This is a genomic window from Streptomyces sp. NPDC001828 (assembly GCF_042892175.1).
Lineage (GTDB): Bacteria > Actinomycetota > Actinomycetes > Streptomycetales > Streptomycetaceae > Streptomyces.
This window is the reverse complement of sequence record NZ_JBIATV010000016.1, coordinates 1-56,457: the sequence shown is the minus strand read 5'-3', so window position 1 is coordinate 56,457 and position 56,457 is coordinate 1. Positions and strand designations below refer to the sequence as shown.

Sequence of the window (56,457 nt, the reverse complement as noted above, 5' to 3'; positions counted from 1 at the left end):
TACAACACCCCCCAGGTGGTGGCGGGTGCCCTGCTCGTGGCGGCGCTCGCCCTGCTCGTGGAGGGCGCTCTGGTGACGGTCGACCGCCTCTTCAGCCCGCTGCGCAAGCGTCAGTGAGCCCGTGTCCGGCCCGTATCCGACCCTCCGCTTCCAGCCGCCCCGCCTCGGCGGCCCCGGCTGCCCCCACACCGTGACCCCGCAACTCCCTTGATTTCGTGACATCTCCTGGACGGTGAAACCCTCATGAGCAAGATCCTGCGCACGACCGGTGCGGTGCTCGGCACGCTGGCCCTGGCCGGCACGCTCGCCGCGTGCGGCGGCGACAGCCTGGAAAAGAGCAAGGACAAGAGCAGTTCGAGCGCTTCGGGCGGCTCCAGCAGTACGGGCGGCGGGAAGAAGGGCTCGCTGGTGATCGGCGCGGCCGGCTTCACCGAGTCCGCGGTGCTCGCGGAGCTGTACTCGCAGGTCCTGGCCGACGCCGGGTACTCGACCTCGGTCACCACCGTGAAGAACCGCGAACTGTACGAACCCGCCCTGGAGAAGGGCGAGATCGACGTCGTACCGGAATACGCGGCCACCCTCACCGAATTCCTCAATGCCAAGGTGAACGGCGCCAACGCGAAGCCCCTCGCCTCCAGCGATGTGACGGCCACCGTGGCCGAACTGTCCAAGCTCGCGGGCCCGCGCGGACTGAAGGTTCTGCCGGCCGGCGAGGCGGTGGACCAGAACGCGTTCGCGGTGACCAAGGAATTCGCCACCAAGAACAACCTCAAGACCCTTTCCGACCTGGGCACTTCGAAGGCCAAGGTGAAGATCGCCGCCGGTGACGAGTGCAAGGTCCGGCCATTCTGCGAGCCGGGTCTCACCTCCAAGTACGGCATCGACGTCACCGGCATCGACCCCAAGGGCGTCGGCACCCCGCAGGCGAAGCAGGCCGTCAAGGACGGGGTGGACCAGCTGGTGCTGACCACCACCACCGACGCGACGCTGGACACCTACGGCCTCGTCCTGCTCGAGGACGACAAGAAGCTGCAGAACGCGGACAACGTCCTGCCGGTCGTCAATGCGAAGGAAGCGGGCGGCCAGGAGATAGCCGATGCGCTCGGCAAGCTGACCAAGGCGCTCACGACCACCGATCTCGTGGATCTCAACCGCAAGGTCGACGCCGAGCGCGCGAAGCCGGCCGATGTCGCCAAGGCGTATCTCCAGTCCAAGGGACTGATCAAGAAGTAGCGGAATTTGGCGATCGGAGTAACTACAGGGGAACAGATTGACGGGTGGGGGTCCATGTGAGGGCTACACACGGTAAATTTCAGGCCATGCCACGTGGACGCCACCGTCATTCCCCTCCGCTGCACCGGCTCCTTCAGCCGTCGGCCGTCGCCGGCGTCTCCGTTCTGTGCGCCGGTGGCGCCTGGCTCTTCGACCAGCCAACGGCGCTGCGGGCGCTGGCCGCGGCCGCCGCGGCGGCCTGCGTCACCGGCTCGGTGCTCATGCGCGCCTGGGACCGGGCGGCGGGCCGCCGGGTCGCGGAGCTGACCCGCTCGCGCGCCGCCGACCAGTGGCGGACCGAGGAGCGGATCGCCGAGCTGGAGACGGAGTTGGAGGAGTCGCGCGAGCTGCGCGGCCGCCTCGACGCCAAGCTGCGCACCAAGCGCATGGAGCTGGCCGGGCTGCGCGGCGAGCACGCGGCCCTGCTGCGGCGCTACGCCAACGCCGAGACCGAGCGGGCCAGTGCCCTGGAGGGCCGGCGTCAGCTCGCGCTTGAGTCCGGCGGCCCCAAGGCGCTCACGGCGTCCGGCAGTACGCCGACGCCGGCCTCCTATCTCGCGGCCGCCCGCGCCCTGGAGTCCCTCTCGCTCAGTGCCGAACGCCAGGCGAAGGCGCGCGCCGAGGCCGAGGCGTCGCGCACGCGCGCGGCCCGGGAGGCGGAGGAGCCGCAGGGGAAGCCCGCGGCGGCCCTCGGCAGCGGGGAGCACACCCGCCCGTCGGCCGCCCTCACCGCCAAGCCCCGCCAGGCCGAACTGCCCGCGGCCCCCGCGCCGGTGGCCTCCGCCGTGGTCCCCTACCTCGCGCGCCGCGCGGTGCGTCCCGAGGGCAGCTTCGACTTCTTCGGCACGGGCGGCGCGGAGCCGGCCGAGCCCGGGGAGGACCACGGGGCGAACCACGGGGCGAACCACGAGACGGACCACAAGGCGGCCGCGATCGAGGCCGTCCAGGACGAGGACCTCGCGGACGTGGTGGGCGAGGAGGTCCTCGCGAACCGGGTGCAGCAGGGCCCCGACAAGGTCGTCGGCGAGGTCATCGACCTGACCGCCCACGACGAGACGGAACAGCTGGACCTGGCGGAGCTGCGGACCGCGATCTCGTAGAGCGCGGAAAATGGTCTGCGGCCGGTACCGAGGCCGCTGCATCGTGGCGAGTGTCGGTACCTGCCGCAGAATCCGGACGCACGGGACAGTCGGCGTCCGGCAGGCCGCTCCCCCCGAAGCGGCCACGGGACCATTGTGATCGCGGCCCCGAGGTCTTTCCAGGGGGCACAGGTGCAGATAATGGCCGTGCGGTCCGCTTCGCGCCCCACGGCCGCCCCCACCGACCGCCCCCGCCACGGAAGGCGCTCCCCTTGCATCCCGCCGCCGCCGACCGCGCCGCCCTGCGGACACTGCTGCGCGAACGGCGTGCCGCCGTCAGTCCCACCTCGGCGGGCTTCCCGCCCCGGCGCCCCGGCCCCGGGCGGCGCGCCGCCGGGCTCAGCCAGGAGCAGCTGGACGTACTCCTGGAGCGCACGCCGGGCACGTACAACAGATTCGAGAACGGTCAACTCCCGCATCCCTCGGCCGAGTTGCTGACGGCCGTGGCCACCCTTCTGCGGTTCGACGAGCAGGAGTGGGCGTTCTTGTGGCGGCTCACCCGGCGCGAGGCGCCGCCGAACCCGCTGCACCGCGACTCCGGCCTGACCGTGCCCGTCGAGTGGCAGCGGGCCGTCGACGGCATCAGTGGTGCGATCGCGTACATCAATGACGCCGAGTGGAACCTGCTGGCGCACAACAAGGAGTTCGCCGAGCTCTTCCCGCGCGGCGAGCCCCCGGCCAACCCGATGCGCTGGATGCTCCTGGACCCCGAGGCGCGCGAGGTGGTCCTCGCCGACTGGGCGGGATCCTGGGCGCCGGTGGTGATGCCGCAGCTGCGGCACGCCGTGGAACTGCGTCCGGGGAACGCGGCGCTGGCCCGCCTGGAGGCCGACGTGCGCCGGGACCCGGTGGCCGGGCCGCTGTACGAGGCGGCGGCCGCGGCGCCCATCGCCTACCCGGACGGCTCGGAGCGGCCCCTCAACCACGCGCTGTACGGCCCGGGTCGGGTGACCACGTCCGTCGCCGAGCCGGTGACGTCGCCGGGGGCGCGGGTGATGCTGCTGCTCTACACCCGGGGCGGCTCACCGGCGGGCCGCACGTCCAACCGGGCCTGAACGGAACCTACTTGTCGATGTCACCGACGACGAAGAACAGCGACCCCAGGATCGCCACCATGTCGGCGACCAGCGTCCCCGGCAGCAGGACGGCGAGCGCCTGGATGTTGTTGTACGAGGCCGAGCGCAGCTTCAGCCGGTACGGGGTCTTCTCGCCCTTGCTGACCAGGTAGTAGCCGTTGACGCCGAGCGGGTTCTCGGTCCAGGCGTACGTGTGGCCCTCGGGCGCCTTGAGGACCTTGGGCAGCCGCTGGTTGATCGGGCCGGGCGCGAGGTCCGCCATCCTGTCGAGGCAGGCGTCGGCGAGGTCGAGCGCGTTGTGGGTCTGCTCCAGGAGGCACTCGAAGCGGGCCAGGCAGTCGCCCTCGGCGCGGGTGACGACCTTCAGGGTGTCCTGGAGCTCGCCGTACGCGAGGTACGGCTCGTCGCGGCGCAGGTCGAAGTCGACGCCGGAGGCACGGGCGATGGGGCCGCTCACGCCGTAGGCGTGCACGGCCTCGGCGGACAGCACGCCGACGTTCCTGGTGCGGGCGCGGAAGATCTCGTTGCCGAGGACGAGGCGGTCGTACACGTCCATGCGCGAGCGCACCGAGGCGATGGCGTGCCGGACCCGGCCGAGCCAGCCGAGCGGCAGGTCCTCCTTGAGGCCGCCGACCCGGTTGAACATGTAGTGCATGCGGCCGCCGGAGACCTCCTCCATCACGGCCTGGAGTTCCTCGCGCTCGCGGAAGGCGTGGAAGACGGGGGTGATGCCGCCGAGCTCCAGCGGATACGAGCCGAGGAACATGAGGTGGTTCAGGACGCGGTTGAGCTCGGCGAGCAGGGTGCGGGTCCACACGGCGCGCTCGGGGACCTCCATGCCGAGCATCCGCTCCACGGCCATGACGACGCCGAGCTCGTTGGAGAACGCGGAGAGCCAGTCGTGGCGGTTGGCCAGCATCACGATCTGGCGGTAGTCGCGGGCCTCGAAGAGCTTCTCCGCGCCGCGGTGCATGTAGCCGATGACCGGCTCGGCCTGTTGAATGCGTTCGCCGTCGAGCACGAGCTTGAGGCGTAGCACTCCGTGGGTGGAGGGGTGCTGGGGGCCGATGTTGAGCACCATGTCGGTGCTCTCCGCCCCGCCCCCGATCCCGACCGTCGTCTCCGTCATGCGGGCCAGTATCCCCCGGGGGCCCCGACCCCCCTGCCACCCGGGCCCCGGCGGGGACGACGGGCGCGCAGATCCCCGTGCCCCTAAGGCGCTGGGGGTCGGGGCTGGAGGAGCCAGAGGAAGTCGCCGAGGGCGCCCCGGGCGGTGAGCTCGGCCGCCGCCCCCGCCGCCGCCAGCGCGCGTACGTACGCCGCCGGGTCCGAGGACGCCAGGGCCAAGGGGGGCCGGGCCCCGCAGACGCCGAGGCGGGACAGGGCCTCGCGCTGGGGGAGCAGCTCCGCGCCCGGCAGCGCGCACGCGTCGAGGGCGACATGCGCGGTGATGTCGCAGGAGCCGTCCGGCACCGGCACCACCTCGCGCCCGCCCCGGAATCCGGCCAGCGTTCCGAAGGGCGGCCGGGCCCCCCGCTCGTGCGCGTAGTCCACGGCCACCGCCAGCCCCGCCGAGAGCGAGGCGACCGCGGCCGCCCACGCCTCGTCGCGCGGCCACCCGATCTCGGCCCGAGTGCCCGGCTCGCTCAGCGGCCACCAGCGCGCGAGCCATCCCGCGTCCGCGCCCGCCACCGGCGCGCCCAGGGTCTCGGTGCCGTCGGGCCCGACGAGGACGAGCCGGGGGACCCCCGCCGCGTCGGCCTCGGCGACCTCCACCGGCACGTTGTCGAGCCACTCGTTCGCGAAGAGCAGCCCCCGGATCCCCCGCGGCACCGAATCCCGCCAGACGATCCGCTCGTCGAGCCCGGCGGGACGGGCCGCGCGCTCGACGGCGTACGGCCGGACCGGGAAGTCCGGGGGCAGCGCGGCGAGCACCCCGGTGAGCAGCTCCCCGCGCCCGGCGCCGACGTCCACGAGGTCGAAGGGCCCGGGGCCGAGCCCGGCCGCGACCTCTGTCAGGAGGCGGGCGACCGCCCCCGCGAAGAGCGGCGAGGCATGTACCGACGTGCGGAAATGGCCGGCGGGCCCCTCGGGCCGCAGATAGAACCCGCCGTCCCCGTACAGCGCGCGCTCGGTGGCCGCCCGCCACCCGACGGGCGCGCCCCGCTCGGCCGGATCCACCGGTTCCGGCCCGTTCTCGTCGCCGGAGTGCTGACACGTCTCATCCGTCACGCGTCCAAGTCTCCACCTTGCGGAGTACGCCGCCGGGATCAGGATCGCCCCGGCGGTTGACCCCTGCACCTGTCCGCTTTCCCTACGCTGGGTTACGTGCAGCGCCTCTACGACTTCATCCGCAGGAACCCGACCGGGGTCGACGCCTTCTGGGCCTTCGTCCTGTTCGGGTTCTCCTGCCTGCAGATCCTGTCGGCGGCGCACGACCCGAAGCAGCCGGCCTGGAGCCTCCAGGTCCTGGTCTCGCTCGGGATGGGCGTGGCCGTGGCGCTGCGCCGCCGGATGCCCGAGCGGATGCTGCTCCTCGTCATCGCCGTGGGCCTGGCGCAGCTGGCGCTGAACGTCCAGCCGCAGGTCCAGGACTTCGCGATGCTGGTCCTCGTCTACACCGTGGCCTCCGCGGGTGAGCGCTGGGCCTCGCGGGTCGCGTTGATCGGCGGGCTGTTCGCGGCTCCGCTCGCCCATGTGCGCTGGATGGCGACGGGGGTGGGGAGCAGCGGGCAGGAGAAGGTCTTCTTCGTCATCATCATGACGGTCCCGTTCGTGCTCGCCTGGGTGCTCGGCGACTCGATGCGCACCCGCAAGGCGTACTTCGCGCAGCTGGAGGAGCGGGCCTCGCGCCTGGAGCGGGAGCGCGAGGCGCAGGCCAAGGTGGCGGTCGCCGCCGAGCGGGCCCGGATCGCCCGTGAGCTGCACGACGTGGTGGCGCACAACGTGTCGGTGATGGTGGTGCAGGCCGACGGCGCCGCCTATGTGATGGACACCTCGCCGGACCAGGCGAAGACGGCCCTGGAGACCATCTCGATGACGGGCCGTCAGGCGCTCGCCGAGATGCGCCGGCTGCTCGGCGTGCTGCGCACCGGTGAGCACCAGGAGGCGGGGGAGTACGTCCCGCAGCCGGACGTCCAGCAGATCGAGGACCTGGTGGAGACGGTCCGGGGGGCCGGCCTCACCGTCGACTTCAAGATCGAGGGCACCCCGCGCCCGCTGCCCAGCGGCGTCGAGCTGACGGCGTACCGGATCGTGCAGGAGGCGCTCACCAACACCCGCAAGCACGGCGGTCCGGACGCGGGGGCCAGCGTGCGGCTCGTGTACTTCGACGACGGCCTCGGCCTGCTCGTGGAGGACGACGGCCGCGGCGCCGCCCACGAGATGTACGAGGACGGCGGCGCGGACGGGCAGGGCCACGGCCTGATCGGCATGCGCGAGCGGATCGGCATGGTCGGAGGCACCCTTGACGCGGGGCCGCGCCCCGGCGGCGGCTTCCGCATCAGTGCCCTGCTGCCGCTCAAGCCGGCCCACTGATTTCCTGTACGTGGTCATGTGACCGGACTTGTACGGCGTGATGGAGAGGGAACGATGACGATCCGCGTGATGCTCGTCGACGACCAGGTGCTGCTGCGCACCGGGTTCCGGATGGTGCTCGCCGCCCAGCCGGACATGGAGGTCGTCGCGGAGGCGGGCGACGGCGCGGAGGCGATCGACATCCTGCGTGCGACCGCCGTCGACGTCGTCCTGATGGATGTGCGCATGCCGAGGCTGGACGGGGTGGAGGCCACCCGGCGCATCTGCGAGGCGCCGAACCCGCCGAAGGTGCTGATCCTGACCACCTTCGACCTCGACGAGTACGCCTTCTCCGGGCTCAAGGCGGGGGCCAGCGGCTTCATGCTGAAGGACGTGCCGCCGGCCGAACTGCTCGCCGCGATCCGCTCGGTGCACAGCGGCGACGCGGTGGTCGCGCCCTCGACGACCCGGCGACTGCTCGACCGGTTCGCCCCGATGCTCCCCACCAGCGGCAAGGGGCCCGAGAACAAGCAGTTGGAGCGTCTGACCGAGCGCGAGCGCGAGGTCATGCTCCTGGTCGCGCAGGGGCTGTCCAACGGCGAGATCGCGGCCCGGCTCGTCCTGTCGGAGGCCACGGTCAAGACCCATGTGGGCCGCATCCTCACCAAGCTGGAACTCCGCGACCGCGTCCAGGTGGTGGTCCTCGCGTACGAGAGCGGCCTGGTGCGGGCGGGCGGCGCGGGCTGAGGCGGGGCAGGCCCGGCCGTACGCCCGGCCGGGCCGGGGCCGCGCGCCCGCGCGCTCAGCGCAGTACGCCCTCCAGGAAGTCGCTGCCGAGGCGGGCCACCACCGTCAGGTCCAGCTGGTGCAGCACGTACCGGCCGCGGCGCCGGGTGGTGATGAGCCCGGCCTTCTTCAGGACGGCCAGATGGCGCGAGACCTCCGGCGCGGTGATCCCGTGCGCGTCGGCGAGCTCGCTCGTCGTGTAGGGGGAGCGGGCCAGATTGCGGCACAGGCGCATCCGCATCGGGTGGGCCAGCGCCTCCATGCGCAGCTTGAGGGTCTCCACCGAGGCGGGCGAGGGCAGTTCGGGGCCGTGCACCGGGTAGTGGATCACCGGCCGCCAGCCCGGCGCGTGCAGCACCATCAGGTGCGGCCAGCCGAACGAGGTGGGCACGAAGGTGAGGCCGGCGCCGGGCTCCGGGTCGGTGGCGATCGTGCGGCCCTCGGCCAGCTTGTCGACGCTGATCCGGGTGCCGCCCTGGTCGAGGCTGAGCGCGGCCGAGACCGCCCCGATCGCCTCGTCGAGGCCCTTGCGGCGCAGCAGCTCCGCCTTGTGCCGGGCGTCGGCGGCCAGTTGGACCCGGACGCGCTGCCAGGTGTCCGCGAAGAAGGCCTGGTCGCAGTCCTCCAGAAGACGCCGCAGCCAGGCCCGTACGGACGCGGGATCGTCCAACAGGCGCTTGGTGAAGTCCACTTGGTGCGGGCCGCGCGTCGCCGCCATCTCCAGGGCGCGCATCCGCATCGCCGGATCGTGCAGCGCGGAGAGCGTCTTGACCCCGTACAGGCTGGAGCAGGTGAACTCCAGGGCGGCGGAGGTGAAGCGCTCGTCGGTGAGGCGGTCCAGCAGGTCGAGGTCCTCGGCCAGCGTGGCGCCGGTGCTGCCGTCGTGGCCCGGTATGCCCGCGAACGGCATGAACACGTCGGAGAAGGTGTTGCGCCACAGGAACTCGGCCTCGTGCAGCCGGTCCGCGAGGTCGGGCTTGAGGGCCGCCGCGGTCGCCGTCGCCCAGCCGTGCAGACCCGGGTGGTGACCCGGCTCGGAGAGCGCGTGCAGGGCCAGGCCCAGCTCGGCGAGCGGGGAGACCGCGAAGCCGATGCGCTCGGGCGGCAGGCCCGTGATGTCGATGGTCACGCTCATGCGCCCATGGTGCACCGGCGCACTGACAAAGAGGCCGCCGATTGACGGTCCCGGTCAATCGACGGCACTGGTCAGGGCGCCATTTGACGCGGCTCGTCAATCGGCGCGACGCGGCGCCCGCACGGGCTCACCGTGGAGACATGGACGCGATGCAGCAGCACATGATCGACAGCTACCGCGCGGCCCGCCTCGGCGAGCCCGCGCCTCCGGTACCCGGCACCCACGACGTGGCGACCGTGCGCGCGATACGGGACTACCGCCGCTTCGAGGCGGTCCTCGCGGGCCGCCTCGCCACCGGCCGGCTGCGGGCGGCCCTGGCCCACCTGATCGCCCCGCAGCACCACAGGCGCCCGCCCGCCTGCCCGTGAGGCCGGTGAGACCCGTGCGCCCGGTGGGACCCGTGTGCCCCGTGGGAGCGGGCGGGGGAGCGGGCTACGGGAGGAGCCGTACGAAGTCGGCCACCGCGGCCCGGACGTCCTCGGCGCTCCACTCCAGGCCCGGGGCGTTGACCGTGACCTCCGTGACGGCGATGCCGGCCGGGCCCGAGGGGTTCGCCAGCCAGCGTCGGAACAGACAGACCCCGGCCCCGGCCTGCTGGAGCGAGGCCGCGTTGAGCACCTCGGCCTCGTAGGGCAGCCACACCTGGAACTGGTGGGTGTGCGGCGGCTCGGGGTGCACCCGGAACCACGGCACGCCCGCGGCGGCGAGGCCCTCGTGGATCGCCCGGGCCACGACCTTGGCGTGGGCCACGTACGACGGCAGCTCGGGCAGCTCGCGGCGCAGGCCGAGCAGGCCGGAGAGGGCCGTCGGGAACTGCTGGAAGAGCTGGCCGCCATAGCGGTGGCGCCAGGTGCGGGCCTGCGCGACGAGCGACTCGGGGCCCGCCAGGACCGCGCCGGAAAGACCGCCCAGCGTCTTGTAGAAGGACACGTACACGCTGTCCGCGAGGCCCGCGACCTCCCGCAGCGGGCGGCCGAAGTGGGCGGTGGTCTCCCAGAGCCTGGCCCCGTCGAAGTGGACCACCGCGTCCCGCTCGCGGGCCGCGTCCACCACGGCCACCAGCTCGTCCCAGGTCGGCAGGACATAGCCCGCGTCGCGCAGCGGGAGCTCCAGCATCAGGGTGCCGAAGGGCTCCTCGAAGTCGCGCACCTCGTCGGCGGTGGGCAGCCGGGGCTCGGCGGTCGGGTGGACCGTGCGCAGGCCGCTGAGCTGCCCGAGGGCCTGGCGCTCGTGCACCTCGGGGTGGGCGAGCGGATGCAGGGCGACCGTCGGGTCGCCGGTGCGCGCGGCCCAGCAGCGCAGCGCGACCTGCTGGGCCATCGTGCCGGTGGGGAAGAAGACGGCGGCCGGGAAGCCGAGCTCCTCGGCGGTACGGCGCTCCAGCTCGGCCACCGGGCCGTCGCCGTAGAGGTCGGCGAACGCGTCCAGGTCGTAGACCTCGGCGCCGTCCGCCAGAAGGGCCGCCAGACGTTCCGCCATGGTGTGGTCGACCGACTGGTACGCCAGGGTCCGCTTGGCGCTCCTGAAGACGGCCAGGCGGTGCTGCTTGGCCTGTTCCGGGGTTTCGTCCCGCGTCGCTTCCGGGACCTGGGAGGGGGAATCGGGGAGGGAATTCGGCTCGGTATCGGGCATGGGGCGATGATCGCCCACACCCTGTGGACAACCCAAGGGGTTTCCGGGGCCTGGGCGTAGCATGAGCGGGCCGTTTGATTTTGGTTTGGCGTCCGGTACCCCTCGCGGACTGGAACGGAAGGCCCCACCGCGTGAACGCACCACCAGAGCACCGCCACGAACACAGCCCGGCGGACCGCCCCGCCCGCCTCACCGTGGGCGTCGTCGGCGCGGGCCGGGTCGGCCCCGCCCTCGCCGCCGCGCTCCAGCTGGCCGGACACCGCCCGGTCGCGGTCTCCGGCGTCTCCGACGCCTCGGTGCGCAGGGCCGCCGCCCTGCTGCCCGACGTGCCGCTCGTGCCGCCCGCCGAGGTCCTCGCGCGCGCCGAGCTCGTCCTCCTGACCGTCCCCGACGACGCCCTGCCGGGCCTGGTCGAGGGCCTCGCCGAGACGGGCGCGATCCGCCCCGGCCAGCTCCTGGCGCACACCTCCGGGCGGTACGGCACGGCCGTCCTCGACCCGGCCAGGCGGGCCGGCGCGCTGCCGCTCGCCCTGCACCCGGCGATGACGTTCACCGGCACCGCCGTGGACGTCCGGCGCCTGGCGGGCTGCTCGTTCGGCGTGACCGCCCCCGAGGAGCTGCGGCTCGCCGCCGAGGCCCTGGTCATCGAGATGGGCGGCGAGCCCGAGTGGATCGCCGAGGGCGACCGCCCGCTCTACCACGCGGCCCTCGCGCTGGGCGCGAATCACCTGGTCACGCTGGTCGCCCAGTCGATGGAGCTGCTCGGCAAGGCCGGTGTCGCCCACCCCGACCGGATGCTCGGCCCGCTGCTGGGCGCGGCCCTCGACAACGCCCTGCGCTCGGGCGACGCGGCCCTGACCGGGCCGGTCTCGCGCGGCGACGCGGGCACGGTCGCCGCCCACGTGGCCGAGCTGCGCAAGCACGCGCCGGGCACGGTCGCCGGATACCTCGCGATGGCCCGTACGACCGCGGACCGGGCGCTCGCGCACGGACTGCTCAAGCCGGAGCTCGCCCAGGACCTGCTCGGGGTGCTCGCCGAAGGAGACGAGCGATGACCGCTCTGGTGCGTACGGCCGCGGAGCTCGCGGCCCTCCGGCACACCGGCCGCCGTGCCGTCGTGATGACCATGGGCGCGCTGCACGAGGGCCACGCCACCTTGATCCGCACCGCGCGCGAGCTGGCAGGACCCGACGGGCAGGTCGTGGTCACCGTCTTCGTCAACCCGCTGCAGTTCGGTGCGGGCGAGGACCTGGACCGCTATCCCCGCACCCTGGACGCGGACCGCGCGATCGCCGAACGGGAGGGCGCCGACGCCGTGTTCGCGCCCTCCGTGGACGAGGTCTACCCCGGCGGCGAGCCCCAGGTGCGCGTCACCGCGGGCCCCATGGGCGAGCTCCTCGAAGGCGCGGCCCGGCCAGGACACTTCGACGGCATGCTGACCGTCGTCGCCAAGCTGCTCCACCTCAGCGCGCCCGACGTCGCCCTGTACGGGCAGAAGGACGCCCAGCAGCTGGCGCTGATCCGGCGCATGGTGCGCGATCTGAACTTCCCCGTCGAGATCGTCGGCGTACCGACCGTGCGCGAGGACGACGGGCTCGCCCTGTCCAGCCGCAACCGTTACCTCGCCCCGGCCGAACGGGCCGCGGCCCGCGCCCTGTCGCGCGCCCTGTTCGCGGCCCGCGACCGGCTGGCCGCCGAGCACGCCCTGTACGCGCGGGCCACCGCCGGGGGCGCCGTATCGGGCCGGGCCGACGCGCTCACCGCGATCGGCGAGGCCCGCGCCGCCGCCGACGCCCACGCGGTCGCCGCGGCCGCGCCGTCGCCCGCCGCCATCAAGGCCGTCGCCCAGGGCGTGCTCGACGCCGCCGCGAAGGTCGAACCTCCGGTCGTGGCGGACTACTTGGCGCTGGTGGACCCGGAGACGTTCCGGGAGGCGCCGGAGGGATTCGACGGCACGGCGATCCTCGCCGTCGCCGCCCGCGTCGGCACCACCCGCCTCATCGACAACATCCCGCTCACGTTCGGAGCACCGGAATGACCAGTACCGGAATACGGCTCGACGCCCCCGCAGCCGGCTGGGCCATCGACGCGGACGTCGTGGTCGTCGGCTCCGGCGTCGCGGGCCTGACCGCCGCGCTGCGCTGCACCGCGGCCGGCCTGGCCACGGTCGTCGTCACCAAGGCCCGCCTGGACGACGGTTCCACGCGCTGGGCGCAGGGCGGCATAGCGGCCGCCCTCGGCGAGGGCGACACCCCCGAGCAGCACCTGGACGACACCCTGGTGGCGGGCGCGGGCCTGTGCGACGAGGACGCGGTACGCCTCCTCGTCACCGAAGGCCCGGACGCCGTACGGCGGTTGATCGCCACCGGCGCCCACTTCGACACCGACGAGTCGGGCGCGATCTCGCTCACCCGCGAAGGCGGCCACCACCGCCGGCGCATCGCGCACGCGGGCGGCGACGCGACGGGCGCCGAGATTTCCCGCGCGCTCGTCGAGGCGGTCCGCACCCGGGCGGTGCGCACCATCGAGAACGCCCTGGTCCTCGACCTCCTCAAGGACGAGCATGGCCGCACCGCCGGCATCACCCTGCACGTCATGGGCGAGGGCCAGCACGACGGCGTCGGCGCGGTCCGCGCCCCCGCGGTGGTGCTCGCGACCGGCGGCATGGGCCAGGTGTTCTCGGCGACCACCAACCCGTCGGTGTCCACCGGCGACGGCGTGGCCCTCGCGCTGCGCGCGGGCGCCGAGATCTCCGACCTCGAATTCGTCCAGTTCCACCCCACGGTCCTCTTCCTCGGCGCCGACTCCGAGGGCCAGCAGCCGCTGGTCTCGGAGGCCGTGCGCGGCGAGGGCGCCCACCTGGTGGACGCGTCCGGCACCCGCTTCATGCTCGGGCAGCACGAGCTGGCCGAGCTCGCCCCGCGCGACATCGTCGCGAAGGCCATCACCCGTCAGATGCAGGCGCGGGGCGCCGAGCACATGTACCTGGACGGCCGGCACTTCGGCGCCGAGATGTGGGCGCACCGCTTCCCGACGATCCTGGCCGCCTGCCGCTCGCACGGCATCGACCCGGTGACCGAGCCGATCCCGGTCGCCCCGGCCGCGCACTACGCATCCGGCGGCATCCGCACCGACCTGCGCGGCCGCACCACCGTGCCGGGCCTGTACGCCTGCGGCGAGGTCGCCTGCACCGGAGTGCACGGCGCCAACCGGCTCGCCTCCAACTCCCTTCTGGAGGGCCTGGTCTTCGCCGAGAACATCGCGGCGGACATCACGAAGGATCAGGCCGGACCCACCACAACTCCCGTACCGGACAAGGCCGTTGAGGCCGACCGGCACGAGGGTGCGGCCGTTGGGGCCGACCGCCACGAGGCCGAGGCCGACCCGCACGACGGTCCCGTACCGCTGCTCGACCCGGCGGCCCGCATCCAGATCCAGCGGATCATGACCAACGGCGCCGGGGTGCTCCGCTCCGCCGAGAGCCTCGCCGGGGCCGCCGAGCGCCTGGAGGCGATCCGCGCCGACGAGCGCAAGGCCGCCGTGCCGGGCGTCGAGGCGTGGGAGACCACCAACCTGCTGCTCGTCGCCCGGGTCCTGGTCGCCGCGGCGGCCGCCCGCGAGGAGACCCGCGGCTGCCACTGGCGCGAGGACCGGCCGGACCGCGACGACGCGGCCTGGCGCCGCCACCTCGTCGTCCGCATCACCCCCGGGCGGTCCCTGGACATCCGCCCCACCACCAGCGCCACCTTCCCCCCGACCGTCGCAGCCACCCCCCTGGAGCCGTAACCGTGAGCACGCCCGAGGAACTCCGTCCCCAGCCGGTGGACGTCCCCCTGATCCAGATCGGTGCGCCCGTCCAGGGCGGCGGCTGCGGCGACGACTGCGGCTGCGGCGGCGGCGAGGAGGTGTACGAGTGCGGGCTCGACCCCGCGCTCGCCGCGCTGCTCGCCGAGTCCGGCCTGGACCCCGTCCAGGTCGAGGACATCGCCCACCTCGCCATCGAGGAGGACCTGGACGGCGGCATGGACGTCACCTCGGCGGCCACCGTCCCCCAGGACGCCGTCGCCACCGGCGACTTCACCGCCCGCGAGGCCGGCACGGTCGCGGGCCTGCGGGTCGCCGAGGCGATCCTGTCCATCGTGTGCACCGAGGAGTTCGAGGTCGAGCGGCACGTCGCCGACGGCGACCGGGTGGCCGCGGGCCAGAAGCTGCTCAGCGTCACGACCCGCACCCGCGACCTGCTGACCGGCGAGCGCAGCGCGCTCAACCTGCTGTGCCGCCTGTCCGGCATCGCCACCGCCACCCGCGCCTGGGCCGACGCCCTCGAGGGCACCGGCGCCAAGGTCCGCGACACCCGCAAGACCACCCCGGGCCTGCGCGCCCTGGAGAAGTACGCGGTGCGCTGCGGCGGCGGCGTCAACCACCGCATGTCCCTGTCGGACGCGGCGCTGGTCAAGGACAACCACGTGGTCGCGGCCGGCGGTGTGGCCGAGGCCTTCAAGGCCGTACGGGGCCGCTTCCCGGACCTGGCCATCGAGGTCGAGGTCGACACCCTGGCCCAGGTCACCGAAGTCCTGGACGCCGGGGCCGACTTGATCCTGCTCGACAACTTCACGCCGGCCGAGACGGCCGAGGCGGTCGCCCTGGTCGCGGGCCGCGCGATGCTCGAATCCTCGGGCCGCCTCACCCTGGCGACCGCCACCGAGTACGCGGCGACGGGCGTCGACTACCTGGCGGTGGGCGCCCTCACCCACTCCTCGCCCATCCTGGACATCGGCCTCGACCTGCGCGAGGCCGGCCGAGAGGGCTCGGCCTGATGCTGCTCACCATCGACGTCGGCAACACCCACACCGTCCTCGGCCTGTTCGACGGCGAGGAGGTCGTCGAGCACTGGCGGATCTCCACCGACGCCCGCCGCACCGCGGACGAGCTGGCCGTGCTGCTCAACGGCCTGATGGGCACCCACCCGCTGCTCGGCGCGGAGCTCGGCGACGGCATCGAGGGCATCGCGATCTGCGCGACCGTCCCCTCGGTCCTGCACGAGCTGCGCGAGGTGACCCGCCGCTACTACGGCGACGTCCCGGCGGTCCTGGTGGAGCCCGGCATCAAGACGGGCGTGCCGGTCCTGACCGACAACCCCAAGGAGGTCGGCGCCGACCGCATCGTCAACTCGGTCGCCGCCGTCGAGCTCTACGGCGGCCCCGCGATCGTCGTCGACTTCGGTACGGGCACGACGTTCGACGCGGTCAGCGCGCGCGGCGAGTACGTCGGCGGCGTCATCGCCCCCGGCATCGAGATCTCCGTCGACGCCCTCGGCATCCGGGGCGCCCAGCTCCGCAAGATCGAGGTGGCCAGGCCCCGCTCGGTGATCGGCAAGAACACCGTCGAGGCCATGCAGGCAGGCATCGTGTACGGGTTCGCGGGCCAGGTCGACGGCGTCGTCCGGCGCATGAAGCGCGAACTGGTCGGCCCCGAGGGCGACCCGGACGACGTGACGGTCATCGCCACCGGAGGCCTCGCCCCGATGGTGCTGGGCGAGGCCGAGGAGATCGACGAACACGAGCCGTGGCTGACCCTGATCGGTCTGCGCCTCGTGTACGAGCGCAACGTGGCACGTTCCTGAAGTCCCGCGCCTTCTGAGACGGCGGCCGGGCGCGCGGGGACCGGGATACCCCACAACGCGCCCGGCATCGGCCCGTTAAGCGGATTTTGTCCATTTACGACGTATCGTCACCGCATGCCCACGCCATACGGATCCCGTGGCGGCATGGCGTTCGGTGCGGACGAGCTGCGTGTGCTCCGACGCGCCCTCGCCGTCGCCCTCCACCCCAGCGCCGTCCAGGATGAGGACATCCGGGACTGCCTGCGCCTGGCCGACTCCGTGGACGAGGCCGTCCGCGAGGGGGAGCGGCTGCGCGCCTTCCTGCTCGCCGACCTCGCCCGCTACCGTGACGCGCTCCCCGGCTCGCTGCCCGGCTACACCGAGCTGCTCCAGGACGCCCTGGCGGCCGGCTACGACCCCGGGCCCGACGACCTGGCCGCGCTGCGCGCGCTGCGCTCGGACCCGGTGTGCGCGGCCCTCCTGGAGCGCTGCCGCCGGCTCGCCGAGCGCTCGGTACGGGCCCGCCTGGCCGGCCGCGCGGTCGCGGCGCCCGAGCGGCGCGGCAGGCTCCTGACCCTGGTCGGCGGAGGCGCCGCCGACCAGGACAAGTCCGCCGAGCCGCGGCCGGGCACCCCGGTCCGCCCGGCGCCGGCGCCCGAGCGCCCCGTGCCGAAGCCCTCCGAGGTCTTCCCGCCACGCCGCCGTCCCGAGCCCCCGGCCGAGGAACGCCGGGCGGGCTAGCTACTCTGTCGGTATGGACTACGTTTCCGCGCTTCTGCCCCCCGTGGTGATGGCCGTCTTCTTCATCGCGCTCGTCGTGACGATCGTGAAGAGCCAGGGCGGCCCCAACAAGGGCAAGGAGGACGCGGCCGTGGACAGCGCGCTCGCCCGCGCCGAGGCCGCACAGCAGAAGCCCGCCTCTCCCTGACCGCAGGGTCCGCAGGGGTACGCACAGCGGGGGGCGCACAGGGGTATTTCCCCGCGTGCGCCCTTTTTGCTGCGCGCTAACTGCAAATAACCAGCCATTCGCGACATCTCCCACTATGGTGCAGATGTGCCCCGTCAATTGGGAGAGCTGGAAGACGCCGTCATGACCCGGGTCTGGCAGTGGAACCGCCCGGTGACCGTCCGGGAAGTCCTCGAAGACCTTCAGCAGGAACGGTCCATCGCGTACACCACGGTCATGACCGTAATGGACAATCTCCATCAGAAGGGCTGGGTCCGCAGGGAAGTCGACGGGCGGGCCTATCGATATACGGCGGTCTCCACCCGGGCCGCGTACGCCGCGGCGCTGATGAACGAAGCCTGGTCCCAGAGCGACAACCGTGCGGCCGCACTGGTCGCCTTCTTCGGCATGATGTCCCCCGAGGAGCGCGAAGCGCTGCGCGATGCCGTGCGCATGGTGCAGGAGCCGGAACCCGAACGGGACCGCGAAGCCGAACAAGGATCCGAAGAGGGCGATGCGCCCGGAGCCGAAGCGGGGCGATAGCGTCCAGGCATGTCTTATCCCGCCGCGAATGCGGTCACCGTCCGCCGGGCCAGGACCGGCGATGTACCGGCCGTGCGAAGCCTTCTCGACGCGTACGTCGGAGGCGGGATCCTGCTCGACAAAGCGACGGTCACGCTTTACGAGTCCATCCAGGAGTTCTGGGTGGCGGAACGCGACTCGGACGCCCGCGTGGTCGGCTGCGGGGCGCTGCACGTGATGTGGGAAGACCTCGCCGAAGTGCGCACTCTCGCCGTGGACCCCGAGTTCCACGGCTCCGGCATCGGACATCTGGTGCTCACCAAGCTGCTCCAGACCGCCCGCTGGCTCGGAGTGCGGCGGGTTTTCTGCCTCACCTTCGAAGTCCCGTTCTTCGCGAAGCACGGGTTCACCGAGATCGGGGAGACTCCGGTCGATACGGTCGACACAGATGTCTACAGCGAGCTGCTGCGCTCCTATGACGAGGGCGTCGCCGAGTTCCTCGGTCTCGAACGAGTGAAGCCGAACACCTTGGGCAACACCCGGATGCTTCTGCACCTGTGATCGGGGAAGCGGCGGGAAGCTGTCGGAACCCTATGTCCGAATCGCGTACGTTTCCCGTGGAGCAAGGATCCTGAACCTCTCCAGGGGGTTTGTGTTTTCCAGTCAAAAGCGGTTTCCTTTCCGCGTACTGCATTTTCGATGAAAGGAAATCCGGTGGCACAGAAGGTTCAGGTCCTTCTTGTCGATGACCTCGACGGTGGCGAGGCTGACGAGACCGTGACGTTCGCTCTTGACGGGAAGAGCTTCGAGATCGACCTCACCACCGCCAACGCGGACAAGCTCCGCGGTCTCCTTGAGCCGTACCTCAAGAGCGGCCGGCGTACCGGTGGCCGCGCGGCGGGCGGTCGCGGCAAGGCCCGTGGCGCGCTGCTCGGCACCGGCAACCAGAACACGGCCGAGATCCGCAAGTGGGCCAAGGAGCAGGGCTACAACGTTAACGACCGCGGCCGTGTCCCGGCCGAAATCCGTGAGGCCTACGAGAAGCAGAACGGCTGAGTTTCCGTGTTCCCCGTACCACCTGGGGATTTCGCGTGGAACAACCGGGCCCGGTGGCATTCCGTCGCCGCCGCGGCCACCAGCCTCACGAGGCTGAGGCCCGCGGCGCGGCCGCCCCGCGCGGCGCGGGAGGCATCAGAACCGTCCCCGTCGCCGGCACCGCCGCACTGAGTGAATCCGGTGAACGAGGGCAACCGCGCCTCGATCTCGCACCCGGGCTCGGGGGGCCGCACCCACACGGCGGCCCCCCGCGAGCCGGCCCAGCCCGGCGGAACCGGGGCGGTCATGCGGCCTCCGGCGCCGATGGCGCGCAGATCCAGGGCGACCCCGCCCCACTCCAGCCAGTCGAGCAGCCCCGGCAGCTCGTCCGCGCTTCCGGCCGCCACGAGCAGCCGCATCCGGCGCCCCACCAGGGCGACGGGGCCGGTCCGCTCGTACCGTTCCAGGAGGGCGAAGCCGGCGCTCGCCGGGAGCTCGAGGACGTCGAAGCGCAGTCCGGTGAGCAGCTGGACCGGAGGCCCCTCGGAGACGGCCCAGCCGAGCCCGCGCTCGTACCACTGCGCGAGCGAGCCATCCAGGGGTGCGCGGGGCTGCGGGACGGTGAGGGCCATGCCCGGAGCAACTGAAGAAACGGCGCCGAGTTACGCTGGGTTTCCGGACGAACGCGCTCCGTGGGGAATTGTGGGGCGCTCGGGGGTGTGAGCGGGCGCAAGGTTGTTCGCCCGTAGCTTACGGAACCGGGGTCTTTCGCATGGAGTGTCAGTCCGGGCGGGTAAGACATTCCTAGTGGGGAGGGGCGACACGCTCGTCAGGCGGTCTCACGTTCGCCATCGGCGTACTGGAGACAGGGGTATCTGTCTGGCCTGCGGGAACATCGTCTCGCACCATCGGGTTGGAGCAGTTGTCGGCTGTTCGGGCCGGGAGGCATTGAACGGGTGTCGGCAGTTGGAATGAGCTGTCCCGCCCTGCGGGACTAGCATGCGGAAGGACAGGGAGGGGACCGCCCCCTTACTGCCCGACCGCTCTGAGGAGCGATTAACGATGTTCGAGAGGTTCACCGACCGCGCGCGGCGGGTTGTCGTCCTGGCTCAGGAAGAAGCCCGGATGCTCAACCACAACTACATCGGCACCGAGCACATCCTCCTGGGCCTGATCCACGAGGGTGAGGGTGTCGCCGCTAAGGCCCTGGAGAGCCTCGGGATTTCGCTCGAGGCGGTCCGCCAGCAGGTGGAGGAGATCATCGGTCAGGGCCAGCAGGCCCCGTCCGGCCACATCCCCTTCACGCCCCGTGCCAAGAAGGTCCTGGAGCTGTCGCTCCGCGAGGCCCTCCAGCTCGGCCACAACTACATCGGCACCGAGCACATCCTGCTCGGCCTGATCCGCGAGGGCGAGGGCGTCGCAGCCCAGGTCCTGGTGAAGCTGGGCGCCGATCTCAACCGGGTGCGGCAGCAGGTCATCCAGCTGCTCTCCGGCTACCAGGGCAAGGAAGCCGCCACGGCCGGCGGCCCTGCGGAGGGCACCCCCTCCACGTCCCTGGTGCTCGACCAGTTCGGCCGCAACCTGACGCAGGCCGCTCGCGAATCCAAGCTCGACCCGGTCATCGGGCGCGAGAAGGAGATCGAGCGCGTCATGCAGGTCCTGTCGCGCCGTACCAAGAACAACCCGGTCCTCATCGGCGAGCCCGGCGTCGGCAAGACCGCCGTCGTCGAGGGCCTGGCCCAGGCGATCGTCAAGGGCGAAGTGCCCGAGACGCTCAAGGACAAGCACCTCTACACGCTGGACCTCGGCGCCCTGGTCGCCGGATCCCGCTACCGCGGTGACTTCGAGGAGCGCCTGAAGAAGGTCCTCAAGGAGATCCGCACCCGCGGAGACATCATCCTGTTCATCGACGAGCTCCACACCCTGGTGGGTGCGGGTGCCGCCGAGGGCGCGATCGACGCGGCGAGCATCCTCAAGCCGATGCTGGCCCGCGGTGAGCTCCAGACCATCGGTGCCACCACGCTCGACGAGTACCGCAAGCACCTGGAGAAGGACGCCGCTCTCGAGCGACGCTTCCAGCCCATCCAGGTCGCCGAGCCGTCGCTGCCGCACACCATCGAGATCCTCAAGGGTCTGCGCGACCGCTACGAGGCCCACCACCGCGTCTCGATCACGGACGAAGCCCTCGTCCAGGCCGCGACGCTGGCCGACCGGTACATCTCGGACCGCTTCCTGCCGGACAAGGCGATCGACCTGATCGACGAGGCCGGTTCCCGGATGCGCATCCGCCGGATGACCGCGCCGCCGGACCTCCGCGAGTTCGACGAGAAGATCGCGGGCGTGCGCCGCGACAAGGAGTCGGCCATCGACTCCCAGGACTTCGAGAAGGCGGCCTCTCTCCGCGACAAGGAGAAGCAGCTGCTCGCCGCGAAGGCCAAGCGCGAGAAGGAGTGGAAGGCCGGCGACATGGACGTCGTCGCCGAGGTCGACGGCGAGCTGATCGCCGAGGTGCTGGCCACGGCCACGGGCATCCCGGTCTTCAAGCTCACCGAGGAGGAGTCCTCGCGGCTGCTCCGCATGGAGGACGAGCTGCACAAGCGCGTCATCGGCCAGAAGGACGCCATCAAGGCGCTCTCGCAGGCGATCCGACGCACGCGTGCCGGTCTGAAGGACCCGAAGCGTCCCGGTGGTTCGTTCATCTTCGCCGGTCCGTCCGGTGTCGGTAAGACCGAGCTGTCGAAGACGCTGGCGGAATTCCTCTTCGGCGACGAGGACGCGCTGATCTCCCTCGACATGTCGGAGTTCAGCGAGAAGCACACGGTTTCCCGCCTCTTCGGTTCGCCCCCCGGTTACGTGGGTTACGAAGAGGGCGGCCAGCTCACCGAGAAGGTGCGCCGCAAGCCGTTCTCCGTCGTCCTGTTCGACGAGGTCGAGAAGGCCCACCCCGATATCTTCAATTCCCTGCTCCAGATTCTGGAAGACGGTCGTCTGACCGACTCCCAGGGCCGGGTCGTGGACTTCAAGAACACGGTCATCATCATGACGACCAACCTCGGGACCCGGGACATCTCCAAGGGCTTCAACCTGGGCTTCGCCGCCCAGGGTGACGTCAAGACCGGCTACGACCGGATGAAGGCCAAGGTCAACGAGGAGCTGAAGCAGCACTTCCGCCCCGAGTTCCTCAACCGTGTCGACGACACGGTGGTCTTCCACCAGCTGACCGAGGAAGACATCATCCAGATCGTCGACCTCATGATCGACAAGGTGGACGAGCGCCTCAAGGACCGCGACATGGGCATCGAGCTCAATGCCGAGGCCAAGTCGCTGCTCGCCAAGAAGGGCTACGACCCGATCATGGGCGCCCGGCCGCTGCGCCGGACGATCCAGCGGGAGATCGAGGACATCCTCTCCGAGAAGATCCTCTTCGGTGAGCTGCGCCCCGGTCACATCGTGGTCATCGGCACCGAGGGCGAGGGTGAGGAGAAGAAGTTCACCTTCCGCGGCGAGGAGAAGTCGGCTCTGCCCGACGTCCCGCCGATCGAGGACGCGGCCGCCGGCGGCGGTCCGAACCTGAGCAAGGAGGCGTAGTCCTCTTCGGAGGCCTCGCCTGAAGGGGCTGCCCCGGCCCGTACGTCACGTACGGGCCGGGGCAGCCCCTTTTTCGTGCGCTCACGGGGCCAGCGGGCCGCCGTTGACGGTGACCGTCAGGCCGGGGCGGCGCAGCAGCGCGCCCGGGTTCCAGGAGCCGGCCTGGACGGTGCCGACCGCCAGGTCCACCGTCGTGAGGGCCGGGAACACCGCGAGGACCGCGCCCAGGTCGCCGTCGGAGTTGGCGAGCCACAGGTCGAGGTGGCGGACGCTGGGCAGCGGGGCCACCCCGGCGAGCGCGGCCACCGAGCTCAGCGCGACGCCGAGCCGGACGATGCCGGGCTGCCCGCGCACGTACGCCAGGAGCCGCCGGGTGGTCGCCGACGAGGAGGGGGCCAGCTCCAGGTAAGTGAGGGCGGGCCAGCGGTTCAGCGCGTCGAAGCCGGCCACCTGGTCGGCCTCCAGATGCAGGGTGGTGACGTGGTCCAGCACCGGGAGCTGGGCGAGGTGGAGATCCGTGCTGCTGCCGAACAGCAGGGTGCGCAGGGCCGGCACCTCGCCGAGCGGGGAGAGGTCGACCTCCTGCGCGGACACGTCGAGCAGCCCGAGCGAGGTGAGGACGGGCAGCCGGGCGAGCTGGGTGAGATCGCGCAGGCCCGAGCCCCGCAGCACCTCCAGGTCCGCGAGGCGCTCCGCGCTGTCCCGCAGGAAGGCGAGGTCGGCCAGGCGCTCGGTGCCGTTCAGGCGCAGGGCCGCCACCTCGCGGCCGCGCAGCGAGGCGTGCAGCTCGTCCGCGGTCAGGTCGGGCGGCACGGTGATCCACAGCCGGCGGGCGCCCGGCACGTGCGGGAGCTGGGCGAGCTGCCAGCGGGTCTCCACGTGCAGCAGGGCCTCCCGCAGGTCGAGGTGGGCGAGCACCTCGCGGGCGTAGCGCTCGGCTGGGTAGCGCGACCACTCGGTGGCGAACAGGTCGGCCGCGTGCGGGTGGGCGGCCGACCAGGCGCGGGCGTGCTCGATGGCCTCCGCGTTGCCGACCCGGTTGATGAGCCCGACGACGTGTCCGAGCGCCTCGGCCGAGGTGGTGCCCGGGTCCGGGAGATGGCCGAGGACGGACGGGCCCAGCCGGGCGAGCAGGGTGACGGTCTCCAGGTCGCGCGGCGGGAGCAGCGCCGCGATGTGTTCGCGGACCCGGCGGGCGGTCACCTCGTCGAGGTAGGCGGCGTGCTGGGCACAACGGGCCGCGAGCACATGGATCTTGGCCTTGTCCTGGTGGGCGCTGTGGCGGGTGCCCGCGTCGAGCAGCCCGTTGACGAGGACGGGCCGGTCGCGGCGGCCGCAGTGCCCGGCGGCGAGCAGGATCACGTCCTGCCACTGCTGTTCCTCCGAGGCGTGCCCGAGGAGTTCGCCCAGGTGCCCGTCCTCCACGAACTCCTTCGCGGCGAGGAAGTCCTGGAAGGTGCGGTGGGTGAACTGGAAGACGTCGTCGGCGCGTTCCTGGAGCAGCCCGCTGCGGTTGAGCAGGTGGCGAAGGACGTCCTCGGGGGTGCCCTGGCCGCGGACGTTCTCCATGCCGGACAGGGCCCGCTTGAGCTGGCGCAGCGCCTGGTCGCGGGAGAACTCCGACTGGCCCTCGCGCACCAGCCACACCGCGATCCGCTGGAGCAGCTCAGTGCACTCCTCGGCGCTGATCTCGATGCCCTCGGGCGCCTCGACCTTGCGCTGCTGGTCGCGGTTGCCGAGCAGCATCCGCAGGGCCGCCTCGTAGAGCTTCCAGCGGGTGTCGGGCAGGAAGCCCTGGCGCAGCCGGTGCAGGGCGCAGATGACGGCGCACAGCAGGGGAGTACGCGCGAGGCCCTTGAGGGTGCTGTTCTGCTTGAACTGCTCGGACAGATCGCGTTCCAGCTCGTCCAGGTCCTCGTGCGGGCCGCTGTCGAGCCGGGCCGCGCGGTGCCAGGCCGCGATGAAGGCGGTGATGTCCTCGTCGTTCATCGGAAGCAGCCGCAGCTCTTCGAAGCCCGCGTACTTCAGCCAGTCCGGCTCGACCGCCATCGGCCGTACCGTCACCACGCAGCGGGTGCGCGGATAGCGGTCCAGGAGGGCGGCGAGCCAGCGGTGGGCCTCCTCGCGGTCCTCCTGCGGCACCTCGTCGAGCCCGTCCACCAGGAGCAGCGCCTGCCCGGTCTTCAGGACCCGGCCGGCCCAGCCCTCCGGTGCCGCGTCCACCACGAGCCGTGCTGCGGTGGGGAGTTGGGCGGGCAGCGGGAAGGTGGCGCCCTGGGCGCGCAGGGTGCGCAGCGGCACCACGAACGGCACGAGCGCGTTGAGGTCGGCGAGGCCGGGTCCGAGCCGGCCGGCCGCCGCGTGCGCCGCGAGCCACCACACCAGGGTGGTCTTGCCGGCCCCCGCCTCGCCCCGGATCAGGACGCGCGGGCGGGAGGCGAGCAGGGCGTCGATGCGCTGCGGGGCGCTGTCCATCAGGGGGCGGCCCGCCTGCGGCGGCTCGGTGGCCTTGGGTCTCGCCTCCAGGCTGAGGTAGGCGGTGTCCAGGTCCCACTCGGAGTCCCGCTTGTTCAGCTCGTCCAGGCCGAAGATCTTCGTCTTGCGGTACGAGGCGCCGATGGCCTCCGCGTACTCGTGCTCGTAGCGCTGGTCCTCCGGGGGTACGCCGGTGACCAGTTCGAGCGGGGCGGGCGCGGCCAGAGTGGCGAACGCGGCGCGGAAGCCCTCGGAGGCGAAGATGCCCCGCAGCGGCACGCACACCACCCTGCGGTGGCCGCGCCCGCGCGGGATCTCCTTGACCAGGCCGAGCAGGGTGGCCGCCGCGAAGAGCGGGGCGCCCGAGAGGCCGGCCAGCGGCGAGCTGCCGTCCGCGCGTTCGGTGGCGGGCGGCCGGTGCAGCTCGCAGACCAGGTCGTCACGCAGGCTGCCCGCCACCGGCAGGACGGTGCCGACGAACTGGTCGTAGTCGAGGTGGTGGTCGGCGCCGTAGCGCTGGATGTCGGGGAAGCCGATGATCTCGCAGCCGGGCAGCGACTGCGCGGTGTCCACGGTGCCGAGGCGCAGCAGTCCGGGCAGCAGCTCCTCGTCGCTGTAGATGAGCGCCGCGTCCAACTCGGCGTCCTGCCACAGGACTTGGGAGGTCACCTCGCCGATGGAAGGGTGGGCGAGACGGACCGGCGGGGCGCCCACCAGGTTGTGCGCGCAGGTCAGCACCAGCCACGGCGAGACGATGACCCCGCTGCCCTGGTGCCCGTCGGAGAGCACGGCCACGACCCGGTCGGCGGTCGTGGGTAAGGAGGTGCTCATCGCGGCCCGGCCGCGAAGCCCCCACCGGGCCCGGCGTTGCCGACCCTCCAGGCGGCGCCGTCGGTGGCGGCGCGCGGCGTCAGGGTGAAGGCCACCTTGTGCGTGCGCCCCGTGTCGCGCCCGGCCTCGGCGCCCGCGTCCACCACCCAGGCCCGCACCTTGAGCCCGCCCTTGACCTCCTTGCGGAGTTCGAGCGTGAACTCCATCTGGATCTGGCCGAGTTCGAAGACCAGCGATTGTCCGGAGGCCCGCGCGGCGGCCTCGGTGAGTTGTTCGCGTACGGACTCGATGGCGTCGGCCAGCTCGATCCCGTCGAAAGCATGCCTGTCGTCGGTCATGACACAGTCCCCTCGCTCGCCCCAATTCTCGCGCTGGATAAGGCAGTTGGGACAGGGGTGGGAGGGTGGTGCCGGGTGCCGGGTGCCGGGTGCCGGGTGCCGGGTGCCGGTGGCGGGCGGCGGGTGCCAGGCGGCGGGTTCGCGCGCCACGGCCCTCGTCGGCCGGGCCGGGCCCGGGCCCCGTCGGCGGGGAGCCTCCACGTGAGGGGTGGACGGCGCCGGTCACGGGTGCGGGGCCCGGCCGCGCGGGAGCCGCTACGGGTCGCGGGTCGTCCGGCGAGGGCCGCTGGGCCTTGGTCCCGAAAGGGAAGGGCTTCGGTCCGGGACCCGGTGACAAGGCACACAGGGCCCCGGGGGTCTACTACGCGGCCTAGGGGGCGTTGGCCGCGCACCGGACGTATTCCCAGCCTGATCGTTACGGCTTTCGTTAGTAGATGGGCGTTTTGGGCGGAGATGGGGGCTTGGGTTACCAAGGTGAGGCCGACCCGGTGTGCCGCTGTGCGTGCCGGGTCCGCGCATGCCGCCGGAACTCACTCTGGGTCTCACTCGGCGGATCACCCTGTCGCCGTACGGAAGAGCTCCCGCATGCCCCAGCGCACCCTGTCCAAGACCGTCCGCCCGTCCGCGTTCCGCCTGCGCGCCGTGGCGATCGCCGCCGTCGCCGCCGGAACGGGCGCCGCGACGCTCCTCGGTGCGGGTGCCGCGGCCGCCGACTCCGCGTCGCTGGCCCCGACCTCCGTCACCACGTCCGCCGTGGCCGACCAGGCCAAGGCGCAGACCAAGGCCGCCGCCGCGGTCAAGCAGGCCGCCGCCGCCAAGGCCGCGTCCTGGGTGCACCCGGTCACGCACTACACGCTGAGCGCCAGCTTCGGCCTGGGCGGTTCGATGTGGTCGCACAAGCACTCCGGCCAGGACTTCGCGGTGCCCAACGGCACGCCCGTCTCGGCCGCGCACGCCGGCACCGTCGTCAAGGCCGGCCCGGTCGGCGCCGGTGACGGCCCCGCCTACGGCAACGCGATCGTGATCCGGCACGCCAACAACACGTACTCGCAGTACGCGCACCTGTCGCAGATCAACGTGCGCGTCGGCCAGACCGTGGGCACCGGCGACCGGATCGCGCTCTCCGGCAACACGGGCAACTCCAGTGGCCCGCACCTGCACTTCGAGATCCGTACGTCGCCGAACTACGGCTCGGCCGTCAACCCCGTCGCCTTCCTGCGGACGGTCGGCCTCACCGTCTGACCGTCGAAGTCGCCCGGACCGGGGCCCAACAGGCCTAGGCGCGGGGCGAGTTGTGGTGGGCCTGGGTGACCAGGTCGCTGGCGACCTCGAGGACGCTGACGCGCTTCTCCTCGGGGTCGCCCTCCATGTCCTTGAGGACGAACATCCCGGCGTGCATCGAGAACAGCGCCGTGAAGCACCGGATCCGGTCGGCCATCGAGGCGTCCGGATCCTTCAGCAGGTCGACCATCGCGTGCATCCGCTCCTTGAACATCTCGCCGATGCTCAGCTCGCGCATGGTCGCCTGGTTCTCCTGCATGAACCGGAACAGCGGCTCCGCCCCGAAGAGCGCCTCGCTGTAGCGGCGCAGGATCTCCAGTTTGACGTCGAGCGTGCCCGGCTGCGTCCGGCCCCACTCGATCACCTCGTCCATGGGCCTGGTGAGGTCCTGGAAGAGGCTGATGATGATGTCTTCCTTGGTCTTGAAGTGGTAGTAGAGCGCCGCCTTCGTCACATCCAGCCGCTCGGCGATCTCGCGCAGCGAGGTCTTTTCGTACCCCTGCTCGCCGAAGAGCTCCAGGGCAACGTCCTGGATCCGCTGGCGGGTGTTTCCTCTGGCCATGCCGCTCTCCCGAATGCGTACGGCCGCCGTGCCCCGGCGGCCGTGCCGTGAGTCATGTACTTACTTGACGCCCGGCTAGTTACGGTCTACCTTCCCCAGTGTAGTGGTAACTAGCCGGGCGGCAAGTAAGTGCCTCACCCGGTGGACGCGGTTTCAGGGAGTTGGGGACGATGGCGACGGGGATACCTAAAGAGAAGGCGGCGGAGTCGGGGGTGACCGACGGGCCGCAGCCGCGCAGCGTGCGGGTGGTGCTGCTCGCGCTCATGATCGCGATGCTGCTCGCCATGCTCGACAACATGATCGTGAACACGGCGATGCCGACGATCGTGGGCGAACTCGGGGGACTTGAGCACCTGTCGTGGGTGGTGACGGCCTACACGCTGGCCACTGCCGCGTCCACGCCGATCTGGGGCAAGCTCGGCGACATGTACGGGCGCAAGGGCGCCTTCCTCACCTCCATCGTGATCTTCCTGATCGGCTCCGCGCTCAGCGGCATGGCGCAGGACATGAGCCAGCTCATCGGCTTCCGCGCGATCCAGGGTCTGGGCGCGGGCGGTCTCATGGTCGGCGTCATGGCGATCATCGGTGACCTCATTCCGCCCCGCGAGCGCGGCAAGTACCAGGGCATGATGGCCGGCGTCATGGCGCTCGCCATGATCGGCGGCCCGCTGGTCGGCGGCGCCATCACCGACCACCTCGGCTGGCGCTGGACCTTCTACATCAACATCCCGCTCGGCGCGGTCGCGCTCGCCATGGTCACCGCCGTGCTCCACCTGCCCAAGAAGCGGGCCCGCGGCCGGATCGACTACCTCGGCACGATCCTGCTGACTGTCGGCATCACGTCGATCGTCCTGGTCACCACGTGGGGCGGCTCGCAGTACGCCTGGGGCTCCGCGATCATCATGGAGCTCATCGCGCTCGGCGTCGTCTCGATCGTCGGCTTCCTCTTCGTCGAGACGAAGGCCGCCGAGCCGATCCTGCCGCTGCACATCTTCCGCAACCGGAACTTCTCGCTGATGTCCGGCATCGGCTTCCTCACCGGCTTCGTGATGTTCGGCGCGATGCTGTTCCTGCCGCTGTACCAGCAGTCCGTGCAGGGCGCCTCCGCCACCAACTCCGGTCTGCTGCTGCTCCCGATGCTGCTCTCGATGATGGCCGTCTCGCTGATCGCGGGCCGGGTCACCACCAACAGCGGCAAGTACAAGATCTTCCCGATCGTGGGCGGCGCGCTCGTCGTGGTCGGCCTGTTCCTCCTGTCCACGATGGACACCACCACGACGCGGTTCATGTCCGGCGTCTACATGGCCGTGCTCGGCGCGGGCATGGGCTTCCTGATGCAGATCACGATGCTGGTCGCGCAGAACAGCGTCGAGATGAAGGACATGGGCGTCGCCTCGTCCTCCACGACCCTCTTCCGTACGCTCGGCTCGTCCTTCGGCGTCTCGATCATGGGCGCGATCTTCACGAACCGGGTCGGCGACGAGATGACCCACCGCCTCGGCTCCGGCGCCGGCAAGCTGGCCTCGGCCCAGCTGGACCACGCGAGCCTGCTGAAGCTGCCCGCGCCGGTGCGTGAGGCGTACCAGTACGCGGTGTCCTCCGGTACGCACGGGACGTTCCTGGTCGGCTCGATCATCGCGGTGGCCATGTTCGTGGCGGCCCTGTTCGTCAAGGAGGTCCCGCTGCGGGGTGCCGCGCCGGCGCCGGAGCAGGGCAAGGCCCCGGTGGATGCGGCTGCGCCGCTTTCGGAGCCGGTGCTGTAGTTCGGGCCTGTTGCGCTGTGCCGCCTCCCTGGTCCCCTCCGCGTGCGCGGGCGGGGGCGGGGAGGCGGTTTTTTTGCCCCGCCCCGCCCCGCCCCGCCCCGCCGCTTGGCCTCCGGGGGAGGGGATGCCGGCTGCGGACCGTGGGGCTGTTCGCGCAGTTCCCCGCGCCCCTGACCTCGTTTTCGTCCGTCCACCGTGGCTGGCTGGTCGCGCAGTTCCTCGCGCCCCTAAAAAACCGTTTTCGTCCGTCCACCGTGCGTGGCTGGTCGCGCAGTTCCCCGCGCCCCTGGCAGTACCGGTGCTGGGACGCCTACAGCCCGTCCGGCGTTTGAGGACGAGCGCCGTTCAGGCGCGAACGGGGTCCGGGGCGGAGCCCCGAAGGGGGTTCGAGGGGCGCAGCCCCTCAGGGGGTCTGGGGCGCAGCCCCAGTAGCCGAACCATCCAGCCCCCTGCACGGGCGGGAGGGCGGGCAAATCCCCCGGGGTCTGGGGCGGAGCCCCAGGGGGCCGAGGCCAGCCAGCCCCGAGTCGCGGGCGGGTGGGTGGGCAAGCCCCCCGGGGTCTGGGGCGGAGCCGCACGTGGGGACCGGCCAGGGTCAGGCCGGCTCGGCCAGGCGGCGGCGGTGACTGGGGGCCTCCGCCGCCACGGAGAGGGCCAGCAGCCCCGCCGCCGCGGCCAGCATCGCCCAGACCGGGGCGTGCCCCGCCGCGGGGACCAGGGCCGCGATCAGGAGCGCCGTCACCAGACGGAGGCGTACCACCGGATCCCCCACCCCCGTGAAGGCCCCCCGCACCGCCGCCGTGGACAGCAGGAACAGCGCGACCCCGCCCAGGACGCACAGCGCGAGCGCGGTCGTGAGCCGGCTGGCCGAGCCGAGGACCGCCGTGCCCACCGCGCCCCCCGCCACCGCGAGCCCGAGCTGCACGGGCAGATGGCCCAGGACGTAGGCGTGCAACAGCCTTGTGTTGTCGGCGAGTTGGGCATGCGCACCGGGCCGGGTGCCGCTCGCGCTGAAGTAGGACCACCACAGGCAGGCGCACAGCGCGAACGCCGCCGCCCCGGTCACCATCGCGGAGCCGGCCGTACGCGCCTGGACGAGCCCGTTGGTGAAGCCGAGCACCGACTCGCCGAGCACGATGATGGTGAACAGGCCGAAGCGTTCGCGCAGATGCTCGGCGTGGTGCGGGGCCAGCGCGATCCGCCGCCCCGAGAGCAGCGGAATCGCCAGGTCGACCGCCATCCCGCCGGCCCAGATCCCGTACCGCACGGCCCCCGCGGGGGCGAGCAGCGCGCCGCCCGCCCAGAAGACCGCGGACACCGCCGACCCCGTCGCGAAGGAACGCAGCAGCGGGACCAGCCGCCGATCCCGCCGGGCCTCCAGGGCGTACAGCATCGCGACGCCGAGCCGCGCGCCGAGGTAGGAGAGGGCGAAGCCGGTGTCCGCGCTGTCGGAGGTGCCCACGCTGCCCACGAACACCGCGAGCCCGCACACCGCCACGAGTCCCGCCATGGTCAGCAGCCGGTGCGAGGTGACGTCCCGGTCGGCCCGGTTGGCCCGGACCGCGTACAGCACCCAGGTCCACCACAGCGGTACGAACAGGGCGGCCGCCGCCGCGACCGAGCCGAGGGTGGGCTCGGCGCTGATGCGCCGGGTGATCTGGCCGACGGCGGCGACGAACACGAGGTCGCAGAACAGCTCGAACCAGGTCGCCCGCCGCTCGGCCTCCACCGGCTCCACGGCCTCCACCGGCTCCACGGGATCGGGCGGCTCGGTGGGCGGCGACAGCGAGAGCGGCGGCGATGGCGATACGGGATCGGACGGCGAAGTGCGTGGGCCCTCATGCATGGTCAACAGTGTTGCCACTGTTGCCCGTTGGCGCCTCCCACTTCGCCCACCCGTCGGCTACACCTGCCGTGCGCTCTTCGACGACGGCGGCTGCACCGGGAAGCTCCCCGTGTTGGTCGGCGCGTGTTCGGGCAGCCACAGGACGGCGATCGCCCCGCCGGTGCCCGCCGCGTTGGGCGTTCCCTCGGGCGCGGCGTTGCGGAAGGTGAGCCGGGCGCCGAGCACCTTGGCCTGGCCGGCCGCGATCGTCAGACCCAGCCCGTGCCCGTTGCCCGCCCGGTCGCTCGACCCCGTACGGAAGCGGCTCGGCCCCTCGCGGAGCAGCGCCTCGGGGAACCCGGACCCGTGGTCGCGGACCCGTACGACGCGGCCCTCGACGGTGACCTCGACCGGTCCCCGGCCGTGCTTCGCGGCGTTGCCGAGCAGATTGCCCAGGATGCGCTCCAGGCGGCGCGGGTCGGTGTTGACCCACGACTCGTGGACGACCCGCACCTTCACCTCGGGGTCGAACGCGGCGACCCGGCGGCTCACGAACTCGCCGAGCGCGACTTCCTGGAGCTCGGCCCGCTCGGACGCGCTGTCGAGCCGGGCCACCTCCAGGACGTCCTCGACCAGGGTGCGCATCGCCTGCGCCCGGTTGCGCACCAGCTCGGTGGGGCGGCCCGGCGGCAGGAGCTCGGCGGCGGTGAGCAGCCCGGTGACCGGGGTGCGCAGCTCGTGCGCGATGTCCGCGGTGACCCGCCGCTCGGCCTCGATGCGCTCCTGCAGCGCGTCGGTGAGCGCGTCGACGGCACGGGCGAGCTCGTCGGTCTCGTCGCGTACGACACCGCCGATGGCGTCCCGTACCCGGACGTCCGTGTTGCCCTCGGCGACCTTGCCCGCCGCGTCCGCCGCCTTGCGCAGCCGGCGCGAGATCTGGCCGCCGATGAGGATGCCGAGCGCGCAGCCGCCGAAGACGACGGCGACCGAGCCGATGACCAGGGCGCGGTCGAGGTCGGCCATCACGTTGGAGCTGCGGTCGGTGAAGGTGGAGTGCAGCGACAGGACGTCGCCGTTGCCCACCGGTACGGCGGCCCAGATGTCGGGCGGGCCGCTGTCGCGCTCCTGCACGGAGGAGACCTTGCGCCCTTGCAGGGCCTTGGACTTCAGCGCGGGCGGCAGCACGGGATCGTTCAGCTTGGTGCCGAAGCGGACCCGCTTGTTGCTGGTCTCGTAGTAGTTCTGCGCGAAGTTGAGCCGCTCCATCTGCACTTCACGGGCGTTGTCGAGCATCGAGACCCGGGCCGCGTTGTGCACGACGAGACTGAGCGCCATCACGGTGAGCGCGCCGACGGCCGTGATGGCGATGCTGATCTTCCACCGGACCCCGGTGCGCAGGGCGAAGCGCCTCATGCGACTCGTTCCTGTTCGGGACGCCTCACTTGGCCCTCACGCCTTCAACTTGTAGCCGAAGCCGCGGACGGTCTCGATCCGGTCCTGCCCGATCTTGGTGCGCAGCCGCTGGACGTGGACGTCCACCACCCGGGTGTCGCCGCCCCAGCCGTAGTCCCACACCCGCTCCAGGAGCTTGTCGCGGGACAGGACCGTGCCGGGCGCCGAGGAGAATTCGAGCAGCAGCCGCATCTCGGTCGGCGTCAGGGCGACGGTCTCGCCGCCCTTGCGGACCTCCATGCCCTCGGTGTCGATCTCGATGTCGCCGAAGGCCAGCACCCCGCGCTCGGGCGCCTCGTCGGACGTCTCGGTGGTGGCGCCGGGCCCGCCCGCGTGGCCGAAGCGGCGCAGCACGGCGCGGATCCGGGCGACCAGGACGGCGCCGTCGAACGGCTTGGTGACGTAGTCGTCCGCGCCGGCCTCCAGGCCGAGGACGACGTCGATGGAGTCGGCGCGCGCGGACAGCATGATGACCGGCACGGTCGACTCGTCGCGGATGCGGCGGCACAGGCTGACGCCGTCGAGGCCCGGCAGCATCACGTCGAGCAGGGCGATGTCCGGCCGGTCGGCGCGGAACGCCTCCAGGCCGGAGAGCCCGTCGGGCATGGCGGTCACGGTGAAGCCGTCCCGCTCAAGGGCGAGCTGGGTGGCTTCACGGATGACGTCGTCGTCCTCGACGAACAGAACATGGGTCTCGGCCATCGCGCTGCTCTCTCAGTTCTCCGGCGGTCTCTTCCGGCGCCCGCCGGTCGTACAGGTCGTGCGTGCTGCGGTCGCTGTCGAACGGCTCCGGGCGCAGTACCCAGTCTGCGGCATGCTCACGGCGCCGCTTGCCGACACGGGCGGGCGGGTCAGGGAGTGGCGGGGACGGGCGCGGGGGAGCTGCCGTCGACGGCCTTGCTGTAGTCGTTCTCCACCTGGTCCTGCTGGGCGAACTTGCCGTTCGCACCGCCCGACCAGCGATAGGTCGTGACGACCTCGCTGGACGCGAAGGCCGGCTTGTCGCCGGCCGCGTACATCTGCCGGGTCACCATCAGGTCGCCCCGGTCGATCTCGGCGTACACGGGCGTTTCCTCGGCGGTGAAGACGTTGTCGTACGAGGCGCCGGACGCGCGGTAGACGTAGGCGCCGAGGCCGACCGCGTCCGCGCAGTTCATGACGTTCACGACGACGTCCTGGCCGGTCGTGCCGGTCAGGTGCCCGTACGAGACGTCGATGGGGTACTCGTCCTTGGTGCACGGCTTGAGCTCGGCCTTCACCCGGGGACTCACCTTCGGGTCGCCCTTGAGCAGCCGCACCGGGTCGACCTTCGTGAACGGCGCCGGTGAGGACGCGCTCGGCGACGGGGTGGTGTGGGCGACCTTGTCGGACTGGGGGGCCACGCCCTCGTCCCGGGTGCCGGTGCCGCCGGTGGAACAACCGGCCACGAGCAGCCCGAGGGCGGAGAGCCCGGCCAGTGCCGTGGTCCCCGCCGTCAGAGCGCCCCCGCTCCGCCTGTTCAGGCCGCGCACCGCTCCCGCCCCTTTACCTCGCCGGTGTAGCCGTGCTCAAGGGCACGGAAGTCCAGCTCGCGGCTCTCCAGCTCCTGGCGGAGCCGGGCCAGCGCCCGGTGCAGCGTGCTCTTGACGGTGCCGGCCGACATGCCCAGGGCCGCGGCCGTCTCCTCGGTGCTCATCTGCTCCCAGTGTCGCAGCACCACGACGCTGCGCTGCTTCGGGGCGAGCACCTTCAGGACGTCCATCAGGAGGGCGCGGTCGGCGCGCTGCTCGGAGCCGTCCTCGACGCGGGCGTCGGGCAGCTGCTCGGTGGGAACCTCTTCGAGCTTGCGGGCGCGCCACCACTCGGTCCGGGTGTTGATCATGACCCGGCGCAGGTACGCGTCGGCCAGCGTCTTGTCGGCGATGCCGTCCCAGCGGCCGTAGGTGCGGGCCAGCGCGGTCTGCAGGAGGTCCTGCGCGTCCACCGGGTCCGGAACGAGCCGCCGGGCACTGCGCAGCAGCGCGTCCTGCCGGGTGCGTACGTACTCCTCGAACTCAAGCACCTCGCCCTGCGCCATACCCAACCGCCTCCGTCATCCCCGTGAGCTGGTCCCGCTCGCCCTGCTGGTCGCTTACGTGAATGAAGCTACGGAGGACTTGTCACGGGCCTGTGCGGAGCAGCCGTCGGCAGACGCACGGAGAGCCATCGGTTGTGTAACAGCCGAGGTTTACCGCCGTTTTCCAGGGGTAACGCCGTTCTTTCGGGCGTTACGGACACAGTCGGGCACCCCCGGCCGCCGGGCCGGAATCAGGACTGGGGCAGCCGGTAGAGGCCGCCTTCGAGCGGCTCGACGAGGCCGTCCGCGACCAGCCCGTCCAGCGCCCTGGCCCGCTGCACCGGCTCGTGCCACACCGCGTCGAGCGCCGACTGGGGTACGGAACCGGTGGCCTCGCGCAGCACCGCGAGCAGCCGGCCGCGCACCTGGCGGTCGGTGCCGGCGTACGTCTGGCCGCGCCGGGCCGGGCCCTGGTGTGCGGGTTTGCCGGCGAGCCGCCACGCGCACTGCGCGGCGATCGGGCACCGCACGCACGTCTCGTTCTTCGCCGTGCAGACCAGCGCGCCGAGTTCCATGGAGGCGGCCGCCCAACGGGCCGCCGTCACCTCGTCCTCGGGCAGCAGCGCGCGGGCGAGACGCCGCTCGGCGGCGGTGGTCGCGGTCGGCGGGTACTGCACCCCGGTGACGGCCCGGGCGAAGACCCGGCGGACGTTGGTGTCCAGGACGGCGTGGCGCTGCCCGTAGGCGAACGAGGCGACCGCGGCCGCCGTGTACTCGCCGATGCCGGGCAGCGCGAGCAGCTGCCCGTGGTCGGCCGGTACGTCGCCGCCGTGCCGTTCCGTTATGGCCAGGGCCGCGCCGTGCAGCCGCAGCGCCCGGCGCGGGTAGCCGAGCCGGCCCCAGGCGCGTACCGCCTCGCCGGGTGCCTCGGCGGCCAGGTCGGCCGGGCGCGGCCAGCGCGCCAGCCACTGCTCGTACACCGGCAGGACGCGGCTGACCGGCGTCTGCTGGAGCATGAACTCGCTGACCATCACGCCCCAGGCGCCCGCTTCGGGGCGGCGCCAGGGCAGGTCGCGGGCGTGTTCGCCGAACCATCCGATGACGGATTCGTGGAGTACGGCGGGCTCGGCGGCCGCCGGGTTGGTCTCGTTCATGGGCGTGGGCACGGTGGGCATCGTCGGCAGAATGTTCATCGCAGAGCCGATCCTGGCATGTTCGGGCCCCAAGGGGGGCGCGCACCGGCCCTCAGCGGCGTGCGTGCTGCCTGGCGTGCACACGTGCGCCGGGTCCGGTGAACCAGGCGACGGCCGCGATGTCGCTGCCGCGCATCGACTCGGCCAGCGCCCGCACCGGCCGGGTGCCGGCCTTCACCACGATCAGCGCGATCACGGTGCCGAGCACCAGGCCGACCGCCACGTCGTGCGGATAGTGCACCCCGACGAAGACCCGGGAGAAGGCCATCGCGAGCGCCATCGGCACGGTGAGCAGCCAGATCCGCGACCAGGCGAGAGCCAGGCCGACGGCGGCCGCGCCCGCGATGGTGGCGTGGTTCGAGGGGAACGACCAGTCGCCGTTGACCGGGCAGGCGATCAGTGAGGTCGCCGCGCCGGCCACCGCCCGGCAGGGCCGCTCCTCGTCGATCAGCGACTTGATCACCTCGCTGCACACGTAGGCGGCCGCGGTCGCGAGCGGCGCGAGCAGGGCGAGGGCGAACGCCGTGGTGTCCCGGCGGCGCGCCCGCCACCAGGCGCAGACGAACAGCACGCCGAACAGGAGCAGGCCGAGCTCCGTCCAGACCTCGACGAAGCTCTGCACCCAGGACGGCATGTCGTGGGCGAAGTCGGTGATGTTGCGGTAGAGCTCACTATCCATGGTGACCGACAGTATGAATCATGAATGGGGGGTGACCACGAGTCGGCCGTGAGGCGGCGCCCGGACCGCGGAGCGGGGCGCTCCGGGATGATGATCCGGAAAACTTGGCCGGAGTGGCGGCGGGTGGGGCGGGAGTTGGCCGCGATCTCTCGTAAGGTTCGGTGCGTGGGATCTCTGCGCAATCCGGTCGGGCCGCTTCCCTCCTCCATCTATTGGCGACGGAGGGCAGTCGCGCTGTCCTTGATCGCGCTGCTCGCCGTTCTCGTCCTATGGGTCGTCACCTCCGGTGGCGGCAGCGGGAACAAGGGCGGCGGCAACGACAAGGGCCCCAACCCCACGCAGTCCATCACCCCGGGTCCCTCCGGCTCGGGCCCCGCGATCAGCTCGGCACCGGGCGGACGCGACGAGTCGAGCGGTTCGGGCGGCTCGGGGGGTTCCGGTGGCTCGGGCGGCTCCGGTGGCGCCAACTCCGGTGACGGCGGTACGAGTACCGGATCGGGCGGTTCCGGCGGCGCCAACTCGGCTTCCAGCGGCGGGAGTTCGGGCGGTGGCGGCAGCGCGGGCAGCCAGGTGCCGGCCGACTCCAGCCTGCCGACCTGTGCGCCCGGGGCGCTGTCGCTGACCCTGCGCAGCACCAAGACGTCGTACGAGCCGGGGGAGAAGCCGCGCATCGAGGTCGTCCTCAAGAACAACGCGGCGTCGGCGTGCAAGGCGGACCTCGGGCCCAAGGGGGCCGTCGTGACGGTCACGTCCACCGCGAACGACCGCGTGTGGTCGACGGACGACTGCCCGTCGGGTGACGCCAACGTCTTCTTCCAGGTCCCGGCGAGCGCCACGATCACCCACACCGTGGAGTGGGACCGCACGAAGTCCGCCCCGGCCTGTGCGACCCCGCCCCCCGGCGCGATCCCCCCGGGCACCTACCTCCTGGAGGCCCACCTCCCCGGCCTCCCGGTAGCGCGGGCCTCCTTCGCCCTGGCCAAGGACTAGCTCCCCACCCCGCCCCTTCCCGAGACCCTCCGGGGACTGCGCCCCCCGGGCCCCCCTTTTTCCGGCTGCGGACCGTGCGTGGCTGGTCGCGCAGTTCCCCGCGCCCCTAAATGCCCGGTGCGGGCCAGCACCGGGCAACCTCAGCCCGTCCGGCGATTGAGGACGAGCGCCCTTAAGGCGCGAACGGGGGTCTGGGGGCGGAGCCCCCCAGGAGGCCCGGGACCAACCAACCCCGCCCCAGCTACACGTACCGCTCCAGAATCGAAGACTCGGCCAACCGCGAGAGCCCCTCCCGCACGCTCCGCGCCCGCGCCTCGCCGACGCCGTCGACCGTCTGGAGGTCGTCCACCGAGGCGGCCAGCAGCTTCTGCAGGCCGCCGAAGTGCTCGACCAGGCGCTCGATGATCGCCCCCGGCAGCCGCGGTACCTTCGCGAGGAGCCGGTAGCCCCGCGGGGACACCGCCGAGTCCAGCGTCTCGGGCGAGCCGCTGTAGCCCAACGCCCTTGCCACTATGGGCAGTTCGAGCAGTTCCGCATGCGTGAGGTCGTTGAGCTCGCGCAGCGCCTCGTCCACCGTGCGCGAGCGCTTCGCGGTGGGCTCGGGCACGTAGTCCCGTACGACCAGCTCCCGCTCGGGCTCGACCCCGGCGATCAGCTCGTCCAGCTGGAGGGAGAGCAGGCGTCCGTCCGTGCCCAACTCCACCACGTACTCGGCGATTTCCGTCGCGATGCGCCGCACCATCTCCAGGCGCTGGGCGACCGCCGTGACGTCCCGTACCGTCACCAGGTCCTCGATCTCCAGGGCGGACAGCGTGCCCGCCACCTCGTCGAGGCGGAGCTTGTAGCGCTCCAGGGTGGCCAGCGCCTGGTTGGCGCGGGACAGGATCGCCGCCGACTCCTCAAGGACCCTGCGCTCGCCGTTCACGTACAGCGCGATCAGGCGCATCGACTGGGAGACCGAGACCACCGGGTAGTTGCACTGCTTCGAGACGCGGTCCGCCGTGCGGTGGCGGGTGCCGGTCTCGTCGGTGGGGATGCCCGCGTCCGGCACGAGCTGCACACCGGCCCGATGGATCTTGGTGATGTCCTTGTCCAGGACGAGCGCGCCGTCGAGCTTGCAGAGCTCGCGCAGTCGCGTCGCGGCGAACTCGACGTCCAGGACGAAGCCGCCGGTGCACATCGAGTCGACGGTCTTGTCCAGGCCGAGGACGATCAGACCGCCCGTGTTGCCGCGCAGGATGCGCTCCAGGCCGTCGCGGAGCGCGGTGCCGGGCGCGACCGCGCTCAGCGCGGCGCGCATCAGTGCTTCGTTACCGGAGCCTGTGCCGGACTTTCCAGGTGCTGATGCCCGGTCGTTGGCTGCCACTGCACTCCTCCGGTGTTGCTCATACGGCGCGTACGGCTCGCGTACTGCTCGTACGGACGGGCGAGACCAGGGCAAAGTCTACCGGCGCGGCTACTCCTCCCGTGGGGCCTGTGCGCGACGCCCACGCGGCAGCACCCGCAGCGCGTCCCCCATGTCGGCGACTTCCGTGACCTTCATACCGGCCGGGACCTTGCCGGGGTCGGTCGGCACCAGGGCGTGCGTGAAGCCGAGCCGGTGCGCCTCGGCGAGCCGGCGCTGCACTCCGGTGACCCTTCTGACCTCGCCCGCGAGGCCCACCTCGCCGATCGCCACCAGGTTCTTGGGCAGCGGAGTGTCGCTGGCCGCCGAGGCGAGCGCGAGCGCGATCGCGAGGTCGGCGGCGGGCTCGGAGAGCTTCACCCCGCCGACCGTCGCGCTGTAGATGTCGCGCTTGCCGAGCGCCGTGATGCGCCCCCGCTGTTCGAGCACCGCGAGCATCATCGAGACGCGGGAGGTCTCCAGGCCCGAGGTGGTCCGGCGCGGGGAAGGGATCTGGGAGTCGACGGTGAGCGCCTGCACCTCGGCGACCAGCGGACGGCGGCCCTCCAGGGTGACCGTCAGACACGTGCCCGGCACCGCGACGTCGCGCCGGGTGAGGAACAGGCCGCTGGGATCGGCGAGTCCGGTGATGCCCTCGTCGTGCAGCTCGAAGCAGCCCACCTCGTCCGTCGCCCCGTAGCGGTTCTTGACGCCGCGTACGAGGCGCAGACGCGCGTGCCGGTCGCCCTCGAAGGAGAGCACCACGTCCACCAGGTGCTCCAGGAGGCGGGGGCCCGCGATCGCGCCGTCCTTGGTGACGTGGCCGACCAGGAGCGTGGACATGCCGCGTTCCTTGGAGGCGCGGATGAGGGCGCCCGCGACCTCGCGGACCTGGGCCATGCCGCCGGGCGCGCCGTCGATCTCGGGCGAGGCGACGGTCTGCACGGAGTCGAGGACGAGCAGCGAGGGCTTCACCGCGTCGAGGTGGCCGAGCACGGCGGACAGGTCGGTCTCGGCCGCCAGGTACAGATGGTCGTTGAGCGCCTTGATGCGGTCGGCGCGCAGCCTGACCTGGCTCGCCGACTCCTCGCCCGTGATGTAGAGCGTGCGGTGGTCCTCGTCGGCGGCCTTGGCCGCCACGTCCAGGAGCAGCGTGGACTTTCCGACGCCGGGCTCGCCCGCGAGCAGCACCACGGCTCCCGGCACGAGACCGCCGCCGAGCACCCGGTCGAGCTCGGCGACGCCGGTGGTGCGGGCGGTGGCCTGGCGGCCGTCCACCTCGCCGATGGGCAGCGCCGCCGTGGAGACCCGGCCCGCCGCCGTGGTGCGGACCGCGGGCGCGCCGTACTCCTCGACCGTCCCCCAGGCCTGGCACTCGGGGCAACGGCCGAGCCATTTGGCGGTGGTCCAGCCGCATTCGGTGCAGCGGTAGGACGGCCGGTCCTTCGCGGATTTCGTACGGGCAGCCATGGCGTCACCGTATAGGGGCCCACTGACAGTCCCGCCCGGAGGACGTACGGCGGACCGGCGGGGGCGCGGCGCGGGGCCGGGGAGTGGGGCGGGGATTTCCGCGCCCCGCCGTTCGGGTGGACGGGGCCGGGCGCGCGTCGCCCTGATCCCTTGCGCCCGTTTGCACAGTGCGTGATGGGTCTGCCATGGAATGCCATGGAATTCCCAATTCCTGTCCCCTTTTGAGGGATACATTCACCCGTAAGGATTAAATATGCTCAACCGGTACGAAGAAGCCTTGATGCTGCCCCTACGGTCGCACGCGTGACGAGCAGCAGACTGGATCAACCAGCGCACAACACCGGCGCACACCGGGCGCAGCGCCGTGCGCCCCGGATGTTGGCCCAGCGGCCGCCCGCGCGGTACGAGGCGTACCTCGACGGCCTGTTCACCTACTGTCTTTCCGTCCTGTGCGACCACGACGAGGCGACCGCGGCCCTCGGCGACATACTCGCCGTCTCCGAGCGCCAGTACGCGCGCTGCCCCGCCACCGAGGCCGAACGCAAGGCGTGGCTGTACGCGCTCGCCCGCTGGGCCTGTCTGCGCAAGCTCGCCGAGCGCAGGCGCAGCCGGCAGGGCGCCCACACCGGACGCGCCCCCGAACCGGCTCCCGCCGTGGACGTGTCCGAGGAGGAGCAGGAGCGCCGCCACCGCGAACTCGCCCTGCTGGCCTGGCCGGAGGCCGCCGGCACCACCCCCGAACAGCGCGAGGCCCTCGAACTCGCGGTCCGCCACCAGCTCGGCGCCCGCGAGGTCGCCTCGGTGCTCGGCATGAACTATCCGGCCGCGCGCGAACTGCTCGCCGCCGGCGCCTGCGAGGTCGAGCGGACCCGGGCCGCGCTCGCCGTCGTCGAGATGGGCGGCTGCCCCACGGTGGCCCAACTGACCGGCGACCACCAGGTGTTGCTCTCCGCCGCGCTGCGCCGCGAACTGGTCCGGCACGTCGACGACTGCCCCCGCTGCCGCCGCGCCGCCGAACGCACCGGCGCGGCCGGCCCGTGGCCCGGGTCGACCGTCTCCCCGGCCGCGCTGCCCCTCGCCGAGGCACCCCGGGCGGCCGCCCAGGCCGCGATGCTGCACGTGCCACGGACGCGCGGCGGGGCCCCGCGCTTCGACCGCACGGGCTTCCCGATGGACCCCAAGGACCGGGCCGCCCGGCGCGACCGGCTGCGCGCGAGAGCCGTGACCACCACCGTCGTCGCCACCGTCGTGGCGGCCCCCGTCTTCGCGCTGTGGGCCGCCTACCGCGGCGCCCCCGCGACCGGCGAGCCCGAGGGCGGCGGTGCCAAGGTCACCGCGAGCGAGGCCGACAACCCCGGCGGGCTCCCCGGGCATCCGTACGACCGCTACGAGAACGCGGGCAACGCCCGCAGCGAGCCCGACAGCCGCTTCACCGCCGGCAGTCGCGCCCCGGACGTGTCGGTCGAGGTCATCAGCCCCACCACCGCCCCGGCGGGCCCCGCCCGGCTCGCGGTCGCGGCCAGCTCGGCGGGCGACACGACCGTGCTCACGCTCACCTCGACCGGCGGCGGCCCCGTCGACTGGTCGCTGCGCAGCCGGGCCCGCTGGCTCACCTTCAGCCAGAGCGCGGGCCACCTCGCGCCCGGCGAGAGCGTCACCGTCTACATCCGCGTCGACCACGCCGAGGAGCCGCACCACGCCTGGTCGGTACGCGTCGAGGTGGCACCCTCCGGCGCCGCCGTACGCATCAGCGGCGACGGCACCCCGATCGTCACCCCGTCCTCGCCCGACCCCGGCAACACGGGCCACCCCGGCCCCGGCGGATCCAGCGCGCCCGCCTCGACCCCGCCCACCCAGAGCCCGGGCAGCCCCACACCGACGCCCACACCCACGCCGCCGAGCCAGAGCCCCACCCCGACGGCGACGCCCACCCCTTCGCAGACGCCGCCGTCCTCGACCCCGAGCGGCTGACAACTCCCTTACTGGATAAGGGAGTTACCGCTTCGGGTCGGCCGGGTGCGGGGCGACGAGCGGCAGCTGCGAGGCGAGCCGCGCCTCGCACTGCTCGACGAGCACGGCGTACGCCTCCGGGCCCATCAGCTCGGTCAGCTCCGGCTTGTACGTCACGAACACCGGCTCACCCGCGCCGTGCGCGGAGGTCGCCGAGGTGCACCACCAGTGCAGGTCGTGGCCGCCCGGGCCCCAGCCGCGCCTGTCGTACTCGCCGATCGAGATCTGCAGCACCTTGGTGTCGTCGGGCCGCTCGATCCAGTCGTACGTGCGGCGCACCGGCAGCTGCCAGCAGACGTCCGGCTTGGTCTCCAGGGGCTCCTTGCCCTCCTTGAGGGCCAGGATGTGCAGCGAGCAGCCGGCGCCGCCCGCGAAGCCCGGCCGGTTCTGGAAGATGCACGAACCGTTCCAGCGGCGGGTCTGGCGGTCGCCGTCCTCGTCGGTCTGGATCCAGCCCGAGTCCGTACCCACGTCGTGGAACTGCCACAGCTCGGGAGTGAGCCGCGCCACGTGCCCGGCCACCCGCTTCTCGTCGTCCTTGTCGGAGAAGTGGGCGCCGAGCGTGCAGCAGCCGTCGTCGGCCCGGCCCGCCTCGATGCCCTGGCAGCCGCTTCCGAAGATGCAGGTCCACCGTGAGGTGAGCCACGTCAGGTCGCAGCGGAAGACCTGCTCGTCGTCGGCGGGGTCGGGGAACTCGACCCAGGCGCGCGGGAAGTCGATCCCCTGCTCGTCCTGAGCCCCCCCGCGCCCGTCCTTCGACAGCTTCGCGGGGTTCTTCGGGTCTTTGGCTTTGCCCGGCTTCGCCTTTTTCGTCTTTGGCACACCTCCAGCGTATGTCCGAGGGGGTGTCGCCACGCGCAGTAGCGTTCAGTCCATGAGACTCGGAGTCCTCGATGTGGGGTCGAACACGGTTCATCTGCTGGTGGTGGACGCGCACGGCGGTGCCGCGCCGCTGCCCGCGCACTCGCACAAGGCCGAGCTGCGGCTCGCCGAACTCCTCGACGGGGACGGCGCGATCGGCCCCGAGGGCATCGACCGGCTCGTCGCCACGATCAGCGCGGCGCTGCTCTCCGCCGAGGACAAGGGCGTCCAGGAGCTCCTCCCCTTCGCGACCAGCGCGGTGCGCGAGGCCAGCAACGTCGAGCACGTCATCGCCCGGGTCCGCGACGAGACCGGCGTCGACCTCGCCGTGCTCTCCGGCGAGGAGGAGGCCCGCCTCACCTTCCTCGCGGCGCGCCGCTGGTACGGCTGGTCGGCCGGGAAGCTGCTCCTGCTCGACATCGGCGGGGGCTCCCTCGAAGTGGCGTACGGCATCGACGAGGAGCCCGACGCGGCGGTCTCGCTGCCCCTGGGCGCGGGCCGCCTGACCGCCGGCTGGCTGCCGGGCGACCCGCCGGACCCGGCCGACGTACGGGCACTGCGCCGCCATGTACGGGCCCAAATCGCGGGCACGGTAGGGGAGTTCACGCGCTCGGGGCGGCCCGACCACGTGGTCGCCACCTCGAAGACGTTCAAGCAGCTCGCGCGGATCGCGGGGGCCGCGCGGTCGAGCGAGGGCGCCTACGTCCAGCGCACCCTGAGTCGTAAGTCACTGGAGGAGTGGGTGCCCAAGCTCGCCGCGATGACGACCGAGCAGCGCACCACACTGCCCGGCGTCTCGGAGGGCCGGGCCCCGCAGCTGCTCGCGGGGGCGCTGGTCGCGGAGGGCGCGATGGACCTGTTCGCGGTCGACGAACTGGAGGTCTGTCCCTGGGCGCTGCGCGAGGGCGTGATCCTGCGCCACCTCGACCACCTGCCGGTGGGCTGAGGGAGACCGGTGCGGCGGGCCCGGAGTTACCGGCGGGTGTGACGTTCGTCGGGGTCGCCGGACCGCCTCCCCTCCACGCGGCGACGGCCCGTACCCTGTCTCCGTGGCAGAACCAGTGGTGCGCATCCCGGATGCGAAGGTCGCCCTGTCCACGGCCTCGGTCTACCCGGAGTCGACGGCAACGGCCTTCGAGATCGCCGCGCGCCTGGGCTACGACGGCGTCGAGGTCATGGTCTGGACCGACCCCGTGAGCCAGGACATCGAAGCCCTGCGGCGGCTCTCCGACCATCACCAGGTGCCGATCCTGGCCGTCCACGCGCCATGTCTCCTGATCACACAGCGGGTCTGGTCCACCGACCCCTGGGTGAAGCTGCAACGGGCGCGGTCGGCGGCGGAGAGGCTCGGCGCCTCCGCGGTGGTGGTCCACCCGCCCTTCCGCTGGCAGCGTCAGTACTCCCGCGACTTCGTCGACGGGATCTGGCGGATGGCCGACGAGACGGACGTCAGATTCGCCGTCGAGAACATGTACCCGTGGCGCTACCGGGACCGCGAGATGCTGGCGTACGCCCCCGACTGGGACGTCACGAAGGACGACTACCGGAACTTCACGGTCGACCTCTCGCACGCCGCGACCTCCCGCATCGACGCGATGGCCATGGTCGACCGGATGGGCGACCGCCTGGCCCACGTCCACCTCGCGGACGGCCGCGGCTCGGCGAAGGACGAGCACCTGGTGCCCGGCCGCGGCACCCAGCCCTGCGCGGAACTCCTGGAGCGGCTGGCCCTGACGGGCTTCGACGGCCACGTCGTCATCGAGGTCAACACCCGCCGGGCCATGTCCGCCGCCGAACGCGAGGCCGACCTTGCCGAGGCACTCGCCTTCACCCGGCTGCACCTGGCGTCCGCGCCGGCCCGCCGCGCATGACGGACGCCGCCCCGCGCCGGCGCGGCCGTCCGCCGCGCTCGGCCGGCGACGACGGCCCCGGCACCCGCGAACGGATCCTCGCTGCGGCCCGTACGGAGTTCTCCGGCCGGGGTTACGACAAGACGTCCATGCGCGGCATCGCCAAGGCGGCGGGGGTGGACGCGGCCCTGGTGCACCACTACTTCGGCACGAAGGAGGCGGTGTTCGCGGCGGCCATCGAAGTCGACTTCGAACCGGCGCTGACCGTGGACGCGATCCTGGGCGACTCCCTCGACGGCCTCGGCGAACGCCTGGCCCGCCACTTCCTCGCCATCTGGGAGAACCCGGCGACCCGCGCCCCGCTGCTGGCCGTGATCCGCTCGGCCCTCACGCACGAGGCGGCGGCGAAGGTGCTGCGGGGCGTGGTGCTGCGGCGGATGCTGGAACGGATCGCCGCCGATCTCTCCGTCCCCGACCCCCGGCTCCGGGCGGAGCTGGCGGCGTCGCACATGATGGGCATCGTGATCATGCGCTACGTACTGGAACTGGAGCCCCTGGCGTCGGCCCCGCCCGCCCGGATCGTGGCCCTGGTGGGCCCCACCCTCCAGCACTACCTGACCGAGGCATGACCCCTGGGGCTCCGCCCCAGACCCCAGGGTCCTTCAACCCCCGGAGGGTCTCGGGAAGGGGCGGGGAGGGGCCAAAAACAGGAGGTCCGGGGCGCAGCCCCAGGGACCCGGCCCCGCCCGGCCCGGGGGCCACATGGCGAACCCCGCGTCCCAACATCTGGACGCCCTGTCCAGATGGCGGAGCCAGGCGTAGGCTCGCACCAGAGCAGACCCATACCTAGGAGACGAGCGACGATGCCCGAGCTGAGGTCCCGCACAGTCACCCACGGCCGCAACATGGCGGGCGCCCGCGCCCTTATGCGGGCCTCCGGTGTAGCGAGCGAGGACATCGGCAAGCCGATCATCGCCGTGGCGAACAGTTTCACCGAGTTCGTGCCGGGCCACACCCACCTCGCCCCCGTGGGCCGCATCGTCAGCGAGGCGATCCTGGCCGCGGGCGCGGTCCCCCGCGAGTTCAACACCATCGCCGTGGACGACGGCATCGCCATGGGCCACGGCGGCATGCTCTACAGCCTGCCCTCCCGCGACCTCATCGCGGACAGCGTGGAGTACATGGTCGAAGCCCACTGCGCCGACGCCCTGATCTGCATCTCCAACTGCGACAAGATCACCCCCGGCATGCTGATGGCGGCGCTCCGCCTCAACATCCCCACCGTCTTCGTCTCCGGCGGCCCGATGGAGTCCGGCAAGGCGACCCTGGTGGACGGCACGGTCCGCACGCTCGACCTGGTCGACGCGATCTCGGACGCCGTCAACGACAAGATCTCCGACGCGGACATCCTCCGCATCGAGGAGAACGCCTGTCCCACCTGCGGCTCCTGCTCCGGCATGTTCACGGCCAACTCCATGAACTGCCTGACCGAGGCGATCGGCCTCTCCCTCCCCGGCAACGGCTCGGTCCTGGCGACCCACACCGCCCGCCGCGCGCTGTACGAGAACGCCGCCCGCACGGTCGTCGAGATCACCAAGCGCCACTACGAGCAGGACGACCACTCCGTCCTGCCCCGCTCCATCGCGACCCGCGCCGCCTTCGAGAACGCCATGGCGCTCGACATCGCCATGGGCGGCTCCACCAACACGATCCTGCACCTGCTCGCGGCCGCCCAGGAGGCCGAACTCGACTACGGCCTCAGCGACATGGACGCCGTGAGCCGCCGCGTCCCGTGCCTGGCCAAGGTCGCCCCGAACGTCGCCAAGGACCGTACGTACTACATGGAGGACGTGCACCGGGCCGGCGGCATCCCCGCCATCCTCGGCGAGCTGTACCGCGCGGGCCTGCTCAACGAGGACGTCCACACCGTCCACTCCCGCTCCATCAAGGAGTGGCTGGACGCCTGGGACGTGCGCGGCGGCTCCCCGTCCGCCGAGGCGGTCGAGCTGTGGCACGCCGCCCCCGGCTGCGTCCGCTCGGCCACCGCGTTCTCGCAGTCCGAGCGCTGGGACACCCTGGACACCGACGCCGCCGAAGGCTGCATCCGGGACGCCGCGCACGCGTACAGCAAGGACGGCGGCCTCGCGGTCCTGCGCGGCAACCTCGCCGAGGACGGCTGCGTCGTGAAGACGGCCGGCGTCGACGAGTCGATCTGGACCTTCGAGGGCCCGGCCGTCGTCTGCGAGTCGCAGGAGCAGGCCGTCGACAAGATCCTCACCAAGCAGATCACGCACGGCGACGTCGTCGTGATCCGCTACGAGGGCCCCAAGGGCGGCCCCGGCATGCAGGAAATGCTGTACCCGACGTCGTTCCTCAAGGGCCGAGGCCTCGGCAAGACCTGCGCGCTGATCACCGACGGCCGCTTCTCCGGCGGCACTTCGGGCCTTTCCATCGGCCACGCCTCGCCCGAGGCGGCGTCCGGCGGCACCATCGCGCTCGTCGAGGACGGCGACCGCATCCGGATCGACATCCCCAACCGTACGATCGAACTCCTGGTCTCCGACGACGAGTTGGCCACCCGGCGCGAGGCGCTGGGCGGGGTGTTCGCCCCGAAGGACCGCGAGCGCAAGGTGTCCGCCGCGCTGCGCGCCTACGCGGCGATGGCGACCAGCGCCGACCGGGGCGCGGTCAGGGACGTCTCGAAGCTCGGCTGACGCCACCGGGCGACAGCGGCCTGACGGGACGTCACCAACTCCCGATGTCCCCGGGATCGACCCCGAACACCGACCCGTCGGGGGAGGCGGCATACACCCGCCCCCCGACGGCGAGCGGTGCGGGGAGAGCGGGCGTGAAGGTGTAACGCCCTTCGTTCATACGGGGGTTGGTCTGCCCGGCGAGTACGCCCTTGCCCGCGTCGAAGGCGAGCAGCCGGCCGTCGGCGCCGGTCAGGAACACCTGCCCGCCCGAGGCGAGCGGCCGCGAGGCGCGGGCCACCCCGGTGTCGAGCCGCCACTTCTCGGTGCCGTGCGCGGAGTCGACCGCGACCAGCGCCCCACCCGCCCCGAACAGGTACACGGCATCCCCGTCGACCCCGGCCTGCGCCTGGTCGAGCGGCGCGGTGAGCGTGGTGCGGCGGGCGGTGTGGGTGGCGGTGTCGAGGCGTACGACCGCCGTGGTGAACCCGTCCGCGTCGGTGGCGAGCAGTACGACGGCCCTGCTGTCGGCCGCTACGGGCCGTAGCCGCCCCTCCGCCCTGGCTCGCCACCGCACCGAACCGTCGGCCGGATCGACGGCGGCGACGGAGGTCGTGCCGCCGTCGCCGGAGGGCGTCACGACGTAGGCCGCCTTCGCCCCCGCGCCGCCGGGCACGATCCACTGAGCCCGGGGCCCGCCCAGCGGCTTCCGCCACATCGCCTTGCCCGTAACGGAGTTGAGCGCGGTGACGTGCCCGTCCGCCGTGGTGAGCAGTACCGCGGTACCCGTGGGACGCACCCCCGAGTACGCCGACACGTCGGCGGACCACACCGGCTTCCCGGTGCCCGGGTCGTACGCCCTGAGCGGCCCGCCCGGCGCCCTGGCCAGCACCCGGCCGCCTGAAACGGCCGGCGCGTAGTCGTCCGAGAGCAGCTGTCCGCCCGCCCCCGCCACCGACCACACGACCTTCCCGCTGAGGGCGTCGAGCCGGGCCAGCGCGATGCCGGGCGCGGAACAGTACAGCGCGCCGTCGCCGTCCCCGGCCGAGCAGAAAGCCGTACGGTTCCCGCCGTCGCCCGCCTTGCCCGGAGCCTCCAACTGGGCACTCCACGGCCGGAATTGAGCGCCGTCCTGCTGCTCGGGCGCGGCGGCCACGGCCCCCGTCCCGTCGGGCATCATCTGCACACCGACGACCCCGCCCCCGCCGAGCGCGACGAGCACCGCGACCCCGGCAACCCAGCGGAAACGCCGGCCCGAGGCCGCTTTCGCGGCAGCGGGTGCGTCCCGCTCGGCGGCGGCCGCGGAGTCACGGACGGGACCACTGACGGAGTCACTGACGGGACCATCGTCAGCACCACCGACGGAATCGTTGACGGGACCAACGTCAGGACCACCGACGGAATCGCTGACGGGGATACGGAACTGCTGCGTGGGGATCTGAGCCTCGGAGCCGTACGCGGCGGACCGCAGCGCCGACATCAGCTGGTCCGGGGTGGGCCGGTCTCCGGGATCCTTGGCGAGGCAGCCGCGCAGCACCGGCACCAGGTCGTCGGGCACGCCGTCCAAGTCGGGCTCGTTGTGGACGACTTGGTAGGCGACGACGTAGGGCGAGTCGGAGTCGAAGGGCCCGCGCCCGGTCGCGGCGTGCACGAGCACGGCCCCCATGGCGAACACGTCCGCGGCGGGCCCGACCTCGCGGGGCCGCTGGAACTGCTCGGGCGCCATGAAGGGAGGGGTGCCGATGAGCTTGCCGGTCTCGGTGCGCAGATCGCTGTCGTACGGACGCGAGATCCCGAAGTCGATGACCTTGGGGCCGTCGGCGGCGAGCAGGACGTTGCTCGGCTTGAGGTCCCGGTGCACCACCCCCGCCCGGTGGATGTCGCGCAGCGCCTCGGCGAGCCCGGCCCCGAGCCGGCGCACCCCGACGGCGTCCAGCGGCCCGCTCTGCTTGACCCGCTCGGCGAGGGTGGGCCCGGGGACGTGCAGGGTGGCCATCCAGGGCCGCTCGGCGTCGGGGTCGGCGTCGACGACGGGGGCGGTGAACGCGCCGCTGACCCGCCGGGCCGCCGACACCTCCTGCCGGAACCGGGCCCGGAACTCCGGATCGGCGGCGTGCTGGGCGTGCACGACCTTGACGGCGAGCCGCATTCCGGAGGGGGAGGTGGCCAGATGCACCACGCCCATGCCGCCGGAGCCGATGACGGTTTCGAGCCGGTACGCCCCGACGGATTCCGGATCGTCGTCGCCCGGCGCCCCGAACCCGACACTGCGCGGCGACGCCATGGCCCACCCCCGTGTGTCCGGTTCACGCGTACGCCCGACGGAGCCTAGTCGATGGGCCGTACGGTCCCGATGGGGCTTGCTAGCCTGCGTGTTGCACGCAGAGTGAAGCCAATGGGGGAGTTGGACATGACATCAGAATCGGCCGAAACGGCGGCGTCGGCGCCGTCCTCGCTGTCGTCCTCGCTGGGAACGAACCGCCGCTACCCGGTGGCCCCCGGCTGCGAACTGAACGTACGCAGCGGTCCGGGCACGGGCTACTCGATCGTCGACGTACTGCCGCTGGGCGCGACGGTCCCGGTGAACTGCCAGACGCCCGGCACGCGCGTCTCGGGCCCGTACGGCACCTCGGACATCTGGGACAACATCGGCAACGGCCGGTTCGTCGCGGACGCGTACGTGAAGACGGGCAGCGACGGTTACGTGGCCCCGCGCTGCGGCTGACGGCGACCGGACGAATCCGGGGATAATCGGGGTCATGACCGAGAACAAGGGCGAAAGCGACGCCGCCGCCGGTACCGGAGGAGCGGCCGGGGCGACCCCCGCCGGCCCCCGGCCCGAGCCCATCCGCTTCTTCGGCACGACGTGGGTGGACCACGACAAGGGCTACGGCCTGCGCCGGGCGGGCGTGGGGATCGGCGCGCTGGTGGCGGCGGTGGCGGCGTGCTTCGTCCTGCGTTTCGCGTACGAGGGCCTGCAGCTCGCGAACACGGGTGCGTTCGTGAACGTGCTGGTGGTCGTGATGTTCGCGATCTGCAGCGCGATGGCCTTCCGCAAGACCTGGGAGGGCTTCTCGACCCGCCCCGCCGACCCGGAGGCCGACCGCTCCCTCCAGGGCCTGAAGACCATCGGCTTCATCGGCTCCCTGCTGGCCTACGCCGCCCGCACCTTCACAGAGGCCCCCGGCGAGTCCCTGCACCGCAAGGAATACGAAGCGGCCCGCACCCGCTACGCCCGCCGCAAATCCACCCCGTCCCCCCGCAAACGCCCCAAGCGCAAGTAGCCCCCACCCCGGCAGACCCGAGCCGCTCGACCCCACACGGCCGACGGCCGAGGGACGGGCTGCCGCCCTCGGGGCCGAGCCAGATCGCCCCGACCCGGCACGGGCATGGCTGGGGGCGCGGGGAACTGCACGCCAAGCCCCGCACGGCCGACGGCGGAGGGGCGGGCTGCTGGTCCGGGGCCGAGCCTCACCGACCCGGGCCGGTACCGGCAGAGCTGGGGGCGCGGGGAACTGCGCGCCAAGCCCCGCACGGTCCGAGGCCGAAGGGCGGGCTGCTGCCCCGGGGCCGAGCCTCACCGACCCGGGCCGGTGCCGGCATGGCTGGGGACGCGGGGAACTGCGCGCCAAGCCTCGCACGACCCGAGGCCGAAGGGCGGGCTGCTGCCCCAGGGGCCGAGCCTGATCATCCCGGCCCGGCACTGCCGTGGCTGGGGGCGCGGGGAACTGCGCGCCAAGCCATGCACGACCCGAGGCCAAAGTCACCCCCCCCAGCGCCGCCCCCAGAACCCGTCCCCAACCCGAGCCCGCCGGCGAACAGGCACCCCCACAGGTCCCCGAACCTCCCGGTACGGCGGAACGGGCGGGCGGGTGGGAAAACGACCCACCCCCAACGCGCCGCACGGCAAACTCGCCCGCATGACCCGAGCAACCTCCTTCAACGCCGCTGCCGCCCAATACTCCGCGAACCGCCCCTCCTACCCTCCCCAACTCCTCGACGCCGTCGAGGAACTCGCAGCCCACCCCCTACGCAACGCGCGCGTCGCGGACATCGGCGCCGGCACCGGCATCGCCAGCACCCTCCTGCACGCGCGCGGTGCGAGGGTCACCGCGGTGGAGCCCGGCGACGGCATGGCCGCACAGTTCCGCAGGGACAACCCCGACATCCCCCTCGTGCGGGGCGACGGCAACCACCTCCCCCTCGCCACCGCATCCGCGGACTTCATCACGTACGCCCAGGCCTGGCACTGGACCGACCCGGCGAAGGCGGGCCCGGAAGCCCGCCGAGTACTGCGCCCCGGCGGCGCACTCGCCCTGTGGTGGAACATCACGGACCACTCCGCGCAGTGGCTCGCCGACCAGGACGCCCGAGTACACGCCTTCTTCCAAACAACCCAGCCAGCCGAGGCAACCCAGCCAACCGAGCCGACCCACCCCGCACCCACCCAACAACGCGGAGCCCACCCCTGGACCGAAATCCCCGGCCTGACCTTCACCGAACGAAACATCCCGCACACCCGCAAGGTCCCCCTCGCCACCCACCTGGCGAACCTCGGCAGCCACTCGGCATTCCTGGTCCTCGGCGAGGAAGGGACGAGGGAGTTCATGACCCGGGAGCACGCCGTCCTGAGCGAGCTCTTCCCGGACGGCACCGTCGAGGAGAGCTACGTCGTCCACCTGCGCCTGGCCCGCAACGAAGGGCTGTGACGGTCCTTGACGCCCGAACCCGGCCGAGCGCACTATTCATCACATGGTGAATTACGACCCGCACGGCCCGGGCGACCGCACCACAACCGGGCCCGGGGCGGCCACCCCCACCCCGGGCGACCGCACCACCCCCGCACGCGAGGCCCCACCCGCCCCCGGCGCCACCGATGACCCACCCCCCGGCCCCGCCGTATCGGCAAGAGCCCTCACCGTCGTACGAGGCAACCGCGAAGTCCTCCGGCGCCTGGACTTCACGGTCCCCCGAGCCCGCATCACCGGACTCCTCGGCCCCTCCGGCTGCGGGAAGTCCACCCTGATGCGGGCCATCGTGGGCACCCAGGCCAACGTCACCGGCACCCTCACGGTCCTGGACGCCCCCGCCGGCACCCCCGCCCTGCGCACCCGCATCGGCTACGTAACCCAATCCCCTTCCGTGTACCAGGATTTGACGGTACGTCAGAACCTGGACTACTTCGCGGCTGTACTCCACCCCGGCCGCCCCCACAGCGCCACCCACGCCACCCGCGCCACCCGCGCGACCCGCGCGACCCGCGCCGAAGCCGTCACCCGGGCCATCGAGGACGTCGGCCTCACCAGCCACGCCGACGACCTGGCGGGCCGGCTCTCCGGCGGCCAGCTGAGCCGCGTCTCGCTCGCCGTCGCCCTCCTCGGCACCCCGGAACTGCTCGTCCTGGACGAGCCGACCGTCGGTCTCGACCCCGTACTCCGCCGCGACCTGTGGAACCTCTTCCACTCCATCGCCACCACCCGAGGAACCACCCTCCTCGTGTCCTCCCACGTCATGGACGAGGCGGAACGCTGCCACCGCCTGCTCCTGCTCCGCGAGGGCGCCCTCCTTGCCGAGGACACCCCGGACGCCCTGCGCACCCGTACCGGCACCGAGACCGTCGAAGAGGCCTTCCTCCACCTGGTCGACGAGGCCTCCCGATGACCGCACCCCGCCCCCAGGGGCCCACCCACCCCGACGAGGCGACCCCATGACCGCGTCCCGCACCTTCGCGACCGCCGCCCGCGTCCTGCGTCAGCTGCGCCACGACCCGCGCACCATCGCGCTGCTCCTCATCGTCCCGGCCCTGATGATCATCCTGCTCCGGTACGTGTTCGACGCCGGCCCGGCCGTCTTCAACGACATCGGCGCCTCACTGCTCGGCATCTTCCCGCTGATCACGATGTTCCTGGTGTCGTCCATCGCCACCCTGCGCGAACGCACCTCCGGCACCCTGGAACGCCTCCTCGCCATGCCCCTGGCCAAAGGCGACCTCATCGGCGGCTACGCGCTCGCGTTCGGCGCGATCGCCGTGCTCCAGTCGCTCATCGCGACGGGCATCGCCCTGTGGCTCCTCGACCTGAACGTGGCCGGCTCCCCCTGGCTGCTCCTCCTGGTCGCCCTCCTCGACGCGCTGCTCGGCACGGCCCTCGGCCTGTTCGTCTCGGCCTTCGCCGCATCGGAGTTCCAGGCGGTCCAGTTCATGCCGGCCGTGATCTTCCCCCAGCTCCTGCTCTGCGGCCTGTTCACCCCGCGCGAGGACATGCAGCCGGTACTGCGCTGGATCTCCGACGTCCTGCCCATGTCCTACGCCGTCGACGCGATGACCCAGGTCCTGCACCACCCCCACGCCACCGCCGCCTTCGCGAGGGACGCCGGCATCGTGGCCGCGGTGGCGCTCCTGGTCCTCACCCTGGGAGCGGCCACCCTGCCCCGCCGCACCCCGTGACCCCACCCCCGACGTACTCCTGTACCGCCCCCGTACCCGCCCCGTACCGCACTTCGGACGCCCCCTCCGGGCAGCCGCCCCCGATGCGAGGATGACGTCACGAAACGCCGCACCACCTGGAGGGTGACCGCATGACCCAGACCGTCGCAGTCCTCGGCACCGGCAAGATCGGCGAGGCCCTCCTCAGCGGAATGATCCGGGCGGGCTGGAACCCGGGCAACCTCCTCGTGACCGCCCGCCGCTCCGAGCGCGCCGCCGAACTCCACACCCGCTACGGCGTCGACGCGGTCACCAACGCCGAGGCCGCCAAGCGCGCGGACACCCTGATCCTCGCGGTGAAGCCCCAGGACATGGGAACGCTCCTGGACGAGCTCGCCCCGCACCTCACCAACGACCGCCTGGTGATCAGCGCCGCCGCGGGCATCCCGACCTCGTTCATCGAGGCCCGCCTCGCCTCCGGAACGCCGGTCGTACGCGTCATGCCCAACACACCCGTACTGGTCGACGAGGGCATGTCGGTGATCAGCGCCGGCAGCCACGCCACGCCGGACCACCTCGCCCATACGGAGGAGATCTTCGGCGGCGTCGGCAAGACCGTGCGCGTACCGGAGTCGCAGCAGGACGCGGCAACGGCCCTCTCCGGCTCGGGCCCGGCCTACTTCTACTACCTGGTCGAGGCCATGACGGACGCCGGCATCCTGCTCGGCCTGCCGCGCGCCCAGGCGTACGACCTGATCGTGCAGTCCGCGATCGGCGCCGCCGTGATGCTCCGCGACAGCGGCGAACACCCGGTGAAGCTGCGCGAGGCGGTGACGTCCCCGGCCGGCACGACCATCAGCGCGATCCGCGAGCTGGAGAACCACGGAGTACGGGCCGCCCTGATCGCGGCGCTCGAAGCCGCCCGCGACCGCAGCCGCGAACTGGCCTCCGGCAACAGCTGACCCGTCCCGCTACCCCTTCTTGTACGGCCGCCGCACCACCGCGGCGGCCACCCCGCTCCCGACCAGCGCGAGCGCACCCCCGCCGATCAGGCTCAACACCCCGACCGGAGTGCCCGGAAGCGCGGCCCGCGCCGCCTCGAACACGTTGTCCTCGTGACCGTCCCGAGCCGCGGCCCCGCTCGACGGATCCACCGAGCGGACGGCAGACGCGACAGCCGGACCGGACGCGGACCCGGCGGACATCTCGGCAGCCGGGCCGACATGGCTGCCGACAGCCGAGCCGACGGGGACAGCGCCCCTCATGACGCCCCGCGTATGAGCCACGGCCGCCGCCCGCACCGAACGCAACTCCGCCGCCAGCTGCCACCCGTCCCGCAACTTCGTCTCAAGCCGGGCGACCTCGTCGGACGCGTCGCCCCTCATGGCGGCCCGGAGCCTCTGGATCTCGCCCAGGGTCCCCTCATTGACCGCGTCGACGACCCGCAGCCGCATCTGGGCTATGCGCTCATCACCGTTCACGGCGTGCGCGGCCCCGGGCGCGACGGCCATCCCCAGCAGGAGGAGGGTCACGGCGGCCACGGCAATCCGAAGAAGAGACCTCATACCCGCCAAGCTAGGACGCGGGGCGCGACCACGAGATCGGCCGTCCCGCCAGGCCTGCCTCGGCCGAAAGTACGAGGTCACAGGCGCACGAGCCCCCGGAACCGGCTCCGCGCGAGCCCGGTCCGGAGGCCTCCCACGGGCCCCTGGGCGAGGGTTGACACCGCCATCCCCGGTACGTAGTGTTCTCCGAGTTGTCCGACGTGAGCGCCGACCCCGGTCGGTCCCCGGACAGCCATTCCGCATCAACCACTTCTCATGAACGACACCTCGTCGTCTCGTTTTTCGTGCGCTTTTGCGAAATGAGGAATCCGCGTTCGAGGACGCACCCCGATTGGCGTCGGGGGCCAGGATTCCGCTAATGTCTCACTCGTCGAAACGGCCCAACAGCCGGGAAGACAAGCCGACTTGGCCCCGGGAGACCGGGAATCGGGCCCGAAAGGATCTGATAGAGTCGGAGCCGCCGGAAAGGGAAACCCGAGAGGGAGAACCTGAAAGGCACCGAGGAAATCGGACACGAAAGAGTCTGA

Annotated in this window: 52 protein-coding genes (1 of these 52 only partly in view); 32 read left to right on the top strand and 20 right to left on the bottom strand. The window is 72.3% G+C overall.

What is annotated here, in order from left to right; translation table 11 throughout:
- The 4 genes from ACFYZA_RS34355 to ACFYZA_RS34340 form a co-directional block, all read left to right on the top strand.
- On the top strand, positions 1–117 hold the 3' end of the coding sequence (locus ACFYZA_RS34355; RefSeq protein ID WP_388494492.1) for an ABC transporter permease. Its footprint begins 552 nt before the window's first position; the window shows 117 of its 669 coding nt (coding positions 553–669); its start codon lies beyond the left edge, outside the window; it ends in the stop codon at positions 115–117.
- A gap of 126 nt (positions 118–243) precedes the next feature.
- Positions 244–1,233, top strand: a complete 990-nt coding sequence (locus ACFYZA_RS34350) for an ABC transporter substrate-binding protein (protein WP_388494491.1) — start codon at positions 244–246, stop codon at positions 1,231–1,233.
- An 86-nt stretch (positions 1,234–1,319) separates the two neighbouring features.
- Entirely contained in the window at positions 1,320–2,372 is a 1,053-nt protein-coding gene (locus ACFYZA_RS34345) for a hypothetical protein (protein ID WP_388494490.1), read from the top strand.
- A gap of 251 nt (positions 2,373–2,623) precedes the next feature.
- Complete coding sequence (locus tag ACFYZA_RS34340) at positions 2,624–3,466, top strand: helix-turn-helix domain-containing protein (protein WP_382595723.1); 843 nt, start codon at positions 2,624–2,626, stop codon at positions 3,464–3,466.
- A 7-nt stretch (positions 3,467–3,473) separates the two neighbouring features.
- Here ACFYZA_RS34340 and ACFYZA_RS34335 read toward each other — a convergent pair whose 3' ends face one another.
- Positions 3,474–4,616, bottom strand: coding sequence for an NADH-quinone oxidoreductase subunit D (locus tag ACFYZA_RS34335; protein ID WP_382595720.1), 1,143 nt, complete (start codon positions 4,614–4,616; stop codon positions 3,474–3,476).
- Positions 4,617–4,699: 83 nt separating this feature from the next.
- On the bottom strand, positions 4,700–5,668 hold the full coding sequence (locus tag ACFYZA_RS34330) for an SAM-dependent methyltransferase (protein ID WP_388494569.1): 969 nt from the start codon (positions 5,666–5,668) through the stop codon (positions 4,700–4,702).
- Between the two features lie 147 nt (positions 5,669–5,815).
- Between ACFYZA_RS34330 and ACFYZA_RS34325 the strand changes: the two genes are divergently transcribed.
- Both ACFYZA_RS34325 and ACFYZA_RS34320 read left to right on the top strand, forming a co-directional pair.
- A complete protein-coding gene (locus tag ACFYZA_RS34325; RefSeq protein ID WP_382595717.1) occupies positions 5,816–7,024 on the top strand; it encodes a sensor histidine kinase in 1,209 nt (402 codons plus the stop codon).
- Between the two features lie 54 nt (positions 7,025–7,078).
- Complete coding sequence (locus tag ACFYZA_RS34320; RefSeq protein WP_382595714.1) at positions 7,079–7,750, top strand: response regulator; 672 nt, start codon at positions 7,079–7,081, stop codon at positions 7,748–7,750.
- 55 nt (positions 7,751–7,805) lie between these two features.
- On the opposite strand, the gene ACFYZA_RS34315 is transcribed toward ACFYZA_RS34320, so the two are convergent.
- A complete protein-coding gene (locus tag ACFYZA_RS34315) occupies positions 7,806–8,918 on the bottom strand; it encodes a DUF5937 family protein (RefSeq protein ID WP_388494568.1) in 1,113 nt (370 codons plus the stop codon).
- Between the two features lie 146 nt (positions 8,919–9,064).
- Here ACFYZA_RS34315 and ACFYZA_RS34310 point away from each other — a divergent pair, with 146 nt between their 5' ends.
- Positions 9,065–9,292: a hypothetical protein gene (locus ACFYZA_RS34310; protein WP_382595711.1), complete on the top strand. Its 228-nt coding sequence runs from the start codon at positions 9,065–9,067 to the stop codon at positions 9,290–9,292.
- 64 nt (positions 9,293–9,356) lie between these two features.
- Here ACFYZA_RS34310 and ACFYZA_RS34305 read toward each other — a convergent pair whose 3' ends face one another.
- On the bottom strand, positions 9,357–10,556 hold the full coding sequence (locus ACFYZA_RS34305; RefSeq protein ID WP_388494489.1) for a threonine aldolase family protein: 1,200 nt from the start codon (positions 10,554–10,556) through the stop codon (positions 9,357–9,359).
- A gap of 131 nt (positions 10,557–10,687) precedes the next feature.
- Here ACFYZA_RS34305 and ACFYZA_RS34300 point away from each other — a divergent pair, with 131 nt between their 5' ends.
- The 10 genes from ACFYZA_RS34300 to ACFYZA_RS34255 all read left to right on the top strand — a co-directional run bounded on the left by ACFYZA_RS34300 (position 10,688) and on the right by ACFYZA_RS34255 (position 18,682).
- A complete protein-coding gene (locus ACFYZA_RS34300; protein ID WP_388494488.1) occupies positions 10,688–11,611 on the top strand; it encodes a Rossmann-like and DUF2520 domain-containing protein in 924 nt (307 codons plus the stop codon).
- Positions 11,608–12,594 (top strand): pantoate--beta-alanine ligase, encoded by a 987-nt coding sequence (panC, locus tag ACFYZA_RS34295; RefSeq protein WP_382595702.1) that lies wholly within the window; start codon positions 11,608–11,610, stop codon positions 12,592–12,594. Before ACFYZA_RS34300 ends, panC begins: the two co-directional genes overlap by 4 nt.
- The gene (locus tag ACFYZA_RS34290) at positions 12,591–14,342 is read left to right on the top strand and encodes an L-aspartate oxidase (protein ID WP_388494487.1); all 1,752 of its coding nucleotides are present in this window, start codon (positions 12,591–12,593) and stop codon (positions 14,340–14,342) included. The genes panC and ACFYZA_RS34290 overlap by 4 nt, the downstream gene beginning before the upstream one ends.
- A gap of 2 nt (positions 14,343–14,344) precedes the next feature.
- Positions 14,345–15,373 carry a carboxylating nicotinate-nucleotide diphosphorylase gene (nadC, locus tag ACFYZA_RS34285; RefSeq protein ID WP_388494486.1) on the top strand — a complete coding sequence of 343 codons (1,029 nt, stop codon included), beginning with the start codon at positions 14,345–14,347 and terminating at the stop codon, positions 15,371–15,373.
- Complete coding sequence (locus ACFYZA_RS34280) at positions 15,373–16,179, top strand: type III pantothenate kinase (protein ID WP_382595693.1); 807 nt, start codon at positions 15,373–15,375, stop codon at positions 16,177–16,179. The genes nadC and ACFYZA_RS34280 overlap by 1 nt, the downstream gene beginning before the upstream one ends.
- 144 nt (positions 16,180–16,323) lie before the next feature.
- Positions 16,324–16,899: a hypothetical protein gene (locus ACFYZA_RS34275; RefSeq protein WP_382595856.1), complete on the top strand. Its 576-nt coding sequence runs from the start codon at positions 16,324–16,326 to the stop codon at positions 16,897–16,899.
- 13 nt (positions 16,900–16,912) lie between these two features.
- Positions 16,913–17,086, top strand: a complete 174-nt coding sequence (locus tag ACFYZA_RS34270; protein WP_167157923.1) for a hypothetical protein — start codon at positions 16,913–16,915, stop codon at positions 17,084–17,086.
- A gap of 126 nt (positions 17,087–17,212) precedes the next feature.
- Entirely contained in the window at positions 17,213–17,647 is a 435-nt protein-coding gene (locus ACFYZA_RS34265; RefSeq protein ID WP_161248111.1) for a BlaI/MecI/CopY family transcriptional regulator, read from the top strand.
- A 9-nt stretch (positions 17,648–17,656) separates the two neighbouring features.
- Entirely contained in the window at positions 17,657–18,187 is a 531-nt protein-coding gene (locus tag ACFYZA_RS34260) for an amino-acid N-acetyltransferase (RefSeq protein WP_382595688.1), read from the top strand.
- 153 nt (positions 18,188–18,340) lie between these two features.
- Positions 18,341–18,682: an Lsr2 family protein gene (locus ACFYZA_RS34255; RefSeq protein ID WP_328311302.1), complete on the top strand. Its 342-nt coding sequence runs from the start codon at positions 18,341–18,343 to the stop codon at positions 18,680–18,682.
- On the opposite strand, the gene ACFYZA_RS34250 is transcribed toward ACFYZA_RS34255, so the two are convergent.
- On the bottom strand, positions 18,661–19,293 hold the full coding sequence (locus tag ACFYZA_RS34250) for an SCO3374 family protein (RefSeq protein WP_382595684.1): 633 nt from the start codon (positions 19,291–19,293) through the stop codon (positions 18,661–18,663). The two genes, ACFYZA_RS34255 and ACFYZA_RS34250, sit on opposite strands and share 22 nt — an antisense overlap.
- Positions 19,294–19,723: 430 nt before the next feature.
- Between ACFYZA_RS34250 and ACFYZA_RS34245 the strand changes: the two genes are divergently transcribed.
- Positions 19,724–22,249 (top strand): ATP-dependent Clp protease ATP-binding subunit, encoded by a 2,526-nt coding sequence (locus tag ACFYZA_RS34245; RefSeq protein WP_120722094.1) that lies wholly within the window; start codon positions 19,724–19,726, stop codon positions 22,247–22,249.
- An 81-nt stretch (positions 22,250–22,330) separates the two neighbouring features.
- On the opposite strand, the gene ACFYZA_RS34240 is transcribed toward ACFYZA_RS34245, so the two are convergent.
- Together ACFYZA_RS34240 and ACFYZA_RS34235 are read right to left on the bottom strand one after the other, a co-directional pair.
- Positions 22,331–25,555, bottom strand: a complete 3,225-nt coding sequence (locus ACFYZA_RS34240; RefSeq protein WP_388494485.1) for an NACHT domain-containing protein — start codon at positions 25,553–25,555, stop codon at positions 22,331–22,333.
- Positions 25,552–25,893: a trypco2 family protein gene (locus tag ACFYZA_RS34235; RefSeq protein WP_382599692.1), complete on the bottom strand. Its 342-nt coding sequence runs from the start codon at positions 25,891–25,893 to the stop codon at positions 25,552–25,554. Before ACFYZA_RS34235 ends, ACFYZA_RS34240 begins: the two co-directional genes overlap by 4 nt.
- A 585-nt stretch (positions 25,894–26,478) precedes the next feature.
- Here ACFYZA_RS34235 and ACFYZA_RS34230 point away from each other — a divergent pair.
- On the top strand, positions 26,479–27,135 hold the full coding sequence (locus tag ACFYZA_RS34230; RefSeq protein WP_382599690.1) for a M23 family metallopeptidase: 657 nt from the start codon (positions 26,479–26,481) through the stop codon (positions 27,133–27,135).
- Between the two features lie 34 nt (positions 27,136–27,169).
- On the opposite strand, the gene ACFYZA_RS34225 is transcribed toward ACFYZA_RS34230, so the two are convergent.
- On the bottom strand, positions 27,170–27,736 hold the full coding sequence (locus tag ACFYZA_RS34225) for a TetR/AcrR family transcriptional regulator (protein ID WP_382599688.1): 567 nt from the start codon (positions 27,734–27,736) through the stop codon (positions 27,170–27,172).
- A gap of 170 nt (positions 27,737–27,906) precedes the next feature.
- Here ACFYZA_RS34225 and ACFYZA_RS34220 point away from each other — a divergent pair, with 170 nt between their 5' ends.
- Positions 27,907–29,499, top strand: coding sequence for an MDR family MFS transporter (locus tag ACFYZA_RS34220; protein WP_388494484.1), 1,593 nt, complete (start codon positions 27,907–27,909; stop codon positions 29,497–29,499).
- A gap of 595 nt (positions 29,500–30,094) precedes the next feature.
- Here the strand turns inward: ACFYZA_RS34220 and ACFYZA_RS34215 are convergent.
- The 7 genes from ACFYZA_RS34215 to ACFYZA_RS34185 form a co-directional block, all read right to left on the bottom strand.
- Positions 30,095–31,345, bottom strand: coding sequence for a low temperature requirement protein A (locus ACFYZA_RS34215; protein WP_382599683.1), 1,251 nt, complete (start codon positions 31,343–31,345; stop codon positions 30,095–30,097).
- 57 nt (positions 31,346–31,402) lie between these two features.
- A complete protein-coding gene (gene cseC, locus ACFYZA_RS34210) occupies positions 31,403–32,737 on the bottom strand; it encodes a two-component system sensor histidine kinase CseC (RefSeq protein ID WP_382599681.1) in 1,335 nt (444 codons plus the stop codon).
- A gap of 36 nt (positions 32,738–32,773) precedes the next feature.
- Positions 32,774–33,478: a two-component system response regulator CseB gene (gene cseB / locus ACFYZA_RS34205; RefSeq protein ID WP_382599679.1), complete on the bottom strand. Its 705-nt coding sequence runs from the start codon at positions 33,476–33,478 to the stop codon at positions 32,774–32,776.
- A 149-nt stretch (positions 33,479–33,627) separates the two neighbouring features.
- Positions 33,628–34,287, bottom strand: coding sequence for a hypothetical protein (locus ACFYZA_RS34200; protein ID WP_388494483.1), 660 nt, complete (start codon positions 34,285–34,287; stop codon positions 33,628–33,630).
- Positions 34,275–34,832, bottom strand: coding sequence for a SigE family RNA polymerase sigma factor (locus tag ACFYZA_RS34195; protein WP_161246881.1), 558 nt, complete (start codon positions 34,830–34,832; stop codon positions 34,275–34,277). The genes ACFYZA_RS34200 and ACFYZA_RS34195 overlap by 13 nt, the downstream gene beginning before the upstream one ends.
- A 230-nt stretch (positions 34,833–35,062) precedes the next feature.
- Entirely contained in the window at positions 35,063–36,004 is a 942-nt protein-coding gene (locus tag ACFYZA_RS34190) for an A/G-specific adenine glycosylase (RefSeq protein WP_382599674.1), read from the bottom strand.
- Positions 36,005–36,056: 52 nt separating this feature from the next.
- A complete protein-coding gene (locus ACFYZA_RS34185; protein ID WP_382599672.1) occupies positions 36,057–36,683 on the bottom strand; it encodes a phosphatase PAP2 family protein in 627 nt (208 codons plus the stop codon).
- 165 nt (positions 36,684–36,848) lie between these two features.
- On the opposite strand from ACFYZA_RS34185, the gene ACFYZA_RS34180 reads away from it, so the two are divergent.
- Positions 36,849–37,673, top strand: coding sequence for a hypothetical protein (locus tag ACFYZA_RS34180; RefSeq protein ID WP_388494482.1), 825 nt, complete (start codon positions 36,849–36,851; stop codon positions 37,671–37,673).
- A gap of 241 nt (positions 37,674–37,914) precedes the next feature.
- Here ACFYZA_RS34180 and disA read toward each other — a convergent pair whose 3' ends face one another.
- Together disA and radA are read right to left on the bottom strand one after the other, a co-directional pair.
- Positions 37,915–39,039: a DNA integrity scanning diadenylate cyclase DisA gene (gene disA / locus ACFYZA_RS34175; RefSeq protein WP_120722082.1), complete on the bottom strand. Its 1,125-nt coding sequence runs from the start codon at positions 39,037–39,039 to the stop codon at positions 37,915–37,917.
- 90 nt (positions 39,040–39,129) lie between these two features.
- The gene (gene radA, locus ACFYZA_RS34170; RefSeq protein ID WP_382599668.1) at positions 39,130–40,527 is read right to left on the bottom strand and encodes a DNA repair protein RadA; all 1,398 of its coding nucleotides are present in this window, start codon (positions 40,525–40,527) and stop codon (positions 39,130–39,132) included.
- Between the two features lie 303 nt (positions 40,528–40,830).
- Here radA and ACFYZA_RS34165 point away from each other — a divergent pair, with 303 nt between their 5' ends.
- Positions 40,831–42,498 (top strand): hypothetical protein, encoded by a 1,668-nt coding sequence (locus ACFYZA_RS34165; protein WP_388494481.1) that lies wholly within the window; start codon positions 40,831–40,833, stop codon positions 42,496–42,498.
- A 24-nt stretch (positions 42,499–42,522) separates the two neighbouring features.
- Here ACFYZA_RS34165 and ACFYZA_RS34160 read toward each other — a convergent pair whose 3' ends face one another.
- Entirely contained in the window at positions 42,523–43,359 is an 837-nt protein-coding gene (locus tag ACFYZA_RS34160) for a hypothetical protein (RefSeq protein ID WP_382599664.1), read from the bottom strand.
- Between the two features lie 52 nt (positions 43,360–43,411).
- Between ACFYZA_RS34160 and ACFYZA_RS34155 the strand changes: the two genes are divergently transcribed.
- From ACFYZA_RS34155 to ilvD, 4 genes are all read left to right on the top strand, one after another.
- Positions 43,412–44,344: a Ppx/GppA family phosphatase gene (locus tag ACFYZA_RS34155; RefSeq protein WP_388494480.1), complete on the top strand. Its 933-nt coding sequence runs from the start codon at positions 43,412–43,414 to the stop codon at positions 44,342–44,344.
- Positions 44,345–44,447: 103 nt separating this feature from the next.
- Positions 44,448–45,269, top strand: a complete 822-nt coding sequence (locus tag ACFYZA_RS34150; RefSeq protein ID WP_382599660.1) for a sugar phosphate isomerase/epimerase family protein — start codon at positions 44,448–44,450, stop codon at positions 45,267–45,269.
- A complete protein-coding gene (locus ACFYZA_RS34145) occupies positions 45,266–45,877 on the top strand; it encodes a TetR family transcriptional regulator (RefSeq protein ID WP_388494479.1) in 612 nt (203 codons plus the stop codon). Before ACFYZA_RS34150 ends, ACFYZA_RS34145 begins: the two co-directional genes overlap by 4 nt.
- Before the next feature lie 234 nt (positions 45,878–46,111).
- On the top strand, positions 46,112–47,962 hold the full coding sequence (ilvD, locus tag ACFYZA_RS34140) for a dihydroxy-acid dehydratase (protein ID WP_382599656.1): 1,851 nt from the start codon (positions 46,112–46,114) through the stop codon (positions 47,960–47,962).
- Between the two features lie 31 nt (positions 47,963–47,993).
- On the opposite strand, the gene ACFYZA_RS34135 is transcribed toward ilvD, so the two are convergent.
- Positions 47,994–50,225: a serine/threonine-protein kinase gene (locus ACFYZA_RS34135; RefSeq protein ID WP_388494478.1), complete on the bottom strand. Its 2,232-nt coding sequence runs from the start codon at positions 50,223–50,225 to the stop codon at positions 47,994–47,996.
- A gap of 126 nt (positions 50,226–50,351) precedes the next feature.
- On the opposite strand from ACFYZA_RS34135, the gene ACFYZA_RS34130 reads away from it, so the two are divergent.
- The 6 genes from ACFYZA_RS34130 to proC all read left to right on the top strand — a co-directional run bounded on the left by ACFYZA_RS34130 (position 50,352) and on the right by proC (position 55,327).
- Positions 50,352–50,666, top strand: coding sequence for a hypothetical protein (locus ACFYZA_RS34130; RefSeq protein WP_388494477.1), 315 nt, complete (start codon positions 50,352–50,354; stop codon positions 50,664–50,666).
- 34 nt (positions 50,667–50,700) lie between these two features.
- Complete coding sequence (locus ACFYZA_RS34125) at positions 50,701–51,225, top strand: hypothetical protein (RefSeq protein WP_388494476.1); 525 nt, start codon at positions 50,701–50,703, stop codon at positions 51,223–51,225.
- A gap of 636 nt (positions 51,226–51,861) precedes the next feature.
- Entirely contained in the window at positions 51,862–52,650 is a 789-nt protein-coding gene (locus ACFYZA_RS34120) for a class I SAM-dependent methyltransferase (protein ID WP_388494475.1), read from the top strand.
- A gap of 43 nt (positions 52,651–52,693) precedes the next feature.
- Positions 52,694–53,602 (top strand): ABC transporter ATP-binding protein, encoded by a 909-nt coding sequence (locus ACFYZA_RS34115; protein WP_388494474.1) that lies wholly within the window; start codon positions 52,694–52,696, stop codon positions 53,600–53,602.
- Positions 53,603–53,648: 46 nt separating this feature from the next.
- Complete coding sequence (locus ACFYZA_RS34110; protein ID WP_388494473.1) at positions 53,649–54,386, top strand: ABC transporter permease; 738 nt, start codon at positions 53,649–53,651, stop codon at positions 54,384–54,386.
- A gap of 131 nt (positions 54,387–54,517) precedes the next feature.
- Positions 54,518–55,327: a pyrroline-5-carboxylate reductase gene (gene proC / locus ACFYZA_RS34105; RefSeq protein WP_388494472.1), complete on the top strand. Its 810-nt coding sequence runs from the start codon at positions 54,518–54,520 to the stop codon at positions 55,325–55,327.
- Positions 55,328–55,336: 9 nt separating this feature from the next.
- On the opposite strand, the gene ACFYZA_RS34100 is transcribed toward proC, so the two are convergent.
- Positions 55,337–55,930, bottom strand: a complete 594-nt coding sequence (locus ACFYZA_RS34100) for a hypothetical protein (protein WP_388494471.1) — start codon at positions 55,928–55,930, stop codon at positions 55,337–55,339.
- Positions 55,931–56,457: the final 527 nt, after the last annotated feature.

Excerpts from the sequence above, each read along its gene's own strand:
- ACFYZA_RS34350 (WP_388494491.1), top strand. The coding sequence starts at position 244 with ATGAGCAAGATCCTGCGCACGACCGGTGCGGTGCTCGGCACGCTGGCC.
- ACFYZA_RS34345 (WP_388494490.1), top strand. The coding sequence starts at position 1,320 with ATGCCACGTGGACGCCACCGTCATTCCCCTCCGCTGCACCGGCTCCTT.
- ACFYZA_RS34335 (WP_382595720.1), bottom strand. The coding sequence starts at position 4,616 with ATGACGGAGACGACGGTCGGGATCGGGGGCGGGGCGGAGAGCACCGAC.
- ACFYZA_RS34320 (WP_382595714.1), top strand. The coding sequence starts at position 7,079 with ATGACGATCCGCGTGATGCTCGTCGACGACCAGGTGCTGCTGCGCACC.
- ACFYZA_RS34310 (WP_382595711.1), top strand. The coding sequence starts at position 9,065 with ATGGACGCGATGCAGCAGCACATGATCGACAGCTACCGCGCGGCCCGC.
- ACFYZA_RS34305 (WP_388494489.1), bottom strand. The coding sequence starts at position 10,556 with ATGCCCGATACCGAGCCGAATTCCCTCCCCGATTCCCCCTCCCAGGTC.
- panC (WP_382595702.1), top strand. The coding sequence starts at position 11,608 with ATGACCGCTCTGGTGCGTACGGCCGCGGAGCTCGCGGCCCTCCGGCAC.
- ACFYZA_RS34290 (WP_388494487.1), top strand. The coding sequence starts at position 12,591 with ATGACCAGTACCGGAATACGGCTCGACGCCCCCGCAGCCGGCTGGGCC.
- ACFYZA_RS34280 (WP_382595693.1), top strand. The coding sequence starts at position 15,373 with ATGCTGCTCACCATCGACGTCGGCAACACCCACACCGTCCTCGGCCTG.
- ACFYZA_RS34275 (WP_382595856.1), top strand. The coding sequence starts at position 16,324 with ATGGCGTTCGGTGCGGACGAGCTGCGTGTGCTCCGACGCGCCCTCGCC.
- ACFYZA_RS34270 (WP_167157923.1), top strand. The coding sequence starts at position 16,913 with ATGGACTACGTTTCCGCGCTTCTGCCCCCCGTGGTGATGGCCGTCTTC.
- ACFYZA_RS34260 (WP_382595688.1), top strand. The coding sequence starts at position 17,657 with ATGTCTTATCCCGCCGCGAATGCGGTCACCGTCCGCCGGGCCAGGACC.
- ACFYZA_RS34250 (WP_382595684.1), bottom strand. The coding sequence starts at position 19,293 with ATGGCCCTCACCGTCCCGCAGCCCCGCGCACCCCTGGATGGCTCGCTC.
- ACFYZA_RS34245 (WP_120722094.1), top strand. The coding sequence starts at position 19,724 with ATGTTCGAGAGGTTCACCGACCGCGCGCGGCGGGTTGTCGTCCTGGCT.
- ACFYZA_RS34240 (WP_388494485.1), bottom strand. The coding sequence starts at position 25,555 with ATGAGCACCTCCTTACCCACGACCGCCGACCGGGTCGTGGCCGTGCTC.
- ACFYZA_RS34235 (WP_382599692.1), bottom strand. The coding sequence starts at position 25,893 with ATGACCGACGACAGGCATGCTTTCGACGGGATCGAGCTGGCCGACGCC.
- ACFYZA_RS34230 (WP_382599690.1), top strand. The coding sequence starts at position 26,479 with ATGCCCCAGCGCACCCTGTCCAAGACCGTCCGCCCGTCCGCGTTCCGC.
- ACFYZA_RS34225 (WP_382599688.1), bottom strand. The coding sequence starts at position 27,736 with ATGGCCAGAGGAAACACCCGCCAGCGGATCCAGGACGTTGCCCTGGAG.
- ACFYZA_RS34220 (WP_388494484.1), top strand. The coding sequence starts at position 27,907 with ATGGCGACGGGGATACCTAAAGAGAAGGCGGCGGAGTCGGGGGTGACC.
- ACFYZA_RS34215 (WP_382599683.1), bottom strand. The coding sequence starts at position 31,345 with ATGCATGAGGGCCCACGCACTTCGCCGTCCGATCCCGTATCGCCATCG.
- cseC (WP_382599681.1), bottom strand. The coding sequence starts at position 32,737 with ATGAGGCGCTTCGCCCTGCGCACCGGGGTCCGGTGGAAGATCAGCATC.
- cseB (WP_382599679.1), bottom strand. The coding sequence starts at position 33,478 with ATGGCCGAGACCCATGTTCTGTTCGTCGAGGACGACGACGTCATCCGT.
- ACFYZA_RS34195 (WP_161246881.1), bottom strand. The coding sequence starts at position 34,832 with ATGGCGCAGGGCGAGGTGCTTGAGTTCGAGGAGTACGTACGCACCCGG.
- ACFYZA_RS34190 (WP_382599674.1), bottom strand. The coding sequence starts at position 36,004 with ATGAACATTCTGCCGACGATGCCCACCGTGCCCACGCCCATGAACGAG.
- ACFYZA_RS34185 (WP_382599672.1), bottom strand. The coding sequence starts at position 36,683 with ATGGATAGTGAGCTCTACCGCAACATCACCGACTTCGCCCACGACATG.
- radA (WP_382599668.1), bottom strand. The coding sequence starts at position 40,527 with ATGGCTGCCCGTACGAAATCCGCGAAGGACCGGCCGTCCTACCGCTGC.
- ACFYZA_RS34155 (WP_388494480.1), top strand. The coding sequence starts at position 43,412 with ATGAGACTCGGAGTCCTCGATGTGGGGTCGAACACGGTTCATCTGCTG.
- ACFYZA_RS34145 (WP_388494479.1), top strand. The coding sequence starts at position 45,266 with ATGACGGACGCCGCCCCGCGCCGGCGCGGCCGTCCGCCGCGCTCGGCC.
- ilvD (WP_382599656.1), top strand. The coding sequence starts at position 46,112 with ATGCCCGAGCTGAGGTCCCGCACAGTCACCCACGGCCGCAACATGGCG.
- ACFYZA_RS34135 (WP_388494478.1), bottom strand. The coding sequence starts at position 50,225 with ATGGCGTCGCCGCGCAGTGTCGGGTTCGGGGCGCCGGGCGACGACGAT.
- ACFYZA_RS34130 (WP_388494477.1), top strand. The coding sequence starts at position 50,352 with ATGACATCAGAATCGGCCGAAACGGCGGCGTCGGCGCCGTCCTCGCTG.
- ACFYZA_RS34125 (WP_388494476.1), top strand. The coding sequence starts at position 50,701 with ATGACCGAGAACAAGGGCGAAAGCGACGCCGCCGCCGGTACCGGAGGA.
- ACFYZA_RS34120 (WP_388494475.1), top strand. The coding sequence starts at position 51,862 with ATGACCCGAGCAACCTCCTTCAACGCCGCTGCCGCCCAATACTCCGCG.
- ACFYZA_RS34115 (WP_388494474.1), top strand. The coding sequence starts at position 52,694 with ATGGTGAATTACGACCCGCACGGCCCGGGCGACCGCACCACAACCGGG.
- ACFYZA_RS34110 (WP_388494473.1), top strand. The coding sequence starts at position 53,649 with ATGACCGCGTCCCGCACCTTCGCGACCGCCGCCCGCGTCCTGCGTCAG.
- proC (WP_388494472.1), top strand. The coding sequence starts at position 54,518 with ATGACCCAGACCGTCGCAGTCCTCGGCACCGGCAAGATCGGCGAGGCC.
- ACFYZA_RS34100 (WP_388494471.1), bottom strand. The coding sequence starts at position 55,930 with ATGAGGTCTCTTCTTCGGATTGCCGTGGCCGCCGTGACCCTCCTCCTG.